General features: G+C 68.1%; 51 protein-coding genes and 2 tRNA genes (1 of these 53 running past the window's edge). 31 read left to right on the forward strand and 22 right to left on the reverse strand.

The window, feature by feature from the left end:
- Both NV401_RS07605 and NV401_RS07610 read right to left on the reverse strand, forming a co-directional pair.
- Positions 1 to 1276, reverse strand: partial view of a TonB-dependent receptor gene (locus tag NV401_RS07605; RefSeq protein ID WP_261293796.1) — the 5' portion only. The gene continues 1154 nt to the left of window position 1, outside the view; the window shows 1276 of its 2430 coding nt (coding positions 1-1276); its start codon is at positions 1274 to 1276; its stop codon lies off the left edge, out of view.
- A gap of 99 nt (positions 1277 to 1375) precedes the next feature.
- A complete protein-coding gene (locus tag NV401_RS07610) occupies positions 1376 to 2452 on the reverse strand; it encodes a Gfo/Idh/MocA family protein (RefSeq protein WP_261293797.1) in 1077 nt (358 codons plus the stop codon).
- 36 nt (positions 2453 to 2488) lie between these two features.
- On the opposite strand from NV401_RS07610, the gene NV401_RS07615 reads away from it, so the two are divergent.
- The 6 genes from NV401_RS07615 to NV401_RS07640 all read left to right on the forward strand — a co-directional run bounded on the left by NV401_RS07615 (position 2489) and on the right by NV401_RS07640 (position 7930).
- Positions 2489 to 3412, forward strand: a complete 924-nt coding sequence (locus NV401_RS07615) for an aldo/keto reductase (protein WP_261293798.1) — start codon at positions 2489 to 2491, stop codon at positions 3410 to 3412.
- Entirely contained in the window at positions 3409 to 4476 is a 1068-nt protein-coding gene (locus NV401_RS07620; RefSeq protein ID WP_261293799.1) for an LLM class flavin-dependent oxidoreductase, read from the forward strand. Before NV401_RS07615 ends, NV401_RS07620 begins: the two co-directional genes overlap by 4 nt.
- A gap of 82 nt (positions 4477 to 4558) precedes the next feature.
- Complete coding sequence (locus tag NV401_RS07625; RefSeq protein WP_261294063.1) at positions 4559 to 5149, forward strand: NADPH-dependent FMN reductase; 591 nt, start codon at positions 4559 to 4561, stop codon at positions 5147 to 5149.
- Complete coding sequence (locus NV401_RS07630) at positions 5142 to 6350, forward strand: molybdopterin-dependent oxidoreductase (protein ID WP_261293800.1); 1209 nt, start codon at positions 5142 to 5144, stop codon at positions 6348 to 6350. The genes NV401_RS07625 and NV401_RS07630 overlap by 8 nt, the downstream gene beginning before the upstream one ends.
- Positions 6347 to 6754: a cytochrome C nitrite reductase gene (locus tag NV401_RS07635; RefSeq protein ID WP_261293801.1), complete on the forward strand. Its 408-nt coding sequence runs from the start codon at positions 6347 to 6349 to the stop codon at positions 6752 to 6754. The genes NV401_RS07630 and NV401_RS07635 overlap by 4 nt, the downstream gene beginning before the upstream one ends.
- Before the next feature lie 45 nt (positions 6755 to 6799).
- Entirely contained in the window at positions 6800 to 7930 is a 1131-nt protein-coding gene (locus tag NV401_RS07640; RefSeq protein WP_261293802.1) for an energy transducer TonB, read from the forward strand.
- Here the strand turns inward: NV401_RS07640 and NV401_RS07645 are convergent, their stop codons facing one another.
- Positions 7931 to 8800, reverse strand: coding sequence for a 3-hydroxyacyl-CoA dehydrogenase NAD-binding domain-containing protein (locus NV401_RS07645; RefSeq protein WP_261293803.1), 870 nt, complete (start codon positions 8798 to 8800; stop codon positions 7931 to 7933).
- Between the two features lie 96 nt (positions 8801 to 8896).
- Here NV401_RS07645 and NV401_RS07650 point away from each other — a divergent pair, with 96 nt between their 5' ends.
- On the forward strand, positions 8897 to 9217 hold the full coding sequence (locus NV401_RS07650; RefSeq protein ID WP_261293804.1) for a hypothetical protein: 321 nt from the start codon (positions 8897 to 8899) through the stop codon (positions 9215 to 9217).
- Positions 9218 to 9259: 42 nt separating this feature from the next.
- Here NV401_RS07650 and egtD read toward each other — a convergent pair whose 3' ends face one another.
- From egtD to gluQRS, 5 genes are read right to left on the reverse strand one after another with little or no spacing between them, the layout of a single operon-like run.
- Entirely contained in the window at positions 9260 to 10237 is a 978-nt protein-coding gene (gene egtD / locus NV401_RS07655; protein ID WP_261293805.1) for an L-histidine N(alpha)-methyltransferase, read from the reverse strand.
- Position 10238: 1 nt separating this feature from the next.
- Positions 10239 to 11498 (reverse strand): ergothioneine biosynthesis protein EgtB, encoded by a 1260-nt coding sequence (gene egtB / locus NV401_RS07660; RefSeq protein ID WP_261293806.1) that lies wholly within the window; start codon positions 11496 to 11498, stop codon positions 10239 to 10241.
- A gap of 55 nt (positions 11499 to 11553) precedes the next feature.
- On the reverse strand, positions 11554 to 12123 hold the full coding sequence (locus tag NV401_RS07665; RefSeq protein WP_261293807.1) for a cob(I)yrinic acid a,c-diamide adenosyltransferase: 570 nt from the start codon (positions 12121 to 12123) through the stop codon (positions 11554 to 11556).
- Between the two features lie 9 nt (positions 12124 to 12132).
- Positions 12133 to 12372 (reverse strand): twin transmembrane helix small protein, encoded by a 240-nt coding sequence (locus tag NV401_RS07670; protein WP_261293808.1) that lies wholly within the window; start codon positions 12370 to 12372, stop codon positions 12133 to 12135.
- Between the two features lie 9 nt (positions 12373 to 12381).
- Positions 12382 to 13230 (reverse strand): tRNA glutamyl-Q(34) synthetase GluQRS, encoded by an 849-nt coding sequence (gene gluQRS / locus NV401_RS07675; protein WP_261293809.1) that lies wholly within the window; start codon positions 13228 to 13230, stop codon positions 12382 to 12384.
- A 75-nt stretch (positions 13231 to 13305) separates the two neighbouring features.
- On the opposite strand from gluQRS, the gene NV401_RS07680 reads away from it, so the two are divergent.
- The 3 genes from NV401_RS07680 (at position 13306) to ppc (ending at position 17102) form a co-directional block, all read left to right on the forward strand.
- The gene (locus NV401_RS07680) at positions 13306 to 13872 is read left to right on the forward strand and encodes an HNH endonuclease (protein WP_261293810.1); all 567 of its coding nucleotides are present in this window, start codon (positions 13306 to 13308) and stop codon (positions 13870 to 13872) included.
- 69 nt (positions 13873 to 13941) lie between these two features.
- Positions 13942 to 14370 (forward strand): hypothetical protein, encoded by a 429-nt coding sequence (locus NV401_RS07685; protein WP_261293811.1) that lies wholly within the window; start codon positions 13942 to 13944, stop codon positions 14368 to 14370.
- Positions 14371 to 14417: 47 nt separating this feature from the next.
- Positions 14418 to 17102 (forward strand): phosphoenolpyruvate carboxylase, encoded by a 2685-nt coding sequence (ppc, locus tag NV401_RS07690; RefSeq protein WP_261293812.1) that lies wholly within the window; start codon positions 14418 to 14420, stop codon positions 17100 to 17102.
- 151 nt (positions 17103 to 17253) lie between these two features.
- Here ppc and NV401_RS07695 read toward each other — a convergent pair whose 3' ends face one another.
- Genes NV401_RS07695 through NV401_RS07705 form a run of 3 tightly spaced genes read right to left on the reverse strand, consistent with a single transcriptional unit; the run spans position 17254 to position 19869 of the window.
- The gene (locus NV401_RS07695; RefSeq protein ID WP_261293813.1) at positions 17254 to 17649 is read right to left on the reverse strand and encodes an acyl-CoA thioesterase; all 396 of its coding nucleotides are present in this window, start codon (positions 17647 to 17649) and stop codon (positions 17254 to 17256) included.
- The gene (locus tag NV401_RS07700) at positions 17646 to 17768 is read right to left on the reverse strand and encodes a hypothetical protein (protein WP_261293814.1); all 123 of its coding nucleotides are present in this window, start codon (positions 17766 to 17768) and stop codon (positions 17646 to 17648) included. Before NV401_RS07700 ends, NV401_RS07695 begins: the two co-directional genes overlap by 4 nt.
- 4 nt (positions 17769 to 17772) lie before the next feature.
- Entirely contained in the window at positions 17773 to 19869 is a 2097-nt protein-coding gene (locus NV401_RS07705) for a S9 family peptidase (RefSeq protein WP_261293815.1), read from the reverse strand.
- A gap of 513 nt (positions 19870 to 20382) precedes the next feature.
- On the opposite strand from NV401_RS07705, the gene NV401_RS07710 reads away from it, so the two are divergent.
- The gene (locus NV401_RS07710; protein ID WP_261293816.1) at positions 20383 to 22179 is read left to right on the forward strand and encodes an aminopeptidase P family protein; all 1797 of its coding nucleotides are present in this window, start codon (positions 20383 to 20385) and stop codon (positions 22177 to 22179) included.
- On the opposite strand, the gene NV401_RS07715 is transcribed toward NV401_RS07710, so the two are convergent.
- Positions 22169 to 22300, reverse strand: coding sequence for a hypothetical protein (locus tag NV401_RS07715; RefSeq protein ID WP_261293817.1), 132 nt, complete (start codon positions 22298 to 22300; stop codon positions 22169 to 22171). The genes NV401_RS07710 and NV401_RS07715 overlap by 11 nt on opposite strands.
- 78 nt (positions 22301 to 22378) lie before the next feature.
- Between NV401_RS07715 and NV401_RS07720 the strand changes: the two genes are divergently transcribed.
- The 5 genes from NV401_RS07720 (at position 22379) to NV401_RS07740 (ending at position 31269) form a co-directional block, all read left to right on the forward strand.
- A tRNA-Thr gene (locus tag NV401_RS07720) sits at positions 22379 to 22453 on the forward strand.
- Between the two features lie 153 nt (positions 22454 to 22606).
- Positions 22607 to 23341 (forward strand): ABC transporter ATP-binding protein, encoded by a 735-nt coding sequence (locus NV401_RS07725; RefSeq protein WP_261293818.1) that lies wholly within the window; start codon positions 22607 to 22609, stop codon positions 23339 to 23341.
- On the forward strand, positions 23335 to 25713 hold the full coding sequence (locus NV401_RS07730) for an ABC transporter permease (RefSeq protein WP_261293819.1): 2379 nt from the start codon (positions 23335 to 23337) through the stop codon (positions 25711 to 25713). Before NV401_RS07725 ends, NV401_RS07730 begins: the two co-directional genes overlap by 7 nt.
- A gap of 2 nt (positions 25714 to 25715) precedes the next feature.
- The gene (locus NV401_RS07735) at positions 25716 to 26942 is read left to right on the forward strand and encodes an efflux RND transporter periplasmic adaptor subunit (protein ID WP_261293820.1); all 1227 of its coding nucleotides are present in this window, start codon (positions 25716 to 25718) and stop codon (positions 26940 to 26942) included.
- 508 nt (positions 26943 to 27450) lie between these two features.
- Complete coding sequence (locus tag NV401_RS07740; RefSeq protein ID WP_261293821.1) at positions 27451 to 31269, forward strand: YadA-like family protein; 3819 nt, start codon at positions 27451 to 27453, stop codon at positions 31267 to 31269.
- Positions 31270 to 31316: 47 nt separating this feature from the next.
- Here the strand turns inward: NV401_RS07740 and NV401_RS07745 are convergent, their stop codons facing one another.
- Complete coding sequence (locus NV401_RS07745) at positions 31317 to 32579, reverse strand: NupC/NupG family nucleoside CNT transporter (RefSeq protein WP_261293822.1); 1263 nt, start codon at positions 32577 to 32579, stop codon at positions 31317 to 31319.
- Between the two features lie 217 nt (positions 32580 to 32796).
- Between NV401_RS07745 and NV401_RS07750 the strand changes: the two genes are divergently transcribed.
- From NV401_RS07750 to NV401_RS07780, 7 genes are all read left to right on the forward strand, one after another.
- Complete coding sequence (locus NV401_RS07750) at positions 32797 to 33471, forward strand: queuosine precursor transporter (RefSeq protein WP_261293823.1); 675 nt, start codon at positions 32797 to 32799, stop codon at positions 33469 to 33471.
- 42 nt (positions 33472 to 33513) lie between these two features.
- On the forward strand, positions 33514 to 34413 hold the full coding sequence (gene argB / locus NV401_RS07755) for an acetylglutamate kinase (protein WP_261293824.1): 900 nt from the start codon (positions 33514 to 33516) through the stop codon (positions 34411 to 34413).
- Between the two features lie 116 nt (positions 34414 to 34529).
- On the forward strand, positions 34530 to 34889 hold the full coding sequence (locus NV401_RS07760) for an energy transducer TonB (protein WP_261293825.1): 360 nt from the start codon (positions 34530 to 34532) through the stop codon (positions 34887 to 34889).
- 91 nt (positions 34890 to 34980) lie between these two features.
- A complete protein-coding gene (locus NV401_RS07765) occupies positions 34981 to 35289 on the forward strand; it encodes a YggT family protein (RefSeq protein WP_261293826.1) in 309 nt (102 codons plus the stop codon).
- Positions 35289 to 35591, forward strand: coding sequence for a DUF167 domain-containing protein (locus NV401_RS07770; protein ID WP_261293827.1), 303 nt, complete (start codon positions 35289 to 35291; stop codon positions 35589 to 35591). The genes NV401_RS07765 and NV401_RS07770 overlap by 1 nt, the downstream gene beginning before the upstream one ends.
- Positions 35588 to 36463, forward strand: a complete 876-nt coding sequence (folD, locus tag NV401_RS07775; RefSeq protein WP_261293828.1) for a bifunctional methylenetetrahydrofolate dehydrogenase/methenyltetrahydrofolate cyclohydrolase FolD — start codon at positions 35588 to 35590, stop codon at positions 36461 to 36463. The genes NV401_RS07770 and folD overlap by 4 nt, the downstream gene beginning before the upstream one ends.
- Positions 36460 to 37080: a MarC family protein gene (locus NV401_RS07780; protein WP_261293829.1), complete on the forward strand. Its 621-nt coding sequence runs from the start codon at positions 36460 to 36462 to the stop codon at positions 37078 to 37080. Before folD ends, NV401_RS07780 begins: the two co-directional genes overlap by 4 nt.
- 30 nt (positions 37081 to 37110) lie before the next feature.
- Here NV401_RS07780 and NV401_RS07785 read toward each other — a convergent pair whose 3' ends face one another.
- Positions 37111 to 38898, reverse strand: coding sequence for an AcrB/AcrD/AcrF family protein (locus NV401_RS07785; protein WP_261293830.1), 1788 nt, complete (start codon positions 38896 to 38898; stop codon positions 37111 to 37113).
- Between the two features lie 59 nt (positions 38899 to 38957).
- Here NV401_RS07785 and NV401_RS07790 point away from each other — a divergent pair, with 59 nt between their 5' ends.
- On the forward strand, positions 38958 to 39377 hold the full coding sequence (locus NV401_RS07790; RefSeq protein ID WP_261293831.1) for a GtrA family protein: 420 nt from the start codon (positions 38958 to 38960) through the stop codon (positions 39375 to 39377).
- A 13-nt stretch (positions 39378 to 39390) separates the two neighbouring features.
- A complete protein-coding gene (locus NV401_RS07795) occupies positions 39391 to 40122 on the forward strand; it encodes a class I SAM-dependent methyltransferase (protein WP_261293832.1) in 732 nt (243 codons plus the stop codon).
- A gap of 126 nt (positions 40123 to 40248) precedes the next feature.
- On the opposite strand, the gene NV401_RS07800 is transcribed toward NV401_RS07795, so the two are convergent.
- The 4 genes from NV401_RS07800 to NV401_RS07815 all read right to left on the reverse strand — a co-directional run bounded on the left by NV401_RS07800 (position 40249) and on the right by NV401_RS07815 (position 45653).
- The gene (locus tag NV401_RS07800; protein WP_261293833.1) at positions 40249 to 41304 is read right to left on the reverse strand and encodes a glycosyltransferase family 2 protein; all 1056 of its coding nucleotides are present in this window, start codon (positions 41302 to 41304) and stop codon (positions 40249 to 40251) included.
- Between the two features lie 31 nt (positions 41305 to 41335).
- A complete protein-coding gene (locus NV401_RS07805; RefSeq protein WP_261293834.1) occupies positions 41336 to 43147 on the reverse strand; it encodes a DUF885 domain-containing protein in 1812 nt (603 codons plus the stop codon).
- A gap of 63 nt (positions 43148 to 43210) precedes the next feature.
- Positions 43211 to 45304: a RelA/SpoT family protein gene (locus tag NV401_RS07810; protein WP_261293835.1), complete on the reverse strand. Its 2094-nt coding sequence runs from the start codon at positions 45302 to 45304 to the stop codon at positions 43211 to 43213.
- Positions 45305 to 45353: 49 nt separating this feature from the next.
- On the reverse strand, positions 45354 to 45653 hold the full coding sequence (locus tag NV401_RS07815; protein ID WP_261293836.1) for a CC_3452 family protein: 300 nt from the start codon (positions 45651 to 45653) through the stop codon (positions 45354 to 45356).
- A 132-nt stretch (positions 45654 to 45785) separates the two neighbouring features.
- On the opposite strand from NV401_RS07815, the gene NV401_RS07820 reads away from it, so the two are divergent.
- The 4 genes from NV401_RS07820 to NV401_RS07835 all read left to right on the forward strand — a co-directional run bounded on the left by NV401_RS07820 (position 45786) and on the right by NV401_RS07835 (position 50567).
- On the forward strand, positions 45786 to 46274 hold the full coding sequence (locus NV401_RS07820) for a winged helix-turn-helix transcriptional regulator (RefSeq protein WP_261293837.1): 489 nt from the start codon (positions 45786 to 45788) through the stop codon (positions 46272 to 46274).
- Positions 46275 to 46480: 206 nt separating this feature from the next.
- Entirely contained in the window at positions 46481 to 48502 is a 2022-nt protein-coding gene (locus NV401_RS07825; RefSeq protein ID WP_261293838.1) for an HAD-IIB family hydrolase, read from the forward strand.
- A complete protein-coding gene (locus tag NV401_RS07830) occupies positions 48499 to 49659 on the forward strand; it encodes a glycosyltransferase (RefSeq protein WP_261293839.1) in 1161 nt (386 codons plus the stop codon). The genes NV401_RS07825 and NV401_RS07830 overlap by 4 nt, the downstream gene beginning before the upstream one ends.
- Positions 49656 to 50567: a galactosyltransferase-related protein gene (locus NV401_RS07835; protein ID WP_261293840.1), complete on the forward strand. Its 912-nt coding sequence runs from the start codon at positions 49656 to 49658 to the stop codon at positions 50565 to 50567. The genes NV401_RS07830 and NV401_RS07835 overlap by 4 nt, the downstream gene beginning before the upstream one ends.
- Here NV401_RS07835 and NV401_RS07840 read toward each other — a convergent pair.
- On the reverse strand, positions 50501 to 51667 hold the full coding sequence (locus tag NV401_RS07840) for a glycosyltransferase (RefSeq protein WP_261293841.1): 1167 nt from the start codon (positions 51665 to 51667) through the stop codon (positions 50501 to 50503). The two genes, NV401_RS07835 and NV401_RS07840, sit on opposite strands and share 67 nt — an antisense overlap.
- A gap of 91 nt (positions 51668 to 51758) precedes the next feature.
- Positions 51759 to 53060, reverse strand: coding sequence for an SLC13 family permease (locus tag NV401_RS07845; protein WP_261293842.1), 1302 nt, complete (start codon positions 53058 to 53060; stop codon positions 51759 to 51761).
- A gap of 125 nt (positions 53061 to 53185) precedes the next feature.
- Here NV401_RS07845 and NV401_RS07850 point away from each other — a divergent pair, with 125 nt between their 5' ends.
- Positions 53186 to 54082 carry a hypothetical protein gene (locus NV401_RS07850; protein WP_261293843.1) on the forward strand — a complete coding sequence of 299 codons (897 nt, stop codon included), beginning with the start codon at positions 53186 to 53188 and terminating at the stop codon, positions 54080 to 54082.
- A 118-nt stretch (positions 54083 to 54200) separates the two neighbouring features.
- Positions 54201 to 55298, forward strand: a complete 1098-nt coding sequence (locus tag NV401_RS07855; RefSeq protein ID WP_315369121.1) for a serine hydrolase — start codon at positions 54201 to 54203, stop codon at positions 55296 to 55298.
- Between the two features lie 49 nt (positions 55299 to 55347).
- Here NV401_RS07855 and NV401_RS07860 read toward each other — a convergent pair whose 3' ends face one another.
- Entirely contained in the window at positions 55348 to 57087 is a 1740-nt protein-coding gene (locus NV401_RS07860) for a chloride channel protein (protein WP_380815944.1), read from the reverse strand.
- 440 nt (positions 57088 to 57527) lie between these two features.
- Positions 57528 to 57614, reverse strand: a tRNA-Leu gene (locus NV401_RS07865).
- Positions 57615 to 57671: the final 57 nt, after the last annotated feature.

The following is a 57671-nucleotide window of genomic DNA, read 5'->3' on the forward strand; positions in this document are numbered from 1 at the left end:
GCGCGGGGGGGGTCGGCGTGACCGTGCATACCAGATCGTTGCGCGTGAACGTCCGCTCGGTTTCGGCGCGCGAATAGAAGGCGCCGAGCACATAGCTGAAGAACTGGTCCGACGGCGAGGTCAGGCGCAGTTCCTGCGTGAACGTGTTCGAGGTCTGCGGCCCGAAATCGTGCAGCTGGTTGAAGCCGACATAGGCCTGGGGCAGCCAGTCGCCGTCGCGGATCTCCTCGTTGTCATATTCGCGGTACGAACCGATATACGTCACCGTCTGCGTGCCGAGCTGTGCATCGGCCTGCAGCGACACGCCCCAGCTCGTTTCGTTGGTCGAGGTGACCAGATCCTGGTTCACGGTGCGCGACTTGTCGCCGCGGATATCCGGCAGCACGGCAGCGACGGGCAGGACCGCGCCGGTGGTGGCGTTGCGCGGCGTCGTGCCGATCACTTCGGCGCAGCAATCGTCCTTCGACTTGCGGTAATCGGCGATCAGCGTGAAGGTCAGGTCCGGCGTCGGATCGGCGACGATCATGCCGCGCACGCCATAATGTTCATAGCCGTTCACGCGGTCGTTATTCTGCGCGATGTTGCGGATATTGCCGTCGTAATTGCCGTAGAAGCCGGTGAAGCGGCTCTTCACGTTTTCGCCCAGCGGCAGGTCGACCGCGCCGCGCACGCGATATTCGTTGCCGTTGGTGTAATAGCCGCCCTCGAGAAAGCCGCCGAAATCGTCGCCCGGGCGCTTGGTGATGATGTTGATCACGCCGGCGCTCGTATTCTTGCCGAACAGCGTGCCCTGCGGCCCGCGCAGCACTTCGATCCGGTCGATATCGATCAGGTCGCTGAACGCCTCGCCGGCGCGGCTATAGACCACGCCGTCGACGACGGTGGAGATGCTCGGCTCGCCGGCGATTGAGAAGGTCGAAGTGCCGACGCCGCGCAGGAACAGCGACTGGTTGATCGCGGTGCCCGATTTGCGGAAGTTCAAGGTGGGCACGAGATATTGCGCGCCCTCCAGGTTGAGCGCGCCCTTGGCGGCGAGCTGGTCGCCCGAGACGACCGAGATCGCCACCGGCACGTCCTGCAGCCGCTCGCTGCGCTTCTGCGCGGTGACAACGATGTCGCCCGGCGTGGCATTGTCGGTATCGGTCGGCTCGGCGCTCTGCGCGTCGGCGCCCGTCGTCGCCGCGGAAACGCCCGCCGTGCCGCTGTCCTGCGCGAATGACGGTGCTGCGGTCAGCGCCAGCAATGCTGCGCCCGATAGATATAGAGCCTTGGTCATCATCGTCTCCCCAAATTCCCATTCGTCCGATGGGATATGTTTATCTTCATCCTACTGACAGCGTAATCAGGCTTTGTCGTGGCAAAGCGCTGCTTCGCGTCAGAATCCCAGTTCGCTCATCGTCACCACGCGGTGTTCGCGCGCGCTGATCTCCGCGGCGGTGCCGATCGCCACCGCCATCAGGCCGTCGCGCGCACTCACCTCCACCTTGCCGACACCGCGCACCGCGGCGTTGAAGCGCTGGTGCTCGTAAAAGGTCGAACCGTGATGGCTGCCGGCCTTCAGCGCGGTCTCGTCGGTATGGACGATGCGGCGCTCGACCTGTTTGGGGTTCATGAAGCCGGTACGCGGCGAATAGACGATCGCGCCCTCGGGGATCAGCACCTCGAGCCGGGCATCGCTGCCCACCGCCGCGATCTCCTCCTGGTTTTCCGCGCCGTCGGCGAACATCGACAGGTCCAGCATCGCGCGCACGCCATTGGCGAAATCCACCGTGGTATAGCTGTTGTCGATGATATCCGGGCGTTCGCCGCCGTAATTCTCGTCGAGATGGTTCACGTCCATCGCGCCCGAACAATAGACCCGCACCGCCTCGGACTGCACGATCAGCCGCATCAGATCGAAGAAATGGCAGCATTTCTCGACCATCGTGCCGCCGGTATTGCGGTTGAAGCGGTTCCAGTCGCCGACCTTGGGCAGGAACGGGAAGCGATGCTCGCGGATCGACAGCATCTGCAATTTGCCGATCCGCCCGCCATGCACCTCGGCGATGAACTCGGCGGCGGGCGGCATGTAGCGATATTCCATCGCGGTCCAGAACGGCGCATCCGACTTTTCCGCCTGCTCGACGATCCAGCGCGCATCCTCGATCGTCGTCGCCAGCGGCTTTTCGCACAGGATCGCCAGGCCTTCGCCGAACAACGGAGTCAGCACGTCGCGATGCGTGTGATTCGGGCTGGCGACGATCACCGCATCCACCAGTCCGCTTTTCGCCAGCGCGGCCGAATCGGCGAACTGCGTCACGCCGGCGGCCTTTTCGCCCAAAGCCTTGGTCGCCCAGCCGATCGACGTCGCCACCGGATCGGCGATCGCGGTCACCACCGCGCCCGGCGTCACCGCCAGATTGTTGAGATGCTCGACACCCATCATTCCGGTGCCGACCAATCCGTAACGCACTTGCTCTCCCAACGATCTCGCCCTTATATGACAACGATGTCTGAACTCACCCTATCGCCCGAATCGAGGCCGCTCGGCAAGAGCGGAATCATGGTCTCCTCTATCGCCTGGGGGATGTGGCGCTTCGCCGGCGTCTCCGTCGACGACGGCCGCAGGCTGATCGAGGCGGCGTTCGATGCCGGCATCACGCTGTTCGACACCGCCGACATTTACGGGTTCGACGGTGCGGCGGATAAGGAACGCGGCGGGTTCGGCGATGCCGAGACGCTGCTCGGCCAGGTGTTCGCCGAGTCGCCCGGCCTGCGCGATCGCATGGTGCTGGCGACCAAGGGCGGCATTACCCCGCCGACGCCGTACGATTCGAGCCCCGCATATCTCACCCGGGCGCTGGACGATTCGCTGCGCCGGATGAACACCGATCATGTCGAGCTGTACCAGATCCACCGCCCCGACATCCTGACGCACCCGCAGGAAGTCGCGCGCACGCTGGAAGACATGGTATCGTCGGGCAAGGTCCGCGCGGTCGGCGTGTCGAACCACACGATCGAGCAGACCGCGGCGCTGCGCGTGTTCCTGTCGATCCCGCTGGCCAGCACGCAGCCGGAATTCTCGCCGCTCGAAACCGCGCCGATGACCGACGGGCTGTTCGATCGCACGATGGCACACGATGTCACGGTGCTCGCCTGGTCGCCGCTCGGCGGCGGGCGCATCGCCAATCCGGTCACGCCGCGCGAACAGGCGGTCGCCGCCGCGCTGGACGTCAAGGCACAGGCCGCCGGCGTCAGCCGCACGACGGTCGCCTATAGCTGGATCATGGCGCATCCGGCGCGCGTCATCCCGATCGTCGGCACGCAGAATGCCACGCGGATCGCCGAGCTGCGCGACGTATACGGCGTGCGCTGGACGCGTAGCGAATGGTATGACGTGCTGGTCGCGTCGCGCGGGGAGCAGCTGCCGTGAGCCATCCCCCGTGCGAGATCAGCTGGTTCTCGGCTTTGTGCGACGACGATTACGAATTTCTCGGGGTGCCCGATGCCAAGCTGAAATCGAGCTGGGCGCATTGCCGTGACATCGTGCTGCAGGCCGAATCCGGCGGGTTCGACAATATCCTGCTGCCCTCGGGCTATGCGCTGGGTATCGACACCACCGCCTTCGCCGCGGCGATCGCGCCGATGCTCCGCCGCATGGCACTGCTGATGGCGGTACGCGTCGGCGAAAGCTGGCCGCCGCAGCTCGCACGGCAGATCGCGACGATCGACCAGCTGCTCGGCGGGCGCCTGACGATCAACATCATCTCGTCCGACCTGCCCGGCGAGACGCTGGCCTCGGCGCCGCGCTACGCCCGCACGGTCGAGGCGATGCATATCCTCAAGACCTTGCTCAACGGCGAGGCGCTCGATCATGACGGCGAGTTCTGGAAGCTCAAGGTTCAGCCGTCGGGCGTGCGCACCGTTTCGGGCAAGGCACCCCTGCTCTATTTCGGCGGCCTGTCGCCCGACGCGCGCGAGGCCGCCGCCAAGGGCTGCGACGTGTTCCTGATGTGGCCCGACAAGAAGGAAACGATCGCCGCGATCATGGCCGACATGGACGCGCGCGCTGCCGCGCACGGCCGCACGCTGCGCTATGGCTACCGCGCGCACGTCATCGTCCGCGATACCGAGGCGGAAGCGCGCAGCGCGGCGGACCGGCTGATCTCCAAGCTCGACGATGCCGAAGGCGCGGCGATCCGGGCGAAGTCACTCGATTCGACCTCCGCTGGCGTCGCCGCACAGGCGGCATTACGCGAGAACGCCTCGGACGACGGCTATGCCGAGGACAATCTGTGGACCGGCGTCGGGCGCGCGCGCTCGGGCTGTGGCGCGGCGATCGTCGGCGATCCCGATCAGGTGCTGGCCAAGATCAACGCGTACCGCGACATGGGGATCGAGGCGTTCATCCTGTCGGGCTATCCGCACGCCGCCGAGGCCGATCTGTTCGCCCGGCACGTCCTGCCGCAGATCGAGCACGGGCCGCTCGCGCGCTGAACCGCCACGCCGCGCGCGGTTGGCGCTTGTCGCGCGCGCGGATCGCGGGGATAGGCAGCAGACGATGGTTGAGGACGAAATGATGGCCGATAGCGATTCCCAGCCCTTGGTCGTCGGCATCGGCGGCACGATCGGTGGCATCTCCTCGACCGAGCGCGCGCTCAAGATCGCGCTCGAGGCGGCGGGGCGCGAAGGATTTCGCACGCGCATGTTCGGCGGCGCGGAAATGGGCCGCCTGCCGCTCTACGATCCCAAGGCAGCGACGCGCACCACCGAGGAGCAGGATTTCGTCGAAACAGTGCGCGGCGCCTCGGCGCTGATCATCGCCTCGCCCGGCTATCACGGCAGCATCTCGGGCGTGGTCAAGAACGCGCTCGACCTGCTCGAGGAAACCGCGCGCGATGCGACCCGGCCCTATCTCGCCGACATGCCGGTCGGGCTGATCGCCACGGCCTATGGCTGGCAGGCGACCGGCAGCACGATCGCCGCCTTGCGCTCGATCGTCCATGCGCTGCGCGGCTGGCCGACGCCGTTCGCCGCCGCGATCAACACGCAGCTCACCAAGTTCGACGATGACGGCGGCGCCAACGACCAGGCGGTGCTCGATCAGCTGCGCATGGTCGGCACGCAGGTCGCGCGCTTCGCGCCGCTGCAGCTCAAGACCAATGGCTGAACTCGGCCGCCGCCAGGCATTGGGTCTGATCGGCGCAGGCGCCGGGCTGGCCGCCATGCCCGCGCTGGCCGAGGCCTTAGTCGATCTGCGGCTGCCCGGCGGCAATGGCGCACGCCCGACCAGCGGCGATTTCCCGCACAAGGGCGGTATGATCCTGCAGCGCGGCCGCGCACCGCTGCTGGAGACGCCGCTCGACGCGCTCGACGGGCAGGTGTTCACGCCCAACGACCGCTTCTTCGTGCGCTGGCATTACAGCGACATCCCGACCGCGGTGGACGTGCGCAGCTTCCGCCTCGCGGTCGGCGGCGCGGTGCGCCAGCGCCTCAGCCTGTCGCTCGCCGAGCTGCTGGCCATGCCGCGCGTCGAACTGGCGGCGGTGAACCAGTGTTCGGGCAATTCGCGCGGCCTGTTCAGCCCGCGCGTGCCCGGCGCGCAATGGGGCAATGGCGCGATCGGCAATGCCAAATGGGTCGGCGTGCGGTTGCGCGACGTGCTCGACCGCGCCGGCGTCGCGCCGGGCGCGGTGGCGGTGAAACTCGGCGGGCTGGACAAGCCGCCGCCGGGCGCCCCGGCGTTCGAGAAGTCGCTGGCGATCGATCACGCCCGCGACGGCGAGGTGATGATCGCTTATCTGATGAACGGCGCGCAATTGCCCCTGCTCAACGGCTTCCCGCTGCGGCTGATCGTGCCCGGCTGGTATTCGACCTATTGGATCAAGGCGCTCGACCGGATCGAGGTGCTGACCGCGCCCGATACCGGCTATTGGATGGACAAGGCGTATCGCATTCCCGCCACGCCGGGCGCCAGTGTCGCGCCGGGTGCGAAGGACTTCCCGACCGTGCCGATCAACAAGATGCTGCCGCGCGCCTTCTTCACCAATCTCGCCGATGGCGCGAAGGTGATGGCGCGCTCGCCTTTCTACGTCCGCGGGCTGGCGATGGGCGGGGCGCACGGCGTCGCGCGCGTCGATCTGTCGATGGATGACGGGCGCAGCTGGCATGCCGCGCCGCTCGGCCGCGACGAGGGCCGCTACGGCTTCCGCCTGTGGGAAGCGACCGTCCCGGGCCAGCCGGCGGGCGAGTACCGGCTGCTGGCACGCTGCACCAACAGCGCCGGCCAAACGCAGGGCGCTGCGCCGATCTGGAATCCGGGCGGCTTCATGCGCAACGCGATCGAAAGCCTCGCGGTGACCGCGGCATGAGCGGCCGCTCGATCACGCTCGCCGGGCTGGTGCTGTTCGCGCTGCTGGCATTCGGCTGGACCGCGCTCACGCATCGTCTGTCGCCATCCGCCGCGCCCGGCACGGCGGCTTCGGCCCCGTCGGTGTCGGGCGGCGGCATCACGCTCGTCTCCGATACGATCGCTCTGCCCGAGGAAAGCGCCGCCCTCCCGGCCGGCAGCGACCTGATCACCACCAGTTGCACCGCCTGCCATTCGCCCGAGATGCTCACCACGCAGCCGCCGCTCACTGCGGAAAAGTGGCAGGCGACGATCGACAAGATGCGCACCGTCTACAAGGCACCGGTCGCGCCGGCCGACGACAAGGCGCTGATCGCCGAACTGCTCGCTTTGCCGACGCAACGACCGCAACCCGCTGGCAAATAACCGGAACGCCTTGCGCATGTCGTGATCGCGCGGCACCTTCCGCGGATGAAACGCGCGCTCCTCAGCCTGCTCGTGCCGCTTGTCACGGCTGCCCAGATCCCTCCGCCGATCGTCAGCGTCGCGCCGCCGGCGCCGCACGCGGCAATGTCGGCACCAGCGCAGCGCACGCTGCTCGCCTGGCGCCCCGACGCGCAGTGCGACGGCGTCCCGCTCGCCGCCGCCGACTTCCGCCGACCCGCCGTGGCGCTGGCCTGGGGTGCCACGGCGACGCTCAAGCCGATCGACTATCGCTTCACCATCGCCGCCGACGGCCGCACCATCGATATCCAGCGCGACGGCAGCGATTTCGTGCCGTTCGGTGATGATCTCGCCCCGGCGCTCGCCGCCACGCACTTTGCCCCGGGCGCGCCGCGCGCTTGCCGCGTGCGCTTCGTGCCGGAACAGGTTCCGCTGCTGGCGGCGGCGCGCGCCGATCTCATCGCCTATTCGCTCGCGCCCACGATGGGGCCGCTGCCACGCGAGGCGCAGGCCGTGATTCACGGTGCCAATACCTGTCTCCGGGAGCCACGCCCGCAGCCGTTGCTCCAGGCGTTCCCCGATTTCGCCAAGGTCGAAGGCAGGCCGGGAGTCCATGACTGGGCGATGATCGGCTATGATATCGACGCGGCCGGGCGGCCAAGCGCGGTGCGCGTGGTCGAAACCACCGGCAACACCGCCTTGGATGCCGCGTCGATCACTGCGATCCGCGCCTCGCGCTACGCCGGCGGCCCGCGCACCGGCTGCCTGTATCCCTATTGGCATGCGGCCGTGAAACTGGTCGCGCCGCCGATCCCGGACGAGGCCGCGCTGCGCCCGGCAGACGCCACGTGCCCCAAACGCCGCGATTGGACGACCCCGCCCGTGCTGCGCTTCCCCGAGCCCTATCGCCGCCGCGCGATCGAGGGCTGGGCGGTGCTGTCCTATGACATCGCGCCCTGGGGCGAGATCGGCAATATCCGCGTGCTGACCGCGCAGCCCTCGGCCGATTTCGGCACGCAGGCCATCCAGGTGCTGCGCGCCGCCAAGGTCGCCCCCGCCGGGCAAGGCGCGGTCGGCTGCGTTGATCGCGTCAAGTTCGTGATGGGCCCGGTCGGCGGCATCCCTACCAACGAGGAGACGCCGCCGCCGCCCTTCTGACTAGCGCGTCGGCACCGGCTCCGCGCCCGAATAATCGTAGAAGCCGCGCCCTGTCTTGCGCCCGAACCAACCCGCCTCGACATATTTCACCAGCACCGGCGCGGGGCGGAACTTGGGATCGCCCGTGCCCTCGAACAGGACGCGGGTGATTTCCAGGCACGTATCGAGCCCGATGAAATCGGCCAGCGTCAGCGGCCCCATCGGATGGTTGAGCCCGAGCTGGCAGGCGAGATCGATATCGGTGATCGTCGCCACGCCCTCGCCGAGCGCGAAGCACGCCTCGTTGATCATCGGCATCAGCACGCGGTTGACGATGAAGCCCGGCGCGTCGTTAGCGCGGACCACCTTCTTGCCCAGCTTCTGCGCATAGCCCTCGACCAGGGCGACCGTCGCGTCGGATGTTGCGAGCCCGCGGATCAGCTCGATCAGCCCCATCACCGGCACCGGATTGAAGAAATGCACGCCGACGAAGCGCGCCGCATCGGGCGCCGCCTGGGCAAGCCGCGTGATCGGGATCGACGAGGTGTTCGACGCCAGCACCGCGTCCGCCCCCAGCACCTGCCCGATATCGCCGAAGATCTTGCGCTTGATCTCCTCGCGCTCGGTCGCCGCCTCGATCACCAGCCCGCACGAGCTCATCGCCGCGACGCTATCCACCGGCTCGATCAGCGCCAGCGTCTGGTCGCGCGCCTCGGCGGTGATCTTCTCCTTGCTCACCAGCCGGTCGAGCTGCTTGGCGATGCCCGCCTTGCCTGCCTCGGCGCGGTCCTTCGACACGTCGCTGAGCAGCACGCGATAGCCGGCCTGCGCCGATACCTGCGCGATCCCCGCACCCATCTGGCCTGCGCCGACTACACCCACATCCTGCATCGTCTCATCCTCTCCGATCGTCTGCGCCTGCCCTTAGCGCGTTTGCCGGCGCTTGCCATGCCCGGAACCGGCCGCGCGCCGCGCCGTTGGACGCGCATGGCACACGAGCACAAACCAACGCAGAAGATGGCCGCCCAGGCGAAGAAGGGCCTCGCCTTGCGCGAGGAATTCAACCGCGGCGGCACCGAGGTCGGCGTCAAACGCGCGCGGCAGATTATCGACGGCGGCCCGATGTCGGACGCCGACGTCAAGGCGATGCACAGCTATTTCGCGCGCCACGAGGTCGACAAGCAGGGCAAGGCGCACGACTGGGGCGACGACAAGGATCCGTCCGCCGGCTATATCGCCTGGCTGCTCTGGGGCGGCCACGACGGGCGCGACTGGGCCGATCGCCAGCACGCCAAGCTCGACGACTGACCAGGCCGACCGAGCTGGGGCGACCGAGCTGGCGCGACCGAGCTAGGGCGCCAGCCGCGCGGGCTGCGCCTCGGCCAGGATCACCGCGAACAGGCCATCCGGATCGGTCCATTCGGCGATCGGCGTCCAGCCACCGGCGCGCAGCAGGATGCGTGCGTCGCGCGCACCGAACTTGTGGCTGTTCTCGGTGTGGATCGTCTCGCCCGCCGCCATCTCGAAGCCGCGGCCCTCGATCGTGAACGACACGGCCTCCAGCGCTTCGAGATGCATCTCGATCCGCGCGCGATCGTCGTTCCACACCGCGCGGTGACGGAATTTGTCCACGGGAATCGTGCCGCCCAGCTCGCGATTGATCCGCTCGAGCAGGTTGAGGTTGAATGCCGCGGTCACGCCCTGCGCATCGTCATAAGCGGCGGTCAGCACGTGCTCGTCCTTGATCCGGTCCATGCCGATCAGCAGCATCGCGCCCTCCCCCAAAGACGCCTTCATCGCGCGCAGCAGATCGGTCGCGGCATGCGGGATCATGTTGCCGATCGTCGAGCCGGGAAAGAACCCGAGCTTGGGCAGATCGGCGACCTGCGTCGGCAGCGGAATCGGCCGCATGAAATCCGCCTCGACCGGCAGCACCGGCAGGCCGGGAAAGGCCGCCGCCAGCTGTGCCGAGGAATCGCGCAGGAAATCGCCCGATATGTCGATCGGCACATAGGCCGCGGGCGCCACCGCGCCGAGCAGGATCGGCGTCTTGGTCGACGAGCCCGACCCGAACTCGACCACCGCGCGGCCTTCGCCGGCCAGCGTCGCGACCTCCGCGCAGGCGCTGCGCAGGATCGCGGTCTCGGTACGCGTCGGATAATATTCCGGCAGATCGGTGATCGCCTCGAACAGTTCCGATCCGCGGCGGTCGTAGAACCAGCGCGCCGGGATCGCGCGCGGGCTTGAGCCGAAGCCGCGCAGCACATCGGCGCGGAACGCCGGATCGGCCAGCGAGACTTCGCCGTCCTCGATTTCCTGTTTCAGCATGTCAAAGGTCTTTCGCGAGGCGCACGCCGGTGAACTGCCAGCGCTGGTGCGGATAGAAGAAGTTGCGATAGCTCGCCCGGGCATGGCCGCGCGGGGTGGCGCAGGAGCCGCCGCGCAGCACGCACTGCCCGGACATGAACTTGCCATTATATTCGCCGACCGCCCCCTCGACCGGTTTGAACCCGGGATAGGGGCGATAGGCACTGCCGGTCCATTCCCACACGTCGCCGAAAAAGCCCGGGGCCCCGGTCGACGGGCGCGGTTCGACCGCGCCGGCGCGATCGAGCTGGTTGCCGCCCGCGGAATCGTAGGGCGCGGCGGCGGCTTCCCATTCGGCCTCGGTCGGCAGCCGCGCGCCGGCCCAGGCGGCATAGGCATCCGCCTCATAGAAACTGACATGCGTCACCGGCGCGGCGGGATCGATCGCCCGCCGCCCGTCGAGCCCGAAGCGCGTCCAGCCGTCGCCGTTCCGCTCCCAATAGAGCGGCGCGGTGATGCCCTGCGCCTTCACCCAGGCCCAACCGTCGGACAGCCAGTGGCGCGGCTCGGCATAGCCGCCCGCGGCAATGAACGCGGCCCATTCGCCGTTGGTGACGGTGCGGTCGGCGATCGCATGGCGGCCGAGCAGCGCCTGGTGCCGCGGCCCTTCGCAGTCGAACGAGAAACCGTCACCGTCGAAGCCGATCTCAACGATTCCGGCGGCCTGCTCGATCCAGCCGATCGGCCCCGGCATCTCGACCGGCACTTTCCGCGCCGCCGGCCAGATTGCCGGCTCGAGCGGATTTTCCGACATCAGGTGCAGGATATCGGTGACGAGCAGTTCCTGATGCTGCTCCTCGTGATGGCAGCCGAGTGCCACCAGCTCGCGCGCCGCGTCGGGCAGATAGGGCAATGCGGCGACCAGCGCGGCGTCGACATGCCGGCGATAGGCCAGCACCTCGTCCAGCGTCGGCCGGGTCACCATGCCGCGCCGCCCGCGCGCATGGCGGCGCCCCTCGGCCTCGTAATAGCTGTTGAACAGGAACGGGAAGCGATCGTCGTGCAGCGTGTAGCCGGCAACGAAATCGCGCAGGATGAAGGTTTCCAGAAACCAGGTGGTGTGCGCGAGATGCCATTTGGCCGGCGACGCATCGTCCATCGACTGGACCGTGGCATCGGCATCGGACAGCGGCGCGACGAGATCGACGCTGAGGCCGCGGACGCGCGCGAAGCGTTCGGAAAGCGCCGACAAAGGCTGCGCATGGCTGGGAATCGTTCTCATTATGTTCTCCATAATCCAGAACGCCCGCGGCATCAATCAATCTGGAACACGCTCCTCAGCGCGACGCGCCGGGCACCCATAAAACGTCGCCAGCGGCGTTTTGGTTCACGTGCCGGGCGGCAACGAACAGATAATCCGATAATCTGTTGAGATAGGCCAGCGCTTGCGGGTTGATCGGCACCGTCGCCGCGGCCAGCACGGCGGTGCGCTCGGCCCGTCGCACGATCGCACGGGCAAGATGCACCGCGGCCGCCCCGGCCGTGCCGCCGGGCAGGATGAAGCTGGTCAGCGGCGGCATCGTCGCGTTCATCGCGTCGATCTCCGCCTCCAGCCGCGCGACCTGCGCCGGCACGATGCGCAGCGTCATCTCGGACGGCGCGAAATCCTCGCCGGGCGTGGCGAGATCGGCGCCGAGATCGAACAGATCGTTCTGGATCCGCGTCAGCGCGGTGGCGAGTTCGCCCGCGCCGAGCGCGACCACGCCCAGGCCGATCGCGCTATTGGCCTCGTCGACATCGCCGATCGCCGCCATCCGCGCATCCGTCTTGGCGATGCGCGATCCATCGACCAGCCCGGTCGTGCCGTCGTCGCCGGTGCGCGTGTAGATCTTGTTGAGCTTGACCAAGGGGTCGGCCTATTTGCCGCTGGCGAGGAACAGGATCAGCACGACGATCAGGATCGCGATCGCCTGAAAGAAGATGCGATATTGCATCATCTTGTTCGATTTGAGCGCCGAGGCGCTCGGGCCGCTCAGACTGTTGCCGTTCTTCGCCTCCTCGGTCGCATTGGCGAGGAACAGGACGAGCCCGCGCACGAACACGACAACGACCGCGATCATCGCGGCGACGAGCAGGATGGCAAGGAATGTGGTCATGCGCGCAATCTAGGCATTCGGCAGGGTAAAGCCAATGGGTAGCCGCCCGGCGCGCAGGTCGTCGGCAAGCACCCTGCCGTCCATGCCCGCGGCCCGCAGCGACGCCAGCGACGGCGCGCCGGTGCGCTTGGCGAGGCGCGCGCCGTCCGCGCCGCGCAACAGCGGGTGATGGCGATAGATCGGCGTCGGCAGGCCGAGCAGCTGCTGCAACAGGCGATGCACATGCGTCGCCTCGAACAGGTCCCGCCCGCGCACGATATGCGTCACGCGCTGGAACGCATCGTCGACCACCACGGCGAGATGATAGCTGGCCGGCGCGTCCTTGCGCGCCAGCACGACATCGCCCGCCGCCAGCGGATCGGCACGCTGCACGCCGGCCAGTTCGTCGTGCCAGTCGAGCGGCCCGGCCAGCGCCGCCGCCCTGGCCATGTCGATCCGCCAGGCATGCGGCAGGTCGTCGCGCGGCGCGGCGTGGCGGCAGGTGCCGGGATAGACCGCGCCGGGCCCGTGCGGTGCGGACAGATGCGCGATTTCCGCCCGCGTACAGTAGCAGCGATAGAGCAGGCCCTGCGCCTGCAACGTGTCGAGCGCGGCCTGATAGGCAGTGAGCCGCGCCGACTGGAACAGGATTTCGCCGTCCCAATCGAGCCCGAGCCAGCGCAAATCCTCGATGATCCCGGCGACATGTTCGGGCCGGCTGCGCGTCCCGTCGATATCCTCGATGCGCAGCAGGAAGTGCCCGCCCGCCGCCGCCGCGCGATCATGCGCCTGCAGCGCGGCATAGGCATGGCCCAGGTGCAGCCGCCCGGTCGGGCTCGGCGCGAAGCGGGTCACCAGCCCCTCTTGACCGTGAGTCACGTGCCGTGCTGTCATGACAGCGTCATCCGGGTCGGCAAGAGCGCCGTCAAGGAAGCAACAGCGTGAAAGGGGGTTATGTACCATCCCGATCTCATCAGGCACCCGGACGGTTGCCCGGCGCTGGTGCTGAACGCCGATTATACGCCGCTCAGTTATTACCCGCTGTCGGTCTGGCCGTGGCAGACCGCGATCAAGGCGGTGTTCCTCGATCGCGTCGATATCGTCGCCGAATATCAGCGCGAGGTGCGCAGCCCGACGCAGAAGCTTCGCCTGCCCTCGGTGATCGCGCTCAAATCCTATGTCCGCCCCAGCGCCTTTCCCGCCTTCACGCGCTTCAACGTGTTCCTGCGCGACAAATTCAGCTGCCAATATTGCGGCAGCGGGCATGATCTGACGTTCGATCACATCATCCCGCGCGCGCAGGGCGGGCGGACGACGTGGGAGAATGTCGCCACCGCCTGCGCGCCGTGCAATCTCAGGAAAGGCGGGCGCACGCCGAAACAGGCGAACATGCCGCTGCACATCGCCGCGATCCGCCCGACCAGCTGGCAGATGCAGGAACATGGCCGGCGCTTCCCGCCCAATTACCTGCACGATACCTGGCACGACTGGCTCTACTGGGATGTCGAGCTCGAAGCGTAAGCGGCTTGCATGGCGGCGCCGGGCGGGTGAAGACGGCCGCCTGTACCGCGTCACTCCCGAGGAACCGCCATGCGCCTGCTGCTGATCGCCCTTGCCCTGCCCCTGGCGGCCTGTTCGAACTCGGGCGAGGATCTCGATGGCGATAGCGGCCCGTTCGATTTCCGCCCGCCCACCGCGCAGGCGCTGAAGGATTACAGCACGGCGCTCGGCCGGCGCTTCAACCGCGTCGATCGCGATCATGACGGAACGCTCAATGCTTCCGATTTTCCGCGCCACCCGGAACGGCTGGCTCGCTGGGACGGTAACAAGGACGGCATCGTCACGCGCGAGGAATATGAGGCGGCCGAACTGGCCCGCTTCGCCGCCGCCGATACCGACAAGGATCAGATCCTGACCACCGCCGAGCGCATCGCCGCGCGCTGGGGCCGATCGCCCCAACCCGCGCCGACGCCCGCACCTACGCCGGTACCGACGCCGGCGACAAAAGCCGCGCGCTAAGCGCATCGTCGGTTGACCCGGGCCACGCCGCAACGCAGCATGATGCCATGGCCGACCTTCCGACGATCGCGAACAATCCCGACATCCGCTTCCTGGGCAAATTGCTCGGCGATGTGATTCGCGATTATGGCGGCGCCAAGCTGTTCGAGCGCACCGAATATATCCGCGCCGCCTCGGTCGAGCGGCATCGCGGCGCGAACGGGATCGATCTCGGGCTCGATCGGCTGGATATCGACGAGACGCTCGATTTCGTGCGCGGCTTCATGCTGTTCTCGATGCTCGCCAATCTCGCCGAGGATCGCCAGGGCGTGGCGGCCGAGCATGGCGCGACGCTGGAGGCGGCGCTCGAGCGGCTCGCCGCCGAGGGGATCGATACGCAAGCGGTGATGACCCTGCTCGATCACGCGCTGATCGCGCCGGTGCTCACCGCGCACCCGACCGAGGTGCGGCGCAAGTCGATGATCGATCACCGCAACCATATCGCCGCGCTGATGGCGCTGCGCGACAAGGGGCTGGCCGAGACTCCCGACGGCGACAAGATCGACGAGGCGATCCTGCGCCAGATCGCTTTGCTGTGGCAGACGCGCGTGCTGCGCCGCGAGCGATTGTACGTCGCCGACGAGGTCGAGACCGCGCTCAGCTATCTGCGCGACGTGTTCCTGCCCGCTTTGCCCGCGCTCTACCAGCGCTGGGATCGCGCGCTGGGCCAGCGCACGCCGAGCTTCCTCAAGCCGGGCAGCTGGATCGGTGGCGATCGCGACGGCAATCCCTTCGTCACGGCGGACAGTTTGCGCGCCGCGCTCGGCAAGGCCAGCGAAGCGGTGCTGGTCCATTATCTCGACGCGGTGAATGCGCTGGGCGCCGAACTGTCGATCTCGACCGACATTGCCGAGGCCGATGCCGAGGTCCGCGCGCTGGCCGAGGCGAGCGGCGACACCGCCGCCAGCCGCAGCGACGAGCCCTATCGCCGTGCGCTCAGCGGCATCTATGCCCGGCTCGCCGCGACGCATCTCGCGCTGACCGGCAAGCCCGCGCCCCGCCCCGCGACGCTGAAGGGCGAGCCCTATCCCGACCCGCAGGCGTTCCGCGCCGATCTGGTGATCATCGCCCGCGCGCTCCGCCACGATGGCGGCGCGCTGGCGTCGAGCGGCGCGCTCGGCCGGCTGATCCGGGCGGTCGAGACGTTCGGCTTCCATCTCGCCACGCTCGATCTGCGCCAGAACAGCGCGGTGCACGAACGCGTCGTCGCCGAACTGCTCAAGGTCGCCGGGGTCGAGGCCGAGTATCTCGCGCTCGACGAAGCCGCCCGCGTGAAACTGCTGCGCACCGAACTGTCCAACGCGCGCCCCCTGACCAGCAGCTTCGCCGCCTATTCCGAGGAAACCGCCAGCGAACTCGCCATCGTCCGCGCCGCCGACGAGGCGCATGCCCGATACGGCCCGGGCTGCATCGTCAATTACATCGTCTCGATGGCGCAATCGGTCTCCGATCTGCTCGAAATCAACCTGCTCTTGAAGGAAGTCGGCCTCTACCGGCCCAATTCTTCACAAGGGGGTGATTCGCCCAGCGCCGCGATCATGGCGGTGCCGCTGTTCGAGACGATCGGCGATCTCGAGGCCGCGCCCGGCATCATGACCGACTGGCTCGCGCTCCCCGAAATCGCCGCGATCGCCAGCGCGCGCGGTTATCAGGAAGTGATGATCGGCTATTCCGACAGCAACAAGGATGGCGGCTATCTCACCTCGACCTGGAGCCTGAGCGTCGCATCGACCGCGCTCAAGCCGGTGTTCGAGAAGGCCGGCATTGCCATGCAGCTGTTCCACGGCCGCGGCGGCGCGGTCGGGCGCGGCGGCGGCTCGAGCTTCGCGGCGATCCGCGCGCAGCCGCCGGGCACGGTGCAGGGCCGCATCCGCATCACCGAACAGGGCGAGGTGATCGCCGGCAAATACGGCACGCGTGATGCCGCGATGACCAATCTCGAGGCGATGGCCTCGGCCACATTGCTCGCCAGCCTCGAGCCCGATCAGCTGTCGCCGGCCGACACGAAGCGCTTCGGCGAGGCGATGACGCAGCTCTCTGACACCGCGTTCCACGCCTATCGCGACCTCGTCTATGGTGACGACGCGCAGGGCTTCCGCACCTTCTTCCGCCAGATGACGCCGCTCACCGAGATCGCCGGCCTCAACATCGGCAGTCGCCCCGCCAGCCGCACCAAGAGCGACCGGATCGAGGATCTGCGCGCGATCCCCTGGGTGTTCAGCTGGGCGCAGGCGCGCGTCATGCTGCCCGGCTGGTACGGCGTGGGGCAAGCGCTCGAGGCTTTCCCGGACAAGGCGCTGCTCAAGGAAATGGCCGAAGCCTGGCCGTTCTTCGCCGCCAGCCTCGCCAATATGGAGCAGGTGATCGCCAAGTCCGACATGGGCATCGCGTCGCATTATGCCGCCCTGGTCGAGGATGCCGATCTGCGGACGCGCGTGTTCGGCCAGATCGAGACCGGCTGGCACCAGGCGCATGACGGGCTGCTCGCCGCCACCGGCCAGTCCCGCCTGCTCGAAAAGCATCCCGCGCTCGACGCCTCGATCCGCCTGCGCCTGCCCTATATCGAGCCGCTCAACCTGCTGCAGATCGAACTGATCAAGCGCCGCCGCGCCGGCGAGGAGGATGCACGGATCGGCGAAGGCATCCTGCTGTCGATCAACGCCATCGCCACCGCGCTACGGAACAGCGGTTAGGCAGAAATATTGGTTCACGCGGAGGCGCGGAGGCGCGGAGATGTCACGCCCGCGGCCATGTTACGCCGCACCAACACTTTTCTCACATTCGCGCGTTCGCGCGAAATCTCTTTCCTCCGCGTCTCCGCGTCTCCGCGCGAACCACCCTTCTTCAATCGCTCAGAAACGCTTCCGCCATCTCCGGCCGCACGCGCAGCAGCCGCCCGCTCGCTTTGTCGATCAGCGCCCAGGTCGTCACCGCCTCCACCTTGACCTTGCCGTCCGCGCCGGTGAACCGCACGTGCCGGTCGAACCGCGCGCCCTTGGGCGGCGCCGGCACCCAGGTCTCGCCCGTCACCGTCTCGCCGGCGCGCACATTGCCGCGATAATCGATCTCGTGCCGGGTAATGACCCAGAAATACGCCGCCTGATCCTCGGCCGAGGCCACCGCCGCCCAATGCGCCAGCGCGATGCGCTGGATCCACTGCACCCACACCGCATTGTTGACGTGGCCAAGCTCGTCAATGTCCTCGGGCGCGGCGGTGATCGATAGCGTGAAGCGCGTCACTGGCCCCACCCCGAACCGTCATCCTGAACTTGTTTCAGGATCCAGGCGCGGTCAGTTGCCGCAATGACGGTATCCGTGAGGCGGGTGACCGCGTCTGGATGCTGAAACACGTTCAGCATGACGCTATTCCTCCACGCCCAGCTGCCACAGCACGAAGGCATGTTCCTCCGCCGCCTCGCGCAAACTCTCGAACCGCCCCGATTTCCCGCCATGCCCCGCGCCCATATTGGTCTTGAGCAGCAGCACGTTATCGTCCGTCTTGGTGGCGCGCAGCTTCGCCGCCCATTTCGCCGGCTCCCAATAGGTCACGCGCGGATCGTTGAGCCCGCCGCTGATGAACATCGGCGGATAGGCCTGCGGCTTGACCTGATCGTACGGCGAATAGCTCCGGATCAGCGCGAACGCGGCGGGATCCTCGATCGGATTGCCCCATTCGGGCCATTCCCCCGGCGTCAGCGGCAGATCGCCGTCGAGCATCGTGTTCAGCACGTCGACGAACGGCACGTCGGCGATCACCGCGCCCCACAGTTCGGGATCGGAATTGACCACCGCGCCCATCAGCTCGCCGCCCGCCGAGCGCCCGGCGATCGCGATCCTGCCGGCCGAGGTCCAGCCCTGCGCGACCAGCCCCTTCGCCACATCGACGAAATCGTTGAACGTGTTGGCGCGCTTCTCGAGCTTGCCGTCGAGATACCATTGCTGCCCGAGATCGTCGCCGCCGCGGATATGCGCGATGGCATAGGCGAAACCGCGATCGAGCAGCGAGAGCCGCCCGGTCGAAAAGCCCGGCGGGATGGCATAGCCGTAGGCGCCATAGGCATAGAGGAACAGCGGGCGCGATCCGTCCTTGGGAAAGTCCTTCGGATAGACGATCGACACCGGCACCTCGGTGCCGTCGCGCGCGGTGATCTTGAGCCGCTCGGTGCGATAGCCATCCGCGTCATAGCCGGACGGGATTTCCTGCACCTTGAGCGTGGTCAGCGTGCCGCTCGCCACGTCGTAATCATATTCGGTCCCCGGCGTGACCATCGATTCATAACCGACGCGCAGGACTGCCATGTCATATTCCGGGTTGTTGCCCAGGCCCGCATCATAGCTCGCCTCGGGAAACGCGATGCGCTGCGCCTCCAATGGCGTTTCGTAGCGCCGGATCTCGATCTGATCCAAACCATCCTCGCGCCCGTCGACGATGAAGAAGTCCTTGAAGCACTCGATTCCGGTCATGTAGAAATGCGCCGACGGCGCGATCAGCTCGGACCACTCGTCCGGCGCGTCGATGCGCGCGGTGCACAGCCGGAAGTTCGGATCCACATCGTTGGTGTGGATGAACAACGTGCCGTCATGCTCGTCCACGTCATATTCGCGCCCCGTCTTGCGCGCCGAGACGAGCAAAGGCGTGGCCAGCGGATCGTTCGCCGGCAGCAGATAGATTTCGCTCGTGTCGTGCCCGCCGGTCGCCAGCACGATCCACGCGCGATTGCTCGTCATGTCGACGCCGACCGAGAAGCTCGCATCCTCCTCGTAATAGATCACCACATCGTCGGCGACCGGGGTGCCCAAGCGGTGGAACTTGATCGTCCGCGTGCGCCAATGCTCGTCGGTCAGCCCGTACAGCACGCCGCTGCCATCGGTCGTGAAGACGATATTGCCGATCGCCCCCTCGATCGAATCCGATCCCCATTTGCCCGAGACGCCGTCAATCTCTTCGGCGAGCGGCGCGCCGTCCTCGAGCGACTTGAAGCGGATCGTGTAGCGCTCCGATCCGTCGGCATCGGTCGAATAGGCCATCAGCGTGCCGTCCTCGCTGATCACGATCGCGCCCAAACGGAAATATTCCTTGCCCTCGGCCAGCGCCGGCTCGTCGAGGATCAGCTCGTCCGGCCCGCCCGCTACGGGCCTCCGCCACCATTTGCGATACTGGCCGCCGGTCTCGAACGCGGTCCAGTACAGCCAGTCGCCATCCTTTTGCGGCACGGACGAATCGTCCTCCTTGATCCGCGCCTTCATCTCTTCGTAGAGCCGCTCGGTCAGCGCCTTGTGCGGCGCCATCACCCCCTCGAAATAGGCGTTCTCCGCCTCGAGATAGGCGAGCACGTCCGCGTCATCGACCTCGGGGTAGTTCGGGTCCTTCAGCCAGGCATAGGGGTCTTCGATCGTCACGCCGTGGGCGGTGAAGCTGTGCGGGCGGGTCTCGGCGATGGGGGGCGTAAGCTCGGTCATGCCGAGCGTCTTAGCGTGGACAGACGCCTTGTCGAAGCCCCACGTCCACTTTGCAAGCATCGGGATTCATCCCTGCACGCACCCATTTCCGTCACCCTGAACTTATTTCAGGGTCCATTCCGCCACTTGGATCGGCGTCGCTGTGGCACGATGGATCCTGAACCGAGTTCAGGATGACGGGAAAGTGGCTGGCCGGGGCCGTCACCGCGTCCCGCCCGCGATGGAAGGCCGTCGCCAATCGCCGTTATTGCGCCTGTGGGATACGCTTGAAGCGCCAAGCATGAGCGCTACACGACCAACATTGCTCCCTGGTATGCCCGGTCTGCGCGTGCGCATCGAAAGAAGCGCTGTCCTACAAACCGCCTTTTATGCCACCGTCCCGGAATGCGTCCTGCCCCGCCTCGATCGATCGCAGCCCGCGCGCGCGGAGCGTGCGACTTTCGCGACGTTCGCCGCTCACCAGTTCCACCGTTTGGCCTAACCTTAGCCTGACCTTCCAGCCCAGAGACCCCCATGCCCCCCTATACCAATCGCCTCCACGCCTTCCGCGCGCAGCTCCAGCAGGACGGCCTTAATGGCTTCGTCGTGCCGCTGACCGACGAGCATATGTCCGAATATGTCGGCGGCTATGCCCAGCGGCTTGCCTGGCTGACCGGCTTCCAGGGCTCGGCCGGCGCGGCGGCGGTGCTGGCGGATCAGGCGGCAATGTTCACCGACGGGCGCTATACGCTGCAGGTGCGCCAGCAGGTCGACGCCGCGGACTGGTCGTACCAGCCCGTCCCCGCGGTCAGCATCACCGACTGGCTCGCCGCGCATGCGCCCGCCGGCGGCCGGATCGGCTATGATCCGTGGCTGCACACCAGCGCCTGGGTGCGCGAAGCCGGCGCCGCGCTGAAGACGAAAGGCGCCACGCTGGTCGCAGTCGACCACAACCCGATCGACGCGATCTGGGCCGATCGCCCGCAACCCTCAGACGCCAAGCTCAAAGTGCAGGACGACGCCGTCGCCGGCGCTTCCTCGGCCGAAAAGCGTGCCGGCATCGCCGACTGGCTCGCCGCGCACCATGCCGACGCGGTCGTGCTCACCGCGCTCGATTCGATCGCCTGGACGCTCAACATCCGCGGGGCGGACGTGGCGCACACGCCGGTCGCCTTGTCCTACGCGATCGTCGATGCCGATGGCACCGCGCAACTGTTCGTCGCGCCCGACAAGGTGACGGATGCAGTGCGCCAGCACCTCGGCAACGCCGTGCGCGTGCGCGATCGGTCCGAGTTCGCCGACGCGCTCGGCGGCTATGCCGGCAAGCTGATCGCCGCCGATCCCGACCGCGCGGTGGCGGCGATCTTCGATCGGCTCTCGGCCGGCGGCGCGACGATCATGACCGCGCGCGATCCGGTGGTGCTCGCCAAGGCGACCAAGAATCCGGCCGAGATCGCCGGCCACCGTGCCGCCTCGGCGCGCGACGGCGCCGCGCTCGTCCGCTTCCTGCGCTGGTGCGAATCGGCATTGGTGAAGGGCGGCCAGACCGAGCTCTCCGCCGCCGCCAAGCTGCAGGAACTGCGCGAGGCGACCGGCGTGCTGCTCGACACCTCGTTCGACACGATCTCCGCCACCGGCGCCAACGGCGCCAGCCCGCATTATCACGTCACCGAGGACTCGAATGCGCCGATCGAAGCCGGCCAGCTCTATCTGGTCGATTCGGGGGGCCAATATGTCGACGGCACCACCGACGTGACGCGCGTCGTGCCGGTCGGCGCGCCGAGCGCGGAAATGCGCGACCGATTCACCCGCGTGCTGAAGGGCCATATCGCCATCGCCAGCGCGGTCTTCCCGCCCGGCACCAATGGCGGGCAGATCGATGCCTTTGCCCGGCGCCCATTATGGGAGGCGGGGCTCGATTACGCGCATGGCACCGGCCACGGCGTCGGCGCGTACCTGTCGGTCCACGAAGGCCCGCAGCGCATCGCCCAGCCCAATTATCCCGGCGGCGGCCCGTCCGAACCGCTGCGCCCGGGCATGATCATTTCCAACGAGCCCGGTTACTACAAGGCCGGCGCATACGGCATCCGCATCGAGAATCTCGTGCTGGTCACGCCGCGCAGCTTGCCCGGCGGCGACGCCGAGATGCTCGGCTTCGAGACGCTGACCTTCGCGCCGATCGAACGCACGCTGATCGTGCCCGAAATGCTGACCGACTCGGAAGCCGCCTGGCTCGATGCCTATCATGCGCAGGTCGTCGCGATCATCGCGCCGCTGCTCGACACGGCGGAGCGCGCCTGGCTGGATGGCAAATGCGCGCCTATTCGCTAGCGGGCTCCTTGGCCGGCGCGTCGGCGGCGCTGCGGCTCTGCGCCTTGCGCCGTTTCAGATTCTCGCGCAGCGCCGCCGCCAGCCGTTCCGCCTTCTCGTCCGCTGCCTTGTTGTCGCTCATATCTCGCTTTGCCTTGACAATGTCGTCCCCCTCGTCTCTTAGGCCGCTTCCGCCAGCGCCGTAAGGCTCTCGCGGCATGCTGCCGTAGCTCAGTGGTAGAGCGCATCCTTGGTAAGGCTGAGGTCGTGAGTTCAATCCTCACCGGCAGCACCAGTTTCTAGCGGAATTTGATGGCTTTGAGCGTCGCCTTCGGGCGGCGCTCGGCGCAACGCGCGCGCCCTTCAGGCATCATAGCCGCCCTTGGGGTATTCCCGTATCTCGGTGCGCCGCCGCGAGCGATAGCCATGACCCGGCAGGAGACTGACGATGGGTCCCACGGCGGCAGCGCGCGCACTTGCTCCCCCGGTCTACCGGGTCGAAGGGCTGACCAAGACCTATGGCACGGGCGCGAACGCCGTGCAGGCGCTGCGCGGCGTCGATCTGGTCGCGCAGGCCGGCGCGATGATCGTCCTGCTCGGGCCGTCCGGGTCGGGCAAGTCGACGCTGCTCAACATCCTCGGCGGGCTGGATCATGCGACCGCCGGCCATGCCTGGTTCCACGACCGCGACGTCACCGCGTTCGACGATGACGCGCTCACCGAATATCGCCGCCGCAGCGTCGGCTTCGTGTTCCAGTTCTACAATCTCGTCGCCTCGCTGACAGCGCGCGAGAATATCGCGCTGATCACCGAGATTTCGGACCATCCGATGGATCCCGCCGCGGCGCTGGCGCTGGTCGGGCTCGAGACGCGGCTCGATCATTTTCCCGCGCAGCTGTCGGGCGGCGAGCAGCAGCGCGTCGCCATCGCCCGGGCGATCGCCAAACGCCCCGAAGTGCTGCTGTGCGACGAGCCGACCGGCGCGCTCGACAGCCATACCGGCACGCGGGTGCTCGCCGCGCTCGACCAGGTCAATCGCGAGCTCGGCACGACCGTGTTCGTCATCACCCACAATGCCGTGATCGCCGACGTCGCCGACGAGGTGCTGCTGTTCGGCGACGGTCGCATCACCGGGCGGCGGCACAATGCCCGCCGCGCCGCACCGCTGGCGCTGACATGGTAACGCCGGGCCGCTCGACGCTGACGGTCAAGCTGTTCCGCGACCTCTGGCGGCTGCGCGGCCAGGCGGTGGCGATCGCCTTGGTCATCGCGGCGGGCGTCGGCACGATGGTCATGGCGGTCGGGCTGATCGGCTCGCTCGAAGCGACCCGCAACGCCTATTACGATCGCTATCGCTTCGCCGACGTCTTCGCCCCGCTGGTGCGCGCGCCGGAAACCCTGATGGCGCAGGTGCGCCTCATCCCGGGCGTCGCGACCGCCGAGAGCCGGATCACGACACGAGCGACGCTCGACGTGCCGCAAGTGGCGGAGCCGGTCACGGCGCGGGTGCATTCGCTGCCGCTGGCGCGCGCCGAGTCGCTCAACCAGATGGTGTTGCGCGCGGGACGGCTGCCCGATCCGCGCCATCCCGAGGAAGTCGTGGCCAACGCGGCGTTCGTGAAGGCCGCCGGCATCGTGATCGGCGACCGGGTACGCGCGGTGCTGTACGGCAAGCAGGTCGAGCTGCGGCTCGTCGGGTCGGTGCTGTCGCCGGAATATGTCTATGTGCTGACGGCGGGGCAGATCTTTCCCGACGATCGCCGCTCGGCGATCCTGTGGATGGGGCGCGAGCCGCTCGCCGCCGCGCTGGATCTGAACCAGGCGTTCAACGACGTGCTGGTCCGGCTCGCTCCCGGTGCGCGGCCCGGCGAGGTCGAACGCCAGCTCGATCTGCTGCTCGCCCCCTATGGCGGCGTCGGCGCCTATTCGCGCGAGCAGCAGATTTCGGACCGGTTCGTCCGCGACGAGGTCGATCAGCTGTCGACGATGGCCAAGCTGCTGCCGCCGATCTTCCTGCTGGTCGCGGCGTTCCTGCTCAACATCGTGCTCGCCCGGCTGGTCGATACCGAACGGGAAGTCATCGGCTTGCTGAAAGCGTTCGGTTTCCCCGTCCGCGGCATCCTGCTGCATTATGTGCAGCTCGCGGTCTTGCTGTCGCTCGGCGGTCTGGTCCTGGGGATCGCGCTCGGCGCATGGCTCGGGCGGGGCATGGCCGGGATCTATCAGCGCTTCTTCACCTTCCCGTTCCTCGAATTCCGGATCGATACCAACGCCTATCTGCTCGCCGTGGCCGCGACGCTGATCCCGGTGGTGCTGGGCGCGGCGACGGCGGTGTGGCGCTCGGCGCGATTGTCGCCCGCCGATGCGATGCGTCCCGAGGCGCCGGCGGACTATTCGAGCCGCGCCGCGGGCTGGCTCGCCGGCGCGTTGGGCCCGGACGAGCCGAGCCGGATCATCATGCGCGGCCTGCTGCGGCGTCCGCTGCGCTCGGCGCTCACCGTGCTCGGCCTGGCCGCGGCGACCATGCTCTACGTCGCCTCGGCGAGCCCGACGGCCAGCATCCGCCGGATGATCGATCTCGGCTTCGACCTTGCCGACCGCTCGGATCTCACCGTGACCTTTGCCGAACCGCGCGATGCACGCGCGCTCCACGAGTTGGAGCGAATCCCCGGCGTGCTGCACGTCCAGCCGTTCCGCGCGGTCGGCGCGCGCCTGCATGCGCGCCACCATGAGGTGCGCGAAACATTAGCGGGCGTGGCGCCCGGCGCCGGCCTCTGGCGCTTGATCGATATCGAGGGCCGCCCCGCCAGCACCGCGCCGGCCGGTGCCGTGCTGGCCGGGCGGACCGCGCACCAGCTCGGCGTCGGCGTCGGCGATTCGATTACTGCCGCCGTGACCGAGGGCGCGCGTCCGACGCTGCAGCTGCAGGTCGCCGCCGTGCTCGACAGCCCGTTCGGCAGTGCGGCCAGCCTCGATCGCACCGGTCTGAACCGGCTGCTGCGCGAGGGCGACACGCTGTCGGGGGCCTATCTGCAGGTCGATGCGGCGGCGCTGCCGCGCCTCTATGCGCGCCTGACGGACAGTCCGATGGTCGCCGGGATCTCCTCCCGCCGCGCAATGCTGCGCACGATGAACGAGACGATCGAGCAGAATTTCGCGATCCAGACCGTCTTCTATGTCGGCCTGGCGATGCTGGTGGTGATCGGCGTGGTCTATAACAGCGCACGGATCAGCCTGTCGGAGCGCGCGCGCGATCTCGCATCGCTGCGCGTGCTCGGCTTCCGGCGCAGCGAAGTCGCCTTCATCCTGCTGGGCGAACAGGCGCTGCTCGTCCTGCTGGCGCTTCCGCCCGGCATCTGGGCGGGGATCGAGCTGTGGCGCTTCCTGATCGGCCAGTTCAGCACCGAGCTGTTCACCATTCCGTTCGAGATCGATCCGCGCGTGTTGGCCCGCGGCGTGCTGATCGTCGCCGCCGCCGCCGCCGGCACCGCGTTCCTCATCCGCCGCCGGGTCGACCAGCTCGATCTCGTGCGCGCGCTGAAGACCAGGGAATGATTATGAACCGCAAGCTCGTCACTGGCCCCCGCATCCTCGTCCTGGTGATCGCCATCGTCCTCGGCGTGGCGCTGTTCGTCGCGACGCGCACACCGGCGGTCGAGGTCGAGGCCGGCACCGTGCAGCGCGGACCGATCACGGTCACGATCGACGATCTCGCCGAAACCCGCGTGCGCGATCTGTACACCGTCTCGGCACCGATCAGCGGCGAACTTCTCCGCGTGCCGCTCAAGCCGGGTGCACGGGTGACCGCCGGCGTGACCCTGCTCGCGCGCATCCAGCCGGCCGAGCCCGGTGCGCTCGATGTGCGCACGGTCGCGCAAACGCTGGCCAATGTCCACGCGCTGGAAGCGCAGGCAGCGGCGAGCCGCGCCCAGGTCGAGGACGCGCTGGCGGCGCAGCATCTGGCCGAGCGACAATTGACCAGAACCGTCGCGCTGCGCGACCGCGGCTTCGTCGCGCAGGCAGCACTGGACGCCGCGCGCGCGGCGCGCGATCGCGCCCATGCGGCGGTGCATGCGGCGCGCGAGGCCGAGCGCAGCGGCCGTGAAAGCGTTCTGGCGGCGCGCGCCGGGCTGATCGCCCCGGGCATGACCGTACGCCCGCCGAACGCCGCCGGACGCGGCGTCGTCGACGTCCGCTCGCCGGTATCGGGCACGGTGCTGACCGTACCGCAGGAGAGCATGCGCGTCGTCGTCGCGGGCACCCCGCTCGTCGCGGTCGGCGATCCGGCACGGCTGGAACTGGTCACCGACCTGCTATCCGCCGATGCGGTTCAGGTCAGGCCCGGCGCCGCGGTATCGATCGAGGACTGGGGCGGCGATCGGCCGCTCGAGGGTCGCGTGCGGCTGGTGGAGCCATCTGGCTTCCTCAAGATATCGGCGTTGGGTGTCGAGGAGCAGCGCGTCAACGTGGTCATCGATTTCGCCGCGCCGCGGAGCGCATGGGCGCAGCTCGGCCATGGCTTCCGGGCAACGGCACGGATCGCGATCTGGTCGTCGGCCGACGCCATGCTGGTGCCGATCAGCGCGCTGTTCCGCAGCGGAAAGGCCTGGCAGGTGTTCCGGATCGATGGGGATGCCGCCCGGGCCGTTCCGGTCATGATCGGCCGGATGAACGCCGACGTCGCACAGCTTCTCAGCGGTCTCGCGCCGGGCGATCGCGTGATCCTGCATCCCGGCGACAAGGTTGCGGACGGCGTGAAAGTGCGCGTCGCAGCCGCTTCTTAGCCGCGCACGTCGCGGGCGGACAGGTGCCCAGCCCCGCGCGCCCGGTCCGGCCGACGATAAGACGGGTCGGGCAGTGATCGACCCGAAATGACGATCTAGTCCGGTTTGCGTGCCTTCGGCGGCAACACCGATCGATAGTCCTTCAACGACGATAGGGTCGCCAGCGCGGCACGGCATCCATCAGACCACAGGAAAGAACTAAAACGAATTTCAAGTCTAATTCACAATGGTTCTAGTCAATGTCATAAACTAATCTCGTAACCATTCGTTCCTGCAGGATTTTATATTTGTCTGGTAGGATTTCGTTAGCATTACAGGCAGCAGTCTTCCGGCATTCCGGTGCATCAATAACAACAACTTGCAGCGGTACTTTAATTGAGCCTCACCCGGCTCGATACAGGAGGACGCTTCCATGCTCACATTGCTCGCATCCAGCCAGACTAATCCTGCCCGTCGCCATGCTCGTCTATTTGCCCGGACGCTGTGCGGCTCGGTCTCGACACTTGGCATGACCGGCGCGTTGCTGCTCGGCAGCCAGCCCGCAGCGGCGCAGACCCCCAATCTGGTCAGCGCCTGCTCGGGCGTCAGCCTTCCGCCATCGGTGGTAACGGACATTATCGCACCGGTCGTGGGGGGCATCGTCACGCCCGTCGAGGGTGCGCTCAACCCGCTGCTCGGCATTCTCACGCCGCTCGACATCGATGTCACCGGCCTGCTCGCCGATGCCGCCGCGGGGCAGCCGATCACGCTGCAGGTGCTCAACGCCAACGGCACGATCGTCGGCCCGAGCGACCGGTGCGATCTGCAGGCGGACTCGTTCCAGCTCAACACCGAGGGCGGCATCGCGATCGGGGGCAATCGCATCACCGGGCTCGGCACCAACGGGCTCGAGGCGGTCGCCGGCGAACAGGGCTCGATCGCGTTCGGCAATTCGGCCACCACCGCCGCCGCGGCGGTCAATGCGGTGGCGATCGGCACCGGCGCCTCGGTAACGGCGGCGAACAGCATCGCGCTCGGCGCGGGCAGCAGCGCGGCGCGTGGCGCACAGGCCAATTATACCGCGCTCGGCATCACCGGCACGACGGGGTCGGCCGGCGAATTCTCCGTCGGCGCGGCGGGCGCGACGCGACAGATCACCAATGTCGCGGCCGGCACGGCACCGACCGACGCGGTCAACGTCGCGCAATTGACCGGCGTCGCCGCGCAGATCGGCGCGGTCTCGGCCAATGCCGTGCTCTACGACACGGCGATGCGTGACAGCATCACGCTGACCGGCCCGGCCGGCACGACGATCAGCAATCTCGCCCCCGGCACGGTCGCCGCCGGATCGACCGAGGCGGTCAACGGCGCGCAACTGTTCGCCACCAACGGCAATGTCACGACGAACACCAATGCCATCACCAACCTGACCACCAACGTGCAGAATGGCGCGGTAGGCACGGTGCAATATTCCAACCCCGCCACGCCGACCGTGCCCAATGGCGGGATCGCGACCAACGATCTGACCCTGGTCGGTGCGACGGCCGCCCCGGTCGGGCTGCACAATGTGCGTGCCGGCGTGGTCGCGGCCGGATCGACCGACGCGGTGAACGGCGCGCAACTGAGCGCGACCAACGATGCGGTCAGCATCAACACGACCAATATCGCGACGCTCAATACCAGCGTCACCAGCCTGCAGAGCGATGCGCTGCTGTATGACGGCACGCTGCAGGCCTTCAATGCCAGCCGCGGCGGCACGCCGCAGCGGATCACCAACGTGGCGGCCGGCCTGCTCGGCGCGGGCAGCCTCGATGCGGTCAATGGCGGGCAGCTGTTTGGGCTGGGCAACAGCCTGGCGCTGGCGCTCGGTGGCACGTCGGCTTACGATCCGGCCACCGGCACGGTGACCGCGGGCATCGTCTATGGCGGCACCAATTATGGCAGCGTCCAGGGCGCCGTATCCGCGATCGAGACCTCGATCGGCACCACGATCGATGCCAATACGCGCTATTTCAACGCCAATTCGGTGCGGCCGGATTCGCAGGCGCTGGGCACCGATTCCACGGCGATCGGGCCCAACGCCATCGCCAGCGCCGATGGATCGATCGCCGCCGGGCGCAACACGGTGGCGGGCAGCGCAGGATCGGTCGCGATCGGCGACGGCTCGAGCACGATCGCCGGACGCGCGGTGGCGATCGGCTTTGCCAATATCGCCTCGGGCGATGGCGCGGTGGCGATCGGCGATCCCAACATCGCGCTCGGCGACGGCGCGGTCGCGCTGGGCCGGGATAACGAGGCGACGGGCACCGGCGCGGTGGCATTGGGCGACACCAATTTCGCCACCGGCAACGGCTCCGTGTCGATCGGTCAGCTCAATCAGGCGACCGGCGACGGCACGATCGCGATCGGCGCGAACAACCTCGTCAACGGCACCGGCGCGCTCGCCTTCGGCAACCGCAACCTGGTGAACGGCAACGGCTCGCTGGCATTCGGGTCGGATATCGTGACCGGCGGGGTCAACACGCTGGCGGTCGGCAACGCCAGCGCCGCCACGGGGGATAACGCCGCGGTGTTCGGCAACGGTTCGGCCGCGAGCGGCCTGAACTCGACGGCACTTGGCACATCGTCCTTGGCCTCGGCGGATTATACGCTGGCGGTCGGCGAACGCTCGCTTGCCTCCGGCTTCGGGGCGTCCGCGCTCGGCACGCTGTCGTCGGCAACCGCCTTCGCCTCGACCGCGCTCGGCGCCGGCGCAATCGCCAATCTCGAAAACAGCGTCGCGCTGGGCAGCGCCTCCTCGACCTTGCGTGGCGGGGTCGCAAGCTACACCGCGTTCGGCCTCGCCGGCACGCAATCCTCGATCGGCGAGATCGCGGTGGCCCGTACGGCGGACTATATCGATCCGGCGACGGGCACCTTCGCACCGCTCGGCACGCGCCAGATCACCGGCGTCGGCGCCGGCAGCGAGGATACCGACGCGGTCAACGTCGCGCAGTTGCGCGGTGTCTCGAGCACCCTGGGCACGTCCTTCGTCACCAGCCTGGGCGGCGGCGCGGCGTATAACGTCACCACCGGCGCGATCACCGGGCCGACCTATGTCATCAACGGCACCAGCTACACCAATGTCGGCGATGCGCTGGCCGGGGTCAGCGGGCAGATCGGCCAGGTCGCGACGAATAGCGTGAGCTACGACAATGCCGCGCAGACCTCGGTCACCTTGGGCGGCGCCGGCGGCACGACGATCACCAACCTGGCAGCGGGCGCGGTCAACGCCACATCGACGGACGCGGTGAACGGCGCGCAGCTCAACGCCACCAATCAGGCGGTCGCCAGCAACACGACGGCGATCACCAATCTCGGCAATACGGTGAACGACCTGTCGACGACGGTCACCAACCTCGGCGATACCGTCGCCAATCTCGATGCCTCGGTGACCAATGTCAGCACCGCCGTCACCAATCTCGGCGACGATATCAACAATGGCGCGATCGGCACGGTGCAATATTCCAATCCGGACGATCCCACCACGCCCAATGGCGGGGTGCCGACCAACGACCTGACGCTGGTCGGCGCGACGGCGGCGCCGGTCGGGCTGCACAATGTCGCGGCGGGCTCGATCGCGGCCGGGTCGACCGACGCCGTCAATGGCGGCCAGGTCTTCGCGCTGGCCCAGGCGAGCGCCAATGCGGTGACCTACAATACCGACGTCAATGGCGTGCGCACCAACACGATCACGCTCGCCGGGGGCAATGCCGCCGCGCCGGTGACGATCAACAACGTGGCGGCGGGCGCGCTCAATGCCGGATCGACCGATGCGGTCAACGGCGCGCAATTGTTCGCCACCAACCAGAATGTCGCGACCGTCACCAATACCGCGAACTCCGCGCTCACACTGGCGCAGAATGCGGTGCAATACGATGCTTCGCGGACCAGCGTGACGTTCAACAATGGCGGCGCCGCGACGACGCTGCAGAATGTCGCGGCCGGCGTATCGGCAACCGATGCGGTCAATGTCAGCCAGCTCAATGCCGGCATCAACAGCGCGGTGACCCAGGCGAACAACTATACCGACAGCCGCTTCGCCGGGCTCGACTTCGATCTGCGCGAAGTGCGGCGTGACAGTCGCGCGGGCACGGCGGGCGCGCTGGCGGCGGCCGGGCTGCCCCAGGCCTATGAAGCGGGCAAGGGCATGATCGCCATTGCCGGGGGCACCTATGGCGGCCAGTCCGCCTTCGCGCTCGGCTTCTCCAAGGCGTTCAACGACGGCAGCACCGTCGTGAAGCTGAGCGGCAGCTACGACTCGCAGGGCCGCGCCGGCGCCGCGGGCGGCATCGGCTACCAGTTCTGATCTCTCCCCCTGCCGGCCCGGTGGCATGCCACCGGGCCGGTCTTTTTTTAGCCGATCAGCAGGCCGGCCAGCGCGGCCGACATCAGATTGGCGAGGCTCCCGGCGGCCAGCGCGCGCAGCCCGAGCTTGGCGATCATCGGGCGCTGATTGGGGGCAAGGCTGCCGGTCACCGCCATCTGGATCGCGATCGAACTGAAATTGGCGAAGCCGCACAGCGCGAAGGTGATCACCGCGATCGTCCGCGCCGACAAGCCGGTCTGCGTGCCGAGCGAGATGTACGCGACGAATTCGTTGAGCACGATCTTCTGCCCGAACAGGCCACCGGCGATCCCGGCCTCGCTCCACGGCACGTTGAGCAGGAACATGATCGGCGCGAACACATAGCCCAAGAGCCCCTGGAAGCTCAGCGTGGGATAGCCAAACCATGCGCCGATCCCGCCCAGCAGGCCATTCGCCAGTGCCACCAGCGCCACGAACGCCAGCACCATCGCGCCGACCGCGACGGCCAGCTTGACCCCGGTCTGCGCGCCTTGGGCCGCAGCCATGATCAGGTTGGCCGGCTTTTCCTCGTCATGCGTCGCCTGCGGCAGCGGTTCGCCCGCGCTATTGTCGGGCACGTCGCCGAGCGGCAGCTCGCCTTCCGGCGCGCCGAGGCGATCGGGCATCATGATCTTGGCCATCAGGATGCCGCCGGGCGCGGCCATGAAGCTGGCGGCGAGCAGATAATCGATGCGGATGCCCATCGAGGCATAGGCCGCCAGGATCGTCCCCGCCACGCCGGCCATGCCGCTGGTCATCACGGTGAACAATTGCGGCGGCGTGAGCCCGGCCAGATAGGGCCGGATGACGAGCGGCGATTCGCTCTGCCCGACGAAGATGTTCGCCGCCGCGCACAGCGATTCCACCTTGGACACGCCGATCACCCATTCGATCGCGCCGCCGACCCAGCGCACGATCAACTGCATGATGCCGAGGTAATAGAGGATCGAGACCAGGCTGGCGAAGAAGATGATCACCGGCAGCGCGGCGATCGCGAAGCTCTGCCCGCCGATCTCCGGCGTCGCCATCTTGCCGAACAGGAATTCGGTGCCCTTCTGCGAATAGCCGAGCAGGTTGGCGACCCCGCCCGACATCTGCCCCAGCACCATCTTGCCCGCGCTCGAATAGAGCACGAGCACGGCGATGCCGACCTGCAGCGCGAAGGCCGCGCCGACCACGCGCAGGCGGATCGCACGACGGTCGCTCGACAGCAGCACAGCGATCCCGAGAATCACCGCAATGCCCGCAACACCGATCAAGAACCTGTTCATCGAATCACTTCCCCCGGAATCCGGCCTAGCTTCACAGGATTCACGGTGATCGCGCAATAAAGTTGCGCCGTCTGCCGAACCGGTTCGCTCGGGCGCGGGTTATGGCCAAGATCACCGCGGGAGGACAGCCCTCTTTGACGGCAATGCAGCATGCCACGGCTCGGCGGAGTCGCGGTGGCGGATTGACGCGCGCCGGGGAAGCGGTAGCGTCGCGGCGATGAACCAGACGCCACCGGCCTTCCCGCGCTCGCTTTTCTTCTTCTCGATCTTCTACGGCGGCATGGTGTGCATCGCCGGGGTGCTCGGCAACAAGCAGGTCGCGCTGGGGCCGCTGTCGGCGATCGGGCCGCTGTTCGGCCTTGGGCCGCTAGCGGTGGAAGCGGGCATCTTCGCCTTCCTGCTGCTCGTCATCGTCTCCAGCGCTGTCGCCGAACTGCACGGCCCGAAAGCGGCCAACACGCTGGTGCGGATCGGGTTCGTGCCGCTGGTCGTCTCGATCCTGCTGTCGTGGATCGTGCATTTCCTGCCCGCCTCGCCCGATATGCAACCGGCGAACCGCGACGCGATCCAGCTCGTGCTCGGCGCGACATGGCGCATCTGGCTCGGCGGGATCATCGCCTACGGCATCTCGCAGACGCTGAACGTGACGATCTTCGCCGCGCTCAAAGGGCGCGAGGGCGGCCAATTGCTGTGGTTCCGCGCGGCGATCGCCAGCGTGCTCAGCCAGATCGTCGATACGTTGCTGTTCGCCACGATCGCCTTTTACGGCGTGTTCCCGATCGGCGAGCTGATCGCCGGGCAGATGCTGGCCAAGATCGCACTGTCGCTGATCCTGGTGCCGCCGCTGATCTATCTCGTCGTGGCGCTGGGGCGGCGGCTGGATCGGGCGTAATTCCGCTATCGCGCGGGTGACCAGGGAGGCTAAAGGCCCGCCATGACCAATCATGCCCCCGCCCCCGCCTTGCTCGCCAAGGCCGAAACGCTGGTCGAGGCGCTGCCCTATCTGCAGCGTTATGCCGGCGCGACCTTCGTGGTGAAATATGGCGGGCATGCGATGGGCAGCCCCGAGCTGCAGCGCGATTTCGCCGAGGATGTGGTGCTCCTCAAGGCGGTCGGCATCAACCCGGTCGTGGTCCATGGCGGCGGTCCGCAGATCGGCGCGATGCTCAAGCGCCTGGGCGTCGAATCGCGCTTTGTCGACGGCTTGCGCGTCACCGATGCGGAAACCGCGCAGATCGCCGAAATGGTGCTGGCGGGCAGCATCAACAAGGAAATCGTCGGCTGGATCGGCCAGGCCGGCGGGCGCGCGGTCGGCCTGTCGGGCAAGGATGCCGGATTCGTTACTGCCGAAAAGGTCGGGCGCAGCACGCCGGACAAGCTGCAGGGGATCGAGCGGCATGTCGATCTCGGCTTTGTCGGCGAACCGGTCGGGGTCGACCGGCGGATCATCGATACGCTGTCCGCCGCCGACATCATCCCGGTGATCGCGCCGATCGCGATCGGCGCCGATGGCCATACCTACAATATCAATGCCGACACGATGGCCGGCGCGATCGCCGCGGCGCTTGGCGCCAAGCGCTTCTTCCTGCTCACCGACGTCGCCGGCGTGCTCGACAAGCAGGGCGAACTGCTCACCGATCTCGATCCGGCGGCGATCGCCGAGCTGCGCGCCGACGGCACGATCAGCGGCGGGATGATCCCCAAGCTCGAGACCTGCGTCGCCGCGGTCGAGGCCGGGGTCGATGCCGCGGTAATTCTCGACGGCCGCGTGCCGCACGCGATGCTGCTGGAAATCTTCACCCGGCAGGGCGCGGGCACGCTGGTCCATCGCTGAGCGGCCGCACTGTTACCTGCGGGTGACGCTTTCGTGTCGTCCGCCGTCACGCGCCTGTCGCGCAGGGTTCACACCGCCCTGCTAGCCAAAGCTTCCGCACCTGCAGGAGCACGGACATGCACGCCCCACGCCACGCGCCCGATCTCAACCGCTGGATCGCCGATCTCGGCACTGCCATCGCCCGCGCCACGCAGCCCGATCCGATCACGCCCGGCACCGATTATCGCACCGGCACCGCGCTGCTCGCCTTCACCGTCGAACCCGATGGCCGTATCGCCGATATCCGCCTCGTCGGCAGTTCGGGCGACGCCGCGCTCGATCGCCGGGCGATCGCCAAGCTGCGTCGCGCCGATCCCCTCCCCGCCGGCCCCGACGGTGCGCCGCGCCGCACGCAGGTCGCCGCCGTCGGCGTCGCGGAACGCATCGTCCGTTCCGTCCGCCACCCCGAAATGACCGCCCGGCGCGCCTACGCCTGACGTTTACGGCATCCGATCGCGGCTATGCTGTTGTTCCCGGGCAGGCGCATGCGCTATCGGGGAAGCGACCATGCCTATCCGGAGACCGTAATTGATCGTCATTCTGCAGATCGTCCAGGTGCTCCTCAACGTCGTGTGGTGGATCATCGTCGTCCAGGCGATCCTGTCCTGGCTGATCGCGTTCAACGTGATCAACACGCAAAGCGACGCGGTACGCACCGTCTGGGAGGCGCTGCGACGCATCACCGAGCCCCTGTATCGCCCGATTCGCCGCATCCTGCCCGATTTCGGCGCGCTCGATCTCTCGCCGCTCGTCGTGCTGCTGATCCTCTACATCCTGATGACTATCGTCATCCCCAATCTGGCGATGGCCTTCTACACGCCCGCGCTCGCGGTCTGATGCCGGCCTGGGCGGTGCGCACGGACGGCATCGCCATTGCCGTCCGGGTCACGCCGCGCGCGTCGCGTGAAAGCCTGGCGGCGGGCACCGCCGAGCATTTCGTCGCGCGGCTGACCGCGCCGCCGGTCGAGGGCGCCGCCAATGCCGCGTTGCGGCCGCTGGTCGCCAAAACGTTCGGTGTTGCCCCCCGCGCGGTCATCATCGTCGCCGGCGATACCGCGCGGCTCAAGCGGCTGCAGATTCGCGGCGACGTCACCACGCTGGCACAGATCGCCGCGCGCCTCTATGAAGCGGCGCCATGAGCGCCCAGATCATCGATGGAAAAGCCTTTGCCGCCCGCCTGCGCGCGCGCATCGGCGAACAGGTAGTCCCCTTCCGTGCCGCCGCCGGCCGCGCGCCCGGCCTGGCCGTGGTGCTGGTCGGAGAGGATCCGGCGAGCGCCGTCTATGTTCGCTCGAAAGGCAAGGCGACACGCGCAGCGGGCATGGAGAGCTTCGAGCACCGCTTGCCCGCGGATGTCGGGCAGGACGCGCTGCTGGCGCTGATCGATACGCTCAACGCCGATCCCGCGGTCGATGGCATCCTCGTCCAGTTGCCATTGCCGGCGCAGATCGACGAACGCGCGGTGACGACGCGGATCGACCCCGACAAGGACGTCGACGGTTTCCATCCGGTCAATGCCGGGCGGCTGGCGACAGGAATCGACGGCTTCGTGCCGTGCACGCCCTATGGCTGCCTGATGCTGCTCAAGGATGTGCTGGGGGATCTGAGCGGGCTCGACGCCGTGGTGATCGGGCGGTCGAACATCGTCGGCAAGCCGATGGCGCAATTGCTGATCGGCGAAAGCTGCACCGTCACCGTGGCGCATTCGCGCACCCGCGATCTCGCCTCGGTCGTGGCGCGCGCGGATATCGTCGTGGCGGCGGTCGGCCGGCCCGAACTGGTGCGCGGCGAATGGCTCAAGCCGGGCGCCTGCGTGATCGATGTCGGCATCAACCGCACCGAGACGGGGCTGGTCGGCGATGTCGATTTCGCCGGCGCGATGAGCGTTGCCGGCGCGGTGACGCCGGTGCCGGGCGGCGTCGGGCCGATGACCATCGCCTGCCTGTTGCGCAACACGCTGCTCTCGGCGCAGCGCCGTGAAGGCCTGCCGGTCGACGAGCGCGCCTTGTGATCGAACTCTATATTTCCTCGCTGATCACCTTCTTCGTGGTGATCGATCCGCCGGGCTGCGCGCCGATCTATGCCGGGCTGACGGCGGGCGCCAGCGGGGCGCAGCGCCGCGCCATGGCGGTGCGCGCGGTGCTGGTGGCCAGCGCGATCCTCCTCGTGTTCGCGTTGTTTGGCGAGGATCTGCTGCGCGCGCTGGGCATCTCGCTGTCCAGCTTCCGCATCGCCGGCGGCATCATGCTGTTCCTCATCGCGCTGGAGATGGTGTTCGAGAAGCGCACGCAGCGCCGCGAGGACCGTGCGCAGAAGATCATCGAGACGCCCGAAGTGGAGGACGTGTCGGTCTTCCCGATGGCGATGCCGATGATCGCCGGCCCGGGTTCGATCGCCTCCGTCATGCTGCTGATGGGGCGCAATGACGGGCTCGAACGCTCGCTGGTCGTGCTCGGCGCGCTGGCCAGCATCCTGCTGCTGACGCTGCTCGCATTGCTCGCCGCGGGGCCGATCATGCGCGTGCTCGGCGCTAAGATCGAGGCCGTGATCACCCGCCTGCTGGGCGTGCTGCTCGCGGCGCTGGCGGTCCAGTTCGTGATCGACGGAATCCGCATCGCCCTGCACTGACAGCCGCCGCGGCGCGCAGGACGGCAGCGATCAGTCAATCCTGAACAACCGGAGCGGCGACTTTTTCGGCAGCGGCAGCGGGGTCAGCCAGGCCGGCACCCGGTTATGCGCCAGCTGATCGTAGAAGCCGCCCGGGTTGCGCGCGCGGTAGACGGTCGATTCCGCCATGTTCGGGCATACCAGCAGCAGCGTCGCGCCATATTTCCGGGCGGTCGCGCGGAAATTCTCGGGCGAACGTGAAAAGGCGTGCTGCACGTCGAGGATCGCATCGCCGTTGCGATGATAGGGGCCGGCAATCGCGTCGTGATGCGTGACCGTGATCAGCCGCGGCCCGAGATCGACGAAGGTGAAGACGACCTGTTTGGGCAAGCGATTAAGCGGGCGCAGCGCCGGTACCGTCATGCACCGGCCGGTTGCGAGATTGACCACCTGGACGCGCTTGGTCGGCCGGTCGATCGACAGCGCCTTCATCAGCGATCCGGAAAACAGCAGCGCCAGCGCCGCCAGCACGGCAACGCCGCCGGCCAGCTTCACGCCGATCCCGCGATGGCGCACCAGCCAGGGCAGCCCGATCCACGCCAGCGCGACGATCCCGGGCACCGCCAGCAGCTGCGCCGCCGGCCCGGCGCGCGCCTGCCACAGCAGCATCAGCGCGGCGAAGGTCGAGAACATCAGCACCGGGACCCAGCCGGTGATGCTGCCCCCGCGCCGCCCCAGCCATGTCGCGAGGCCGGCGCCGATCAGCCCGACCACCGGCAGCGCGACGATCGGGAAGGCCATGCGGAACGGATGCTTGTAGATCGGGCGCGCCTCGCGGACATTGTTGAGCCAGGCCTTGGCCAGTTCGGGCGAAACCTGTTCCGGACGGCCCAGGCATTGCGGAAACAGCAAGGCGAAGCCGGCCCCGATTACCGCCGCGGCGACCAGCGCGAGGATCAGCCGCGCCCAGCGCGTCGCCGGATCGAGCCGCGCGAGCAGGAACAGCAGCCCGCCGCCGACCACCATCGCGCTGAGCCAGACCGGCGTCAGCGCGTCGCAGCGCAGCGCCTGGTTGGCGTTGGAGGCGAACAGCACGAAGCCGATCCCGCTGCCGCCCGCCAGCGTGAGGCCATAGACGGAAAGCCGCGCGGCCTCGTCCCGATCCCACACCCAGCGCAGCGTGATGATCGCCCCGGCCATCGCGGCATAGGGCAGCAGTTCGAGCCCGATATTGAGCGATACCGCGCTCGACAGGCCGACGATCAGGCCGCCGCGCCGTTTCTCCGGATCGGCGAGCCCCGCAACGCTCAGCGCGAGCATCGCCAATTGCCAGCCGTGATGATCGATCCGGTCGGGCATGAACATCGACATCGTCGTCGCGCAGCACAGCAGCAGGACAATGGCGAGCGGCCAGGCGACGGGGCTGACCAGCCGCCGTACGGTAGCGCCCAGCCCGAGCAGCGCGATCGACAGCGGCAGCAGCGGCGCGATGCCGCACGCCAGTCGCTCGGCCTCGGCGGTGCCGACGAACGGGCGCAGCAACAGGATCAGCGCGGCGAGCGGCAGATCGACGATCCGGCTCCAGTGAATGTCGAACCCGGCCGGCGGGCTCAACCGATATTGCCGCAGATCGTACCAGCCTTGGCCGCCCAGCAGCGCGCGGACCTGCGCCAGGCGCATATTGTCGTCGGTATCGCCGAGCGACAGCAAGCGGATCATGTTCCAACGGTCCGCCATGAACCACAGCAGCAGGATCGCCCAGGTGATCAGCGTCAGGCGCAGCCAATCGCGCTCGAGCGATCCCCTCAGCCACGATCCGGTTTTCGACAAAACGTTCAAAATGCTTCCCTCGCCAGCCCCCGCGCTCTAGTGCGGCGCGCACAAAGGGCAAGGCGCACGTGACCGCGATCATCAGACAGTTCGAAACGATGCGCGCGAGCGGTGTGCTCGGGCAGCTGATCCGCTTCGGCTTTACCGGGGTGGCGGTGACGCTGTTCTATTCGGCGGTCTATTGGCCGCTCGCCACGTTCGTGATGAACCCGAACCTCGCCGTCGTCATCGCCTTCGTGCTGGCGACGATCGTCGGGCGGTTCGCGCACGGCGCGGTCAGCTTCCGCGGCCACGGCACGCGCGACAAGCGCACCGCGCACCGCTTTCTGATCGTCCAGTTCCTCGGGCTGATGCTCAACCAGGGTTTTACCTGGCTGCTCGTCACCGGCCCGTTCTTTCATGGCGCCACCTGGTGGCCGCTGGTGCCGGCGGTGTTCGTCGTGCCCCTGGTCACCTTTGGCCTGCAACGCAATTGGGTATTCCGCTGATGGCCAGTCTCTGATGGACCGCATCGTCTACGACCGCATGGCGGCGCATGATTCGACGCATTGGTGGTATCGCGCGCGGCGCGACATCCTCGCCGACTATCTGACCCGCGAAGCCGCGCTGCCGGCCGCGGCACGCATCCTGGAGATCGGCTGCGGCACCGGGCACAATTTGCCGATGCTGGCGAGCTTCGGCGCGGTCGATGCGATCGAGATCGATCCCGCCGCGCGCGATATCGCCGCGCTGCGGCTCGGCCGCGACGTCGGCGATGCGCCGCTCCCGATCCTGCCCGGCGTGGAGCGCGGCGCCTATGATCTGATCGCGGTGCTCGACGTGGTCGAGCATATCGAGGACGATGTCGCCGCGCTCGAAGCGATGGCGACCTGCCTCAAGCCCGGCGGCAAGATCCTGATCACCGTGCCCGCGCATCCATGGCTGTGGAGCGCGCACGACGTCGTCAACCACCACCACCGCCGCTATTCGAAGAAGAGCCTGGCCACAGCGATCCGCCAGGCCGGGCTGGAGCCCCGCAAGCTCGGCTATTTCAATTCGCTGCTGTTCCCGCTGGCCGCCGCCGCGCGCATCGCCGGCCGGCTGACCGGACGTGACGACAGCGACGATTCGCCGCCGCCAAAGCCGGTCAACGCGCTGTTCGAACGGATCTTCCGGCTCGAGCGGCATCTGGTCGGGCGCGTGCCGATGACGCCCGGCGTGTCGATCATCACGCTGGCGGTGCCGAAGGCCTGACGGGCGCCCGCCATTGCCGTCATCCTGACGAAAGTCAGGATCCATCGTGCCGCACATCCGATCGAGCATGGGGCACGATGGATCCTGAATCGCGTTCAGGATGACGAGCGTGCGGCTAGGATGCCTTCACTCCGACCGCGTCGGTACCGAACCCGCAGCCGACTCCGCCACCAGCGCCTCCACCGGCCCCGGCGCCACGCTCGCCTCGCGCGGCTCGGCGCGATAGCCGAGCGTCGCGCTGCCCTGCACCGGCCCGGCGATATCGGACACCAGATAGAGCGGCCGGCGCTTCGATTCGACGTACAGCCGCCCGAGATATTCGCCGATCATGCCGAGCACGAACATCTGCACCGCGCCCAGGAACACGGTGACCAGCATGGTCGAGGTCCAGCCCTGCACCGCGCTGCCCGACAGCCAGCCGATCGCGATATAGACGAACAGCAACAGCGACACGCCGGTCAGCGCCAGCCCGGCATGGCTGGCGAAGCGGAGCGGCGCGGTCGAAAAACCGGTCACCGCATCGAACGCCAGCCGGACCATCTTGCCGAGCGGGTAATTGGTCTCGCCGGCATGGCGCTCGGCCCGGTCATAGGCGAACGGCACCTGGCGGAAGCCGATCCACGCCACCATCCCGCGGATGAACCGGGCCTGCTCGGGCAGGCTCAGGAACGCATCCAGCGCACGCCGGCTCATCAGCCGGAAATCGCCGGTATCGAGCGGGATCGGCGTATCGGTCAGCCGGTCGAGCATGCGGTAGAAGATCGCCGCGGTGATCTTCTTGAACACGGTTTCGCCCTCGCGCTTGCGGCGCACCGCATAGACCACGTCGGCATCCTGCGCCGCCATCGTCGCGCGCATTTCGGCGAGCAGTTCGGGCGGATCCTGCAGATCGGCATCGATGATCAGGATCTGCGCGCCGGCGCACAGGTCGAGCCCGGCGGTCAGCGCCAGCTGGTGGCCATGGTTGCGCGACAGGTTGATCGCCACGAGCCGCGGATCGGCGGCGGCGAGCCGCTGCATCGCCGGCCAGCTGTCGTCCTTCGATCCGTCGTTGACCATGACGATCTCGTAATCGTCCCCCACCGCCGCGCGCGCCGCACCGGTGATGCGCGCGTGCAGGATGTCGAGGCAGGCGGCCTCGTTATAGCAGGGAACGACGACGGAGAGCGCGGGACGGTTCATGCCGCCGCCATATCGCGCGGCGGCGGTCACGTCACGCCTTGACCGCCGCCCGCGCCCGTTCCTCGACCAGCCGTTCCAGGATCGTCAGCGGCACCGCGCCGTCGCGCAGCACTTCGTGGAACTGCTTCACGTCGTATTTCTCGCCCATGATCTTCTTGGCGTTGTCGCGCGCGCGCAGCCAGCTGATATGGCCGAGCTTGTAGCTGCACGCCTGGCCCGGCATCGTGCAATAGCGCTCGATCTCGCGCTGCGACCGGCCACGCGCGAAGCCCACCGTGGCGACGAAATAATCGGTCGCCTGTTCGCGCGTCCAGCGCTTGGTATGGATGCCCGTATCGGCGACCAGCCGCGCGGCGCGGAACAGGAAGCTCTGCAGATAGCCGGCGCGCTCGATCGGCCCGGCATAGCCGCCCAGTTCGTCGGCCAGCTGCTCGGCATAGAGCGCCCAGCCCTCGACATAGGCGCCGAAGAAACTGAACTTGCGCAACAGCGGCGTTTTCAGCGCGGCGACCAGGCTCAGCTGCAGGTGATGCCCGGGCACGCCTTCGTGATAGGTCAGCGACGGCAGCGTATATTTCGGCCAGTCGCCCACGCTCTTCAGATTGATCCAGTAGATCGCCGGGCGCGATCCATCCAGCGCGGCCAGGTTGTAATAGCCGTTCGAGGCGCCATCCTGGATCTCGGCCGGCACCGCACGGATTTCGAGCGGCGCGTTGGGCGGATCGATGAACATCTGCGGCAATTTCGCCTGCATCGCGGCAACGCCCTGGTTCAGCCCGGCGATCAGCTCGGCGCGTCCCGCCGCGCTGTCGGCATAGAGCTGCGCGGGCTGCTTGTTGAGCGCGGTCAGCCGTTCGCCGACGCTGCCCTGCGTCAGCCCCTGGCTCCTGAGGATCGTATCAAGCTGCGCGGTCAGCTGCGCGACCTGCTCGAGCCCGATCTTGTGCACCTCGTCGGGGGTGAAATCGGTCGTCGTCGCGGCGGCCAGCGCGGCGGCGTAGATCTCCTCGCCCTGCGGCAGCCGCCACAGCCCGGCCTTGTCGCTCGCCGTGCTGCGCAATTGCTTGATCAGCGCGATCTGCCGGTCGAGCGCGGGATAGACCTTGGCCGAGACGATCTCGGTCGCGCGCCTGGCCCAATCGCCCTTGATCCCGAGCGCCGCGGTGCGCGTCGCGACCGAGCTGACCAGCCCGCTCTCGGCCGGCGCCGGGCTGCGCAAGGCGGCCATCTGCCCGAGTGCCAGATCGAGCGAGAAATCGGGCGCCAGGATGCCCCGCGCCGCCTCGCTGCGCTGCACGTCGCTGTCCTGGTCGAGCGCCGTGGCGAACGCGGCGAGGCGCGACAGATAGGCCTCGGCATCCGCCGCGGTCTTGATCGTATGCTGCGAATTGATGAAATCGGGCACGTCGAAATAGGCGCCCTGCTGCTGCGTGATCGTATAGGGGCGCACGGCCGAGCCGAGGCCGAACTTGTCCGGGCCGACCGTGCCGCTGTTGAGCGAATAGAGCACCACTTCGCGGTTGAGCTTGCCGGCGTGCGACAGCGTCTCGGGCTTCACCGCCTCGATCCGCGCGATCGATTTCTTGGTCCGCGCCAGATCTTCCGTCCGCGCCTTGAGCGAACGGTCGTCGAGCCGCGCCTTGAGCGGCGCCAGCGCGCCCTTGTCGAGCCCCAGGCCGGTCGCGCCTTCGGGCGATTCAAGCAGCCCTTCATCGAAGATCTTGATGAACAGCGCATCGAGCGCGGCATCGCCGGCGGTCGCCGTGGCGGCCAGCGCGCGCGCGGGCAGCAGCGACAGCGCGGTCGCCGCGGTGGTTGAGGCGAGGAAGCTACGACGATCCACGAGAAGGCCTTTCCGAAACGGGTGTTGAGTCAGACTAACACACCCGCCCGGCGCGGCAAGCGGTCAAACCCGCTCGACGTCGTTTACGGCGTCCGCGGCGCGCAGCGCGGCGATCACCCGCACGAGATGCTGCACGTCGTGCACCTCGACGTCGATCGTGTTGGTGTGGAAGCCGGCATCGCGGTTATCGAGCCTGAGATTGACGATATTGGCCTTTTGCGCGCCGATGATCGTCGCGATCGTGCCCAGCGCGCCCGGCTCGTTCTTGACCTCGACCGAAATCCGCCCGACCGCGCCCTCGGTCTTCTCGCCCCAGGACAGATCGACCCAATCGGCATCGTCCGCCGCGGCGAGCACCGGGCAGTCGATCGTGTGCACCTCGATCCCGGCATCGGGCCGGCGCAGCCCGACGATGCGGTCGCCCGGCACCGGGTGGCAGCATTCCGCCAGGTCGAACGCCACGCCCGGCGTCAGGCCGCGGATCGAGATCGCGCTGGATTGCGGCGGCAGCGCGCGCAGCGCTTCGGCGCCGGCCGAGCCGGGCATCAGCGCCTCCATCACCTGCGCATCGGTGATCCGGCGCCGCGCGATCGCCTCCATCAGCGCGGCCTCGTCGGCGATTTTGAGCCGCTGCAGCGCCGCGCCCTGCGCATCGGCGGCCATCGTCGCCGGCAGCCGCTGCACGATCTCGTCATAGATCTTGCGGCCCAGCGCCTGCGTCTCGTCGCGCTCCTTCTGGCGCAGATGGCGGCGGATCGCGGCGAGCGCCTTGCCGGTGATCGCGAAGTTGAGCCAGGCCGGTTGCGGCTCCTGCGCCCGCGAGCGCAGGATCTGCACCTGATCGCCATTGTCGATCGGCGTGCGCAACTGCACCACGCGGCCGTTGATCTTGGCGCCGACTGCCTGGTCGCCGAGATCGGTATGCACGGCATAGGCGAAGTCGATCGGCGTCGCGCCCTTGGGCAGCTGGATCAGCTCGCCCTTGGGCGTGAAGGCGAAGATGCGATCGGCGTACATCGCCATCTTGGTATGTTCGAGCAGCTCTTCCGGGCTTTCCGCAGTGTCGAGGATCTCGACCAGATCGCGAATCCAGCTGACCTGCGTCTCCGGCTTGACCTTGTCCTGCTTGTACGCCCAGTGCGCGGCGAGCCCCAATTCGGCCTCTTCGTGCATGTCCTCGGTGCGGATCTGGATCTCGACGCGCGTATTGTCGGCATGGATCACCGAGGTGTGCAGCGAGCGATAGCCGTTGCGCTTGGGGGTCGAGATATAGTCCTTGAACCGCCCCGGCACCATCGGCCAGCGCCGGTGGATATGGCCCAGGGCGATGTAGCAATCCTCCTCGGTCGGCACGATCGCGCGGAACGCCATGATGTCGGAAAGCTGCTCGAAGCTGATATGGCGCTCCTGCATCTTCTTCCAGATCGAGTAAGGATGCTTCTCGCGCCCCGATATGTCGGCATCCACGCCGTGGCGGGAGAGCAGCAGCTTCAATCCCGAGCCGATCTTGGCGATGCGGTCCCCGCCACCGCCGGTCTTCAACTGCTCGAGCCGCCGCGTGATCGATTCATACGCTTCGGGTTCGAGTTGCGCGAAGGCGAGCGTCTGCATCTCCTTCATGAACTCGTACATCCCGATCCGCTCGGCGAGCGGCGCGTAGATATCCATCGTCTCCTTGGCGATGCGGCGCCGCTTCTCCGGTTTGGCGATGTGATGCAGCGTGCGCATATTGTGCAGCCGGTCGGCCAGCTTGACCAGCAGCACGCGGATGTCGCCCGACATGGCGAGCAGGAACTTGCGCAGATTCTCTGCCGCGCGCTCGTTCTCGGTCTGCGCTTCGATGCGGCTGAGCTTGGTCACGCCGTCGACCAGTCTCGCGACATTGGCGCCGAAGGTATGCTCGATCTGCTCGATCGTCGCGACGGTATCCTCGACCGTGTCGTGCAGGATGGCCGTGGCGATCGTCTCGTCGTCGAGATGCAGCTCGGTCAGGATGCCGGCCACCTCGATCGGATGGCTGAAATAGGGGTCGCCCGAGGCGCGCTTCTGCGTGCCATGGGCATTGACCGAAAACACATAGGCGCGGTTGAGCAACGCCTCATTGGCGTTGGGATCGTAGCTCAGGACGCGATCGACGAGTTCATACTGGCGCAGCACGCGACCCAAATGGGGCCGCGTGCTGCTGCTTTGCAACAGAAGTTTGCGTTTATTTGGCGCGCGTGTTGCACTTGGCGAGTGCCGCCTCGTCAAACGCCGCGCCATTGGCGGTGAACGCGCTCAGCGTGCCGACCCGCTTGACCACCTGTTCGCAGACGATCGCATCGCGCGACGTGGCCTTTGCTGCAGTGCACACACCACCGTCGCACTTCCACATCATGCTGCCGGCGATCAGGCTCGGCTTGGCCGGCGCGGCGACCGGCGTGGCGTTGTAATAGCCGGCACTCGCGGCAGACGCGAACAGGCCGGAAGCCGCAAGAGCGGTGACAAAAGCGATCGAACGAGTCATGGGGAGGTCCTCCTGATGTTGCGCAGCACAATAGGTTGCTAAACGCCACTTAGTGCATTAGGGGATAAGTTGCAACTGAAAACTTATAAGTCGTTGCCTCGCCGTTCGATATTGAGATAGGTTGCGTAGATTATGGGCGATAAATTACGCGAACCCCTGCGCGATCTGGCCGAATGCAGCCTGCCGGCCGCACTCGAGGCGATGGGTGAGCGCTGGTCGTTCCTGATCCTGCGCGCCGCGTTCAACGGCCTGCACCATTTCGAGGAATATCAGTCCGAACTGGGCATTGCGCGCAACATCCTGGCCAATCGCCTGTCGCGGCTGGTCGAACATGGCATCCTCAAGCGCGACGCGCTGCCCGCGGATCGCCGCAAGATCGAATATCGCCTGACCGAAAAGGGCGAGGCGCTGCTGCCGACCATGCTCGCGCTGCGCCAATGGGGCGAGCGCTGGGAAACCGGCATGCCCTCCACCCCGGTGCTGGTCGACAATCGCGACGGGCGCGCGATCCGGCCGATCACGGTCCATGCCTGGGATGGCCGGCCGCTGAGCAAGAACGAACTGCATTGGGCGCTGCCCGAAGACGTGGTGCAGGACGCACCGGCCGACGCGTCGACCTGATATCCGCGGCGCCGCAGCGACGGCGCAGACGCCCGGCCGACGCCGCCCGATCGGACCGGTGCGGCGCCGGCCTGATATGGATCAATATGATTTCCCTGCCGGTCGCGCGCCGGAGGCGCAACCGCGCCCTGAACCCTGCGTTAACAGCGGCAGTTCCTCGCGGAACACGCCACACTTGAGCCAAGGGTTCCCATCTGTTGTTTATCATGTCGATCGCCCTTGGCGGCTGCCTGAAAGGGCCGCCGATTGAATTCGGCCTGACCGAAGATACCGGCGGACACATCACCTACGCGCTGGGCGCGGCACAGGCGCTGGCGGTGCGGAGCGACGTCGATCAGGTCGAGATCGTCACGCGGCTGATCAAGGATCCGGCGCTGGGCGACGCCTATGCCGTGCCGTTCGAGCGGTTGACCGACACGCTGGCGATCCGCCGCATCGCCACCGCCGATCGTCGCTATCTCAGCAAGGATGCGATGGCCGCCGATCGCCCGGCCTTTGCCGAGGCGTTGATCGCGCATATCGCCGCGCTCGATCGGCGCCCCGATGTGATCCACGCGCATTTTGCCGATGCGGCGGATGTCGCGGCGCGGGTGCGCGCGCGTTTCGGCATCCCCTTCGTCTATACCGCGCACTCGCTCGGTATCGACAAAGCGGGTTGCGCGACCGGCATCGGCGAAGCGATCGCCCCCCGCATTGCCGAGGAGAACCGGGCGATCGCCACGGCGGATGCGATCATCGCCTCGTCCCGCGACGAGGCCGAACGGCAGCTGATGTCGTACCCGGCGGCCTGCCCCGCGAAAATTCACTGCGTGCCGCCCGGCGCCGGCCTGGGCCAGAGCGCCCCGACCGATCTGGCGCGGGCACGGGCGCTGGTCGCGCCGTTCCTGCGCGATCCCGCCAAGCCGATCATCCTCGCCATCGCGCGGCCGGTCGCCAAGAAGAACCTTGCCGGTCTGGTCGAGCTGTTCGCCGCCGATGCGCGGCTGCGCGAGCGCGCCAATCTGGTGATCGTGGCGGGGCTGCGCGACGGCCCCGATACGGGCGAGGACGAGCAACGCGCGGTGATCGGCGGCCTGCTGGCCGCGCTCGACCGGCATGATCTCTATGGCACATTGGCCCTGCCCAAGCGCCATACCGCCGACGATGTCGCCGCGCTCTATGCGCTGGCGCGCGAGACGCGGGGCGTGTTCGTCAACCCTGCGTTCACCGAACCTTACGGCCTGACCCTGACCGAAGCCGCGCTGCACGGGCTGCCGGTGGTGGCGACCTGCCATGGCGGCCCCGCCGACATCGTCGCCCGCCTGGGCCATGGCACCGTCGCCGATCCGCGCGATCACCACGGTTTCGCGTCGGCGATCAACGCACTGCTCGATGACCGGATCGCCTGGGCACGGGCATCGAGCACCGGGCGGATCAACGCCCGCCTGCTCGATTGGCATGGCTATGCTGCGCGGTTCGTGGCGATCGTCGACGATCTGCGCGCCGTGGTCGCGACCAAACCGGCGCCGTCGCGGCTGCTGCTGTGCGATATCGACAATACGCTCACCGGATGCACCGTCGGGGCGCTCGGCATGGCGGCCTATCTCGAGACCGAACCCAATCTCGCCTTCGGTGTGGCCACCGGGCGCTCGCTGCAGGAAGCCGAGCGCCTGCTCGGCGAATGGGGCCAACCCGCGCCCGACGTCCTGATCACCTCGGTCGGCGCGGAGATCTACTGGCGCCGCGGCGCGCGACTCGTCGCCGATACCGATTATGCCGCGCATATCGATCAGGGCTGGGACGCCGCTGCGGTCGAGGCCCGCGTGGCGGGCCTGTCCGGCGTCGAATGTCAGCCGCCGGTCGAACAGCGGCGGCACAAGCGGAGCTATTTCGCCGAGCAGCCTGCGGTCGTCGCCGCCATCCGCAGCGCGGTCGCCGATCTGCCGGTCCGCGTCATCCACAGTCACGGCCGATTGCTTGACATCGTGCCCGAGCGCGCCGGCAAGGGCGCGGCGATGAAATGGGTGGCGCGCATCCTCGGCATCGCGCGCGATCGGGTCTACGCGGCCGGCGATAGCGGCAACGATCTCGATATGCTCGCCCAGTGCCATAACGGCATCCTGGTCGCTAATTACAGCACCGAGCTGGCCGGCCTGGTCGGCCGCCCGACCATCTATCTCGCTCGCCGCGCGCATGCCGCCGGCGTCGTCGAGGGCATGCGCGCGCTCGCCATGGCGCGCGCGGCATGACGCGCCCGATCGGCTATTTCGTCCACCATCAGGGCCGCGGCCATGCCGAGCGCGCGGCCGCGATCGTCAACGCCATGCCCGACGACCGCCCGGTGGTGCTGTTCTCGGCGCGCGCGGACATCTTCCCGCCGCTCGCCGCGCATGTAACGGTGCGCGTGATCCCGTCGCTGTTCGAGGCCGTCGGCGACGAGCCGGTCGCCCTGGCCAACGCGCCGACGCCCTCGACCCTCCATTGCGCGCCGCTCGGCTGGAAGAGCATCACCCAGGCGGTGGCGATGATCGCCACCTGGTTCGATCAGGCCCGGCCTGCATTGTTCGTCACCGATGTCTCGGCCGAGCTGGCACAGCTCGCCCGGATCGCGTCGGTCCCGTGCGTCAGCGTGCTCCAGCATGGCGAGCGCAGCGATCCGGGGCATATGGCAGCGTATGAATCGGCGCTCGGCATTCTCGCCCCCTATGCGCCGTCGCTCGAGCAGCCGGGCCGGCCGGACTGGATGCTCGCCAAGACGCATTATGCACCGGGCGTCGGGGTGCACGGCGAGGCGATCGATCGCGCCGCGGCGCGCACACTGCTCGGCCTGCCGCTCGATGCCACGATCGTCGTCGTCGTCGCCGGCGGCGGCGGCAACGGCACGCCCGCCACGCCGCTCACGCTCGGCGCGCGCGCCGAACCGGACGCGCTGTGGCTGACGATCGGCGCGGTCGAGCAGGAATGGCACGCCACGGCCCCCGGCAATCTCCGACATCTCGGCTGGGTCGACACGCCGGCGCTGTACATCGCCGCCGCGGACCGGGTCGTGTCGTCGGCGGGGAATACCACCGTCCACATGATCGCGGCCGCCGGCCGGCCGTGGATCGTCGTGCCCGAATGGCGCTATTTCGACGAACAATTGTGGAAGGCGCGAATGCTCGACCAGGCCGGCGCGGCGATCATGCTCGAACATTGGCCCTCGCATGTCGGCGCCTGGACGCACGCCTGGGCGCGGGCGGCGGCGCTCGACCTCGCCTGCCAGCAGGCGCTGTACGACGCCGACGCGGCGCGGGACGCCGCCGCCTGGCTGGCCGGTCTCGCCGACGCGGCCTGGATGCCGCCGGGCGTCGCGCCATCGCCGGGCCCCGCCCCCGCCGTCGATCTCCTGTTCGAAAGCCTGCCATGACCGTCTCGATCTGTACGCTTGCCCACGGCCGTGCGGCGCACCTCGTCAACGTCGTCCGCGCGCTCGACCGGCAGACCGAGCGGCCCGACGAGCTCGTCATCGCGGTGATGCAGGCCGAGCCCTATGATCTGCCCGCAACGCAGTTCCCGGTCCGCCAGATCATGATGGGCGCGCAAGGCATCCCGCTGGCGGCGGCGCGCAACGCCGCGGCCCGGGCCGCGCACGGCGCACATCTGATCTTTCTCGACGTGGACTGCATCCCGGCGCCGTCGCTGGTCGCCGATTACCAGGCGCAACTGCCATCGGTCGATGCGGTGCTGATGGGCGAGGTGCTGTATCTCCCCGCGGGCGCCACCGCGGACGGGCTCGATTTCGAGCGGTTCGCGCGCATCGGCGTGAAACATTCCGAACGTGCCGGGCCGCCGCTCGCCCCATTGGGTGAGTGCACCGATTATCGCTGTTTCTGGTCGCTCAACTTCGCGATGCGCCGCGCGACCTTCCTCGCGCTCGGCGGGTTCGACGAGCGCTATGTCGGCTATGGTGGCGAGGATACCGATTTCGGGCGCGTGGCGACCACCGCCGGCGTGCCGATCAACTGGGTGCGCGGCGCGCGCGTCTATCATCAATATCATCCGCACCACATGCCCCCCGTCCACCATGTCGACAGCGTGATCGCCAATGCCGCGCGGTTCCGCGACAAATGGGGCCATTTCACGATGGAGCATTGGCTCAAGGCGTTCACGCTGATGGGCCTGATCACGCTGCGCGACGGCGATCATGTCCGGCTGCGCGAGGTCCGCGAAGAGGATCTGGCACTGACCCGTCAGCAGGCCGACCAGCCCTATGCCAGCACCGCCGTCGTGCTCGCGCAGCTCGAGGCGCGTGCGCCGGCGATCGCCGCGGCATAAGCGCGTTCATAGCCGTCGATCATCGCCGGCACCGAGAACAGCCGCGTCACCCGCGCGCGGCACGCCCCGCGCGAAATAAGGCGTGCGGCGGCGATCGCATCGGCCAGCGTCGCCGCGTCGCTGGCGAGCGCGCCGCAATCGCCCACCACTTCGCGCATCGCGCCGCGATCGAGCGCCGCGACCGGCACGCCGCACGCCAGCGCCTCGGCGGCGATCAGCCCGAACGGTTCGTCCCACATCGGCGTCGAGAGCAAGACCGATGCCGCGCCGATCGCCTCGACCAGCGCCGCGCCCCCCAGATGGCCGTGATAGACGCGCAGATCGTCGAGCAGCGGCGCGACCCGCTCGGTGAAATAGTCCATGCAATCGATCGGCCCGGCGACATCGAGCGCGATGCCGGCGCGCCGCGCCGCCTCGAGCGCGACGGCGGTGCCCTTGTTCGGCGTGATCCGCCCCGCCCAGATCGCCCGCCCATTGCCCTGCGCGCGGAACCGCCAGCGGTCGGTATCGATGCCGTTATGCACGACCGATGCGGCGCCCGGGGGCGTGTGCCACCAGGTCGCCAGATGCGCCCGCGACGTCGCCGTCTGGCGCAACCATGCCGCGCGATGATCGGCGATCGCATTGGCCAGCCCGGCAAACGGCGGAACGTGGAGCGACGTGACCATCGCGACGCGGTCTTGCTTGGCCAGCGCATGCAGCGTCGGATGCATCGAATTGTTGTGGACGATGTCGAAACCGCCGCCGGCGATCGCCTCCCACGCCCGCCCGAAGGCGGCATTCTGGAACGCGGTCAGCGCCGGCGTGCCGTGCCACTGCGCCCAGGGCAGCACCGCTTCGTAATGCTGCTCGACGATCGGGTGTAGCGGCAGCGCCGGATCGCTGTCGCCGCTGGCGAACAGCGTGACCGCATGGCCCCGCGCGGCGAGCGCCGTGACGAGCTGGTGGCAGTGCGCCTCCATCCCTCCCATGAAGGGCATCGCGATCGGATGCCGCAGATGGGCGATAACGGCAATCCGCAGCGGCCTCGCCGACAGCGCCGGCTCGGGCAGAAGGACATCCGGTTCGGCGGGGCGGCAGGCGGGGTCTGAAACGATCATGCGGCAGGAACAGCCGACCGCACGGTTTGTGCCGCCGACGGCGGCCGCTGGCTCTCAAGGAGCGCGGCGCGGCAAAGCGCCGGTCCTCCGCTTAGAACGGGAAGAAGGCCTGGATGGCGACGATCGCGACGGCGAACGTGATGAGGTTCAGCGGCAGTCCGACCTTGACGAAGTCGAGATAGCGATAGCCGCCCATCTGGTAGACGATCACGTTGGTCTGATAGCCGAACGGGGTGGCGAATGCCGCGCTGCCCGCCATCATGACGGCGACCAGGAAGGGCCGCGGGCTCACCCCCAGGCTTTCCGCCAGCGCGACCGCGATCGGCGTGACCAGCACCGCGACGGTGGCGTTGGACAGCAGCTCGGTCAGGATCATCGTCAGGCCGTAGAGCACGATCAGCGCGGTCAGCGGCCCGAACTCGCGCATCGAGCCGACCAGCGCGCCGGTCGCCTCGGCGGCGAGCCCGCTTTCCTCCATCGCGATCCCGATCACCACCATCCCCGCGATCAGGATGAGGATTTGCGGGCGCAGCCCGCCATAGGCCTGATCGGGGCTGATGACGCGCAGCAGGATGAGCAGCACCGCCCCGGCAAAGGCCGACGCCGCGATCGGCGCGACGCCCAAGGCCGCAAACGCGATCGCGCCGACGAACACGGCCATGGCGATCGCTGCCTTGGCCGGCCGAAACGGCCGCTGTTCGGCAAACAGCGTGGCGTCGCCGACCTGCGCGCCGGCCACTTCGATCTCGCGCACGTCCGGTTTGCCGACGGGCTCGGCAACGCTGCCGCGCATCAATCTGCCGCTGAACAGGAACAGATAGAGCGCGCCCGCCAGCGCCATCGGCACGCCGACCGGCGTGATCTCGAACATGCCGAAGCGCGGCTGGCCGGCGACGCTCGCCATGTCGTCGACGAGCAGGTTGGTCGACGTGCCGATCAGCGTGCAGCAACCGGTCAGCACCGTGATGTACGATAACGGCATCAGATAGCGCTTCGGCGACAGGTTCAGCGCGGTCGCCACGTCGCGCACCACCGGCGCGCCCAGCACGACGATCGGCGTACTGTTGAGAAAGCAGGACAGGCAGCCGATCGCGGCGAGCATGAGCCACAGTCCCGCCGCCCCCAGCCGCTTGCACATCTTCACCGCGGCCTCGATCGCGCGATCGAGCACGCCGGACAGTTCGAGCGCGTAGGCGATGACGAACAGCGATGCGAGCGCGATGATCGCCGGGCTGGCGAACGCGCCCTGCACTTCGACGGGGCGCACGACGCCGGTCACCAGCAGCACCGCGGCACCGCTCAAGGCGACCACATCGGCGCGGACCTTATCCCAGATCAACGCTGCGACCACCGCGGCGAGGACCACCAGCGTCAGTACCTGATCGATGGTCACCGCGGCGCCGCAGTGCTGGCCGGGCCACCCGGAACATGATCCAACATTCGGTCTCCTGTCGGAACAGTGGCGAGAAATGCCGCATCGGCGCTGGAGCACATGCCACAAGCTGCTATCAACAGTTCATGAAAGAACCAAGCCCACGTGCCAGCCGCCTGGCGATCGCCGGCCTCTGCGTCGCGGTCGCGCTCGTCGGCGGCAGCGGATTTCTTTTGGGTCGGGCGACGACCGAACGACCGGTGGCGCCCGCCGCCCGGCCCGGCAGTGCCGTGCCCCGCCCCGCGCCGGCGCCAGCCCCCGTCGCACCGGCGCCGACCGACCGGACGATGGATCGCGCGGATCTGCTCGCGCTGGTTGCCGCGGCGTCCGATGCGGTCGCCACCGGCGCCGCCATCCCGGCCGAGGTCACCAGGGCGGACGGCCGCCGCTTCGAAATCCGGCTGCCGTTCGGATGCGACGGCCCGGCGGACGCGCAAAGCGATGCGCCGATGCGCTGGCGCTATGACGGCGAGGACAACACCTTGCGCATCCACGTCGCACCGGTGGCCTGGCGCGCCGATGATTGGCTTTCACCGGCACCACCCGAAACGATCGAGGCGGTCGAGGGCTTCTGGATCCCCCGCCCCTGGACGATGAGCGACGCATGCCCGCCGGCAGGCGCGAACGCGATGGCGGCCGCCGCGCCGCCGGCGATCCCGCCGGAACAGACGGTGGCGATTGCGCAGTTCTTCGCGGCCGGCGGCGCACGCCAGGCGCGGCGCGGCAGCAAGCCGTTCGAAACCGTGGTGCGGCTGCAACCGGAAGCGTTGCGCGCCGAACGCGGCTTTCGCCTCCGGATCAGCGGTCGCCTTACCGCGCTCGGCGATCGCGGCCCGGTCCTCTGCCGGCAGCCCGCCGGTGCCGCGCAGCGCCCCGTCTGCATGATCGGCATGACCGCCGACGCGCTGTCGATCGAAAATCCCGCCACCGACGAAATGCTCGCCAACTGGACCTTCGAGCACCGCGAGGCGGTCGATCGCTAGCAACGGCGCGACCGTTTTTCCGGCGAACGCGGGTCGGAATAGGACGAGCCGATCCGCCGACGCTGGCCCTGCGCCCCCTGCGCCCCCTATCAGGGGGTCCAGTTTATAGGGTGTTGGTTTGCGTACATTGTCTTGGAAGCGGACCGCGATCGTCGCGCTCGGCGCCGCCAGCTTTCTTTCCGGATGCGTCCCGGCCAATCAGGCATCAGGCCGGCTGGAACCCGCCAAGCTGCCGCCACCCCCGCCGGCGGCGCCGACCTCCCCGCCGTTGCCGACCAATGTATCGCGGTCGCAGCCGCCGGCCGACCTGCTCAACGCACTGCAGAATCTCGGCACGCGCTTTCCGGGTACCGTCGGCATCGTCGTGCGCGACGTGCAGAACGGCTGGTCGGTCGGCTATAATGGCGACGCGCTGCTGCCGCAGCAGAGCGTGAGCAAATTATGGGTCGCGATCGCGGTGATGGATGCGGTCGATCGCGGTGTCCTCTCGCTGACCGATCCGGTCACGGTGCGCCGGTCCGACCTGACCGTGTTCCACCAACCGATCCGCCCGCTCGTCGGGCCGGATGGTTATCGCACCACGATCGGCGCGCTGCTGGAGGGCGCGATGACGCGGAGCGACAATACGTGCAACGACGTGCTGCTATGGAAGGTGGGCGGCCCGGCCGCGATCCGGCGGCTGCTCCGCGCCAAGGGAGTCGACGGCGTCGGCTTCGGCCCGGGCGAGCGGATTCTGCAGGCCAAGACCGCCGGCCTGACGTGGCAGGACGATTGGGCCGGCGGCTGGGGCTTTCTCCAGGCGCGCGCGAAATTGAGTTACGCCGCGCGCGACGCCGCGCTCAAACGCTATCTCGCCGCGCCCTATGACGGCGCGTCGGCCAACGGCATCACGCTCGGGCTGGCGATGCTGCAGCGGGGCACGCTGCTCGGCAACGCGTCGACCGTCCATCTCCTGTCGCTGATGCGGCGCAGCAAGACCGGCCCCTTGCGGCTGCGATCGGGGCTCAGGCCGGGCTGGACGCTGGCGCACAAGACCGGCACCGGCCAGGATCTCGGCAGCTTTTCGACCGGCTACAACGATGTCGGCATCGTCCAGGCGCCCGATGGGCACAGCTACACGGTGGCCGTGCTGATCGGCAGCACCCGGCAACCGATCCCGGTGCGCATGCGGCTGATGGGCGATGTCACGCGCGCGCTGATCACCGTACTGCAATAGCGCTCCCCCAGGCCGGGCAACCGGAGCGGACGTCCGCTCCCTCGCGCCATCACCGCTCCCCGAACAGCGCCCGCTGGGCCTTTTCCAGTTCCTCGGCATAGCGCCGCCGCACGAAGGTTTCGGACAGGATCCCCAGCACCGTGCGGTCCGCGTCGAGCACCGCCAGTTCGTCGGCGCCACAGGCATCGAAGCGCAGCATGATCTGGGTGATATCCATGGTCGGCGCGAGCGCGGCGTCCACGTTCACCGCCAGCGTGCCGACGGCCGCGTCGGCATCGAGATTCTCGGCATAGGCGGCGGGCGTCTGGACGATCCCGGCATAGCGATCGTCCGCGTCGACCAGCACCGTCCGGCTCGTCGCGCCTAGCGGGACGCGCTGCCGGAAGTCGGCGATCGTCGTTGCCGCCGGGATCGTTATGGTCCCGCGTCGCATCATGCGTCCGGCCGTGAGCGTGCGGACCCAGCCGACGTCGCGGGCGCTCTTGATCGTCTCGCCGCGCAGATGGAGGCGCCAGGTGGAGAAGCTGTACCCGAACGTCTCGCGCACGATCGTCGACGAGACCAGCGCTGCGGCGAGCACCGCGCCGGTGAGCGCGAAATCGTGCGTCGCCTGCAGCACCAGCATCGCCATCGTCATCGGGCCGCCGACCACCGCGACGGCGAGCGCCGCCATGCCGACCAGCGCCGCGCTGCGCGGATCGACCACGTCATGGCCGACGAGCGCGGCCAGTTCGCCGGCAAACAGGTGGCCGACAAGCGTGCCGAGGAACAGCGAGGCGAAAAACAGCCCGCCCCGAAAGCCGAAGCCCAGGGAAATGATCGAGGCCGCGCATTTGGCGAGGAAGATCACGGCGATGAACGCCAGCGGCGCGCCGATGGTCAGATCGGCATGGAGCGCGCCGTGACCGGCCGAGAGGACCTGGGGCGAGACCAGCGCAATCGGCATCAATAGCAGGCCGCCGATCGCGGGGCGGGCCCAGTCGGGCAGCCGCGCGCGGCGCACGGCCGCTTCGACCAGCGCCACGGCGCGCATCAGGGCGATGCCGATCCCCGCGCACAGCGCGCCCAGCCCGGCATAGATCAGATAGTGATGCGTCTCGGTCGGCATCGTCGATGCCGCGTCGATGACATACGGTTGGATGCCCAGCAGCTGCGCGACCAGCGTGGCGGAGAGCGCCGCGGCGACCACCGGGGCCAGCGCCGACGGGGTATAGGCCCCGATCACGATCTCGAAGGCGTAGAAGGCGCCCGCGAGCGGCGCCCCGAACGCCGCGGCGATGGCCGCCCCGGCGCCCGCGCCGACCAGGTTGCGCAGGTCCGCGCGGCGCAGATTGAACAGCCGCCCGGCGACTGATCCGATCGTGCCGCCGAGCTGCGCATAGGCGGCCTCGAGACCGACCGAGGCCCCGAAGCCGTTCGACAGCACGGTCTGCCCCGAAATCACCAGCCCGTCCGGCACCGACATCCGCCCGCCGTGCAGCGCGTTGGCCTCGACCGCATCGACCATCCGCCGCGTGCGTGCGCGCGTTGCCCAGGAGAAGGCGGCGAGCACCACGCCGCCGATCGGCAGGACGATCAGCAAGGCGGGCGGCAGTGCGGGCAGTTCGCTGAGCCGCCCGGCCGACGACAGCCCGAACAAGACATGCTGCAAGGTCCGCGCAGCCGCACCCAGCAGCACGCTGACCAGACCGGCCCCCGCACCGACGATGGTGGCGAGGACGATGAACGCGATTTCGCTCGCCCGGATACGCCGACGAAACCATTTGATCAGGATGACAGCGTGCAGGATCCAACCCCCAGGCAGTTGAGCATCGCCCTTACTGCGCCCCCCGCCCCGTAGAACAGGGTTTTGTCCGCGTGCCGCATCGCGACACGTGGCACGCATTAGCGGGCTGACGCCGGGACTCGCGCATGTCGCGGCGGCGGCGAACGCAGGGGCGATCGTCTAAAAGCCGCACATCCAGCTAGAAATCTCGCGTAACTGAAGGACATCGCGCTCACCCGCGCCGGCCCGTCGCCGCTCGAATCACGGCCAGCCGGTCATACCGCGCACGAAATCGCCTCTGATGTCGCGGTGAGAAAGTTGTGCCGCGGGTCATGCCGCCGCGCCCATGCCGCAGGCACAGTTGAGCACATTCCCCCGCCGGGCGACCGAATGTGGCGCAACCAACAGCGCAAAGCGCATCGCCGCGCCGGCTTTGCCCACGATGGAGTCGGAGTTGTAGATAATGGTGCCCGGAAGAGGACTCGAACCTCCACGACCTTGCGATCGCCAGCACCTGAAGCTGGTGCGTCTACCAATTCCGCCATCCGGGCACTGGGTAGGGGGCGGGCTTTAGGGGCGGGGTGACGGCCTTGTCAACACGCATGGTG

It is taken from the genome of Sphingomonas hylomeconis, assembly GCF_025370105.1.
GTDB lineage: Bacteria > Pseudomonadota > Alphaproteobacteria > Sphingomonadales > Sphingomonadaceae > Sphingomonas > Sphingomonas hylomeconis.

Coding starts and splice junctions, on each gene's coding strand:
- NV401_RS07615 (WP_261293798.1), top strand. CDS start 2,489: ATGTCTGAACTCACCCTATCGCCCGAATCGAGGCCGCTCGGCAAGAGC.
- NV401_RS07625 (WP_261294063.1), top strand. CDS start 4,559: ATGGCCGATAGCGATTCCCAGCCCTTGGTCGTCGGCATCGGCGGCACG.
- NV401_RS07630 (WP_261293800.1), top strand. CDS start 5,142: ATGGCTGAACTCGGCCGCCGCCAGGCATTGGGTCTGATCGGCGCAGGC.
- NV401_RS07635 (WP_261293801.1), top strand. CDS start 6,347: ATGAGCGGCCGCTCGATCACGCTCGCCGGGCTGGTGCTGTTCGCGCTG.
- NV401_RS07640 (WP_261293802.1), top strand. CDS start 6,800: ATGAAACGCGCGCTCCTCAGCCTGCTCGTGCCGCTTGTCACGGCTGCC.
- NV401_RS07645 (WP_261293803.1), bottom strand. CDS start 8,800: ATGCAGGATGTGGGTGTAGTCGGCGCAGGCCAGATGGGTGCGGGGATC.
- NV401_RS07650 (WP_261293804.1), top strand. CDS start 8,897: ATGGCACACGAGCACAAACCAACGCAGAAGATGGCCGCCCAGGCGAAG.
- egtD (WP_261293805.1), bottom strand. CDS start 10,237: ATGCTGAAACAGGAAATCGAGGACGGCGAAGTCTCGCTGGCCGATCCG.
- egtB (WP_261293806.1), bottom strand. CDS start 11,498: ATGAGAACGATTCCCAGCCATGCGCAGCCTTTGTCGGCGCTTTCCGAA.
- NV401_RS07670 (WP_261293808.1), bottom strand. CDS start 12,372: ATGACCACATTCCTTGCCATCCTGCTCGTCGCCGCGATGATCGCGGTC.
- NV401_RS07680 (WP_261293810.1), top strand. CDS start 13,306: ATGTACCATCCCGATCTCATCAGGCACCCGGACGGTTGCCCGGCGCTG.
- NV401_RS07685 (WP_261293811.1), top strand. CDS start 13,942: ATGCGCCTGCTGCTGATCGCCCTTGCCCTGCCCCTGGCGGCCTGTTCG.
- ppc (WP_261293812.1), top strand. CDS start 14,418: ATGGCCGACCTTCCGACGATCGCGAACAATCCCGACATCCGCTTCCTG.
- NV401_RS07700 (WP_261293814.1), bottom strand. CDS start 17,768: ATGCTGAACGTGTTTCAGCATCCAGACGCGGTCACCCGCCTCACGGAT.
- NV401_RS07705 (WP_261293815.1), bottom strand. CDS start 19,869: ATGACCGAGCTTACGCCCCCCATCGCCGAGACCCGCCCGCACAGCTTC.
- NV401_RS07710 (WP_261293816.1), top strand. CDS start 20,383: ATGCCCCCCTATACCAATCGCCTCCACGCCTTCCGCGCGCAGCTCCAG.
- NV401_RS07715 (WP_261293817.1), bottom strand. CDS start 22,300: ATGAGCGACAACAAGGCAGCGGACGAGAAGGCGGAACGGCTGGCGGCG.
- NV401_RS07725 (WP_261293818.1), top strand. CDS start 22,607: ATGGGTCCCACGGCGGCAGCGCGCGCACTTGCTCCCCCGGTCTACCGG.
- NV401_RS07730 (WP_261293819.1), top strand. CDS start 23,335: ATGGTAACGCCGGGCCGCTCGACGCTGACGGTCAAGCTGTTCCGCGAC.
- NV401_RS07735 (WP_261293820.1), top strand. CDS start 25,716: ATGAACCGCAAGCTCGTCACTGGCCCCCGCATCCTCGTCCTGGTGATC.
- NV401_RS07740 (WP_261293821.1), top strand. CDS start 27,451: ATGACCGGCGCGTTGCTGCTCGGCAGCCAGCCCGCAGCGGCGCAGACC.
- NV401_RS07745 (WP_261293822.1), bottom strand. CDS start 32,579: ATGAACAGGTTCTTGATCGGTGTTGCGGGCATTGCGGTGATTCTCGGG.
- NV401_RS07750 (WP_261293823.1), top strand. CDS start 32,797: ATGAACCAGACGCCACCGGCCTTCCCGCGCTCGCTTTTCTTCTTCTCG.
- argB (WP_261293824.1), top strand. CDS start 33,514: ATGACCAATCATGCCCCCGCCCCCGCCTTGCTCGCCAAGGCCGAAACG.
- NV401_RS07760 (WP_261293825.1), top strand. CDS start 34,530: ATGCACGCCCCACGCCACGCGCCCGATCTCAACCGCTGGATCGCCGAT.
- NV401_RS07770 (WP_261293827.1), top strand. CDS start 35,289: ATGCCGGCCTGGGCGGTGCGCACGGACGGCATCGCCATTGCCGTCCGG.
- folD (WP_261293828.1), top strand. CDS start 35,588: ATGAGCGCCCAGATCATCGATGGAAAAGCCTTTGCCGCCCGCCTGCGC.
- NV401_RS07795 (WP_261293832.1), top strand. CDS start 39,391: ATGGACCGCATCGTCTACGACCGCATGGCGGCGCATGATTCGACGCAT.
- NV401_RS07800 (WP_261293833.1), bottom strand. CDS start 41,304: ATGAACCGTCCCGCGCTCTCCGTCGTCGTTCCCTGCTATAACGAGGCC.
- NV401_RS07815 (WP_261293836.1), bottom strand. CDS start 45,653: ATGACTCGTTCGATCGCTTTTGTCACCGCTCTTGCGGCTTCCGGCCTG.
- NV401_RS07820 (WP_261293837.1), top strand. CDS start 45,786: ATGGGCGATAAATTACGCGAACCCCTGCGCGATCTGGCCGAATGCAGC.
- NV401_RS07825 (WP_261293838.1), top strand. CDS start 46,481: ATGTCGATCGCCCTTGGCGGCTGCCTGAAAGGGCCGCCGATTGAATTC.
- NV401_RS07830 (WP_261293839.1), top strand. CDS start 48,499: ATGACGCGCCCGATCGGCTATTTCGTCCACCATCAGGGCCGCGGCCAT.
- NV401_RS07835 (WP_261293840.1), top strand. CDS start 49,656: ATGACCGTCTCGATCTGTACGCTTGCCCACGGCCGTGCGGCGCACCTC.
- NV401_RS07840 (WP_261293841.1), bottom strand. CDS start 51,667: ATGATCGTTTCAGACCCCGCCTGCCGCCCCGCCGAACCGGATGTCCTT.
- NV401_RS07850 (WP_261293843.1), top strand. CDS start 53,186: ATGAAAGAACCAAGCCCACGTGCCAGCCGCCTGGCGATCGCCGGCCTC.